Below are 54,541 nucleotides of genomic sequence, written 5' to 3' on the forward strand. Positions count from 1 at the left end.
CGATCAGCTCGATCGCCTTGTTGATCTGCTGGTCGATCTGCGGATAGACCGCGACCGTGCGGTACTTCATATGGCCTTGCTTGGCCGCGAGATCGATGGCCTCGGACGACAGCTTCGCGATGTCGTAGCCGTTGACGCGCTGGCGCTCGCTGAACACCGCCGACTGCATGTCGGAGCGCCGCGTGGGCGAGCCATACCCCGCGGCGACGGCGCGCTGCGTGATCTGTTTCGATGTGGCCCAGGCGATGAACTGCCACGCGGCCTGCGCGTTCTTGCTGCCCACGGGAATGCCCAGGCCATGCACGGCCGAGCCCGGAAAGCGCCCGGCCGGCCCGCGCGGCACCGCGCCCCAGGCCGTGGTCGCAGCCACCTTGCTGCTGGCCTTGTCGGCGAGCTGCGACAGATAGATCTGGCCCTGAATGCCCAGGTTGCTGCGCCCGCTCTTGAGCGATTGCAGCGACTGGTCGGCGGTGTACGAGACCGCGCCGTCGGGCCCGAAATCGCGCAGCAGGCGCGCGAAGTAATCGGCCGCGGCAATCGCTTCGGGCGTGTCCAGCGTGGGGTAGAGATCGTGCGGCGCCTTGCGGAACACATCGCCGCCGAACGCCTGCAGGAACGGCGGGAAAGTCCAGCCGTAGTGGTTGTCGGTGACGAAGCCGGCCGCGCGCTCCTTGCGGTGCACGGTCTGCACGGCGCGGCCGAAGTCGTCCAGCGTGTCGGGAAACGCCAGGCCCGCGCTTTTGAGCACATCGAAGCGGCTGGCCGCGGCCAGCGTGACTTCGGCGGTCCATGGCACGCCATACAACTTGCCGTCGGCACCGGTCTCGGGCGCGCGCGCGCCGGCGAGAAAGTCGTTGATGTCGAATTCTGCGGGCGTGAGATTGCGGTTGGCGATGAACTCGTCGAGCGGCGTGAGCCAGCCCGAGTTGATCCAGCGGCTCGAATAGATGAACGTGACGTTGACCACATCGTAGGCACTGCCCTTGGTCGACAGTTCGAGGTCGGTGCGCTGGTTGTAGACCGGAAAGCCCGGCGTGTCGAAGTTCACGCGCGCGCCCGTGCTCTCCTCGAACTCGGCGATCCAGGGCCGCAGCAGCTTGGAGTACGCGGTGCTGAACAGCGCGACATTGAGCGTCGTGCCCTGCAGCGGCTTGGCGCGCTGGGCGAAGGCTGGCATGCCCCAGAGCGCGCTGGCGCCCAGGGCGGCGCCGGCGCGCAGCAGGGCGCGGCGCGAGCCGGCGGGCGCTGCGGGCGCTTGGGCATCACGCGCTGAAACGTGTTGCGTGGGCGGGGATTGCAAAACAGCGCTCATCGGATGCTCCAGGGTAGGCGTACGCGACGCAATGGAGGTTCATCCTAGGCACAGGGCTGCTGCGGGGAAACGAATTTTCCGGCAGATCGATATCTGAAAAACAGCGCGCGCCCTGAAACGCCCTTGGGCCAGCTCAGGGCGAACGGGGTTTTCAGTGCGCGGCGAAAAAATCCGTTCGGGCTGGGTCCTGAGCCCGTCGAAGGGTCGAAGCCCCGGTGTTCAACAAGCCGGTCTCAATGCCCCCGCCCCAGAAACTGCTGCAGCTCCGGCGTCTGCGGCGCGCCGAACAGTGCTTCGGGCGTGCCGACTTCGTGCACCTTGCCCTGGTGCATGAACACCACGCGGTCGCTGACCTTGCGCGCGAAGTTCATTTCGTGCGTGACCATGACCAGCGTCATGCCCTGGTCGGCCAGGCTTTCGACGACCTGCAGCACTTCGCCCACGAGTTCGGGGTCCAGCGCCGAGGTGACTTCGTCGCACAGCAGGATTTCGGGGTCCATGGCCAGCGCGCGCGCGATCGCCACGCGCTGCTGCTGGCCGCCCGAAAGCTGGTCGGGCATGGCGTCGAACTTCTCGGCCAGGCCCACGCGCGCCAGCAGGCGCTCGGCGTTCTGGCGCGCGACATCCTTGGGCTGGCTGGTGACCAGCGTGGGCGCGAGCATCACATTGCGTCCCACCGTGAGATGAGGGAACAGATTGAAGTTCTGGAAGATCATGCCCACGTTCTTGCGCAGCTCGCGCATCGCGCCCGCGTTGTCGGACTGCAGCGGCTGGCCGTGCACCGTGAGCGTGCCTTCCTGGAAAGCTTCCAGGCCGTTGATGCAGCGCAGCAGCGTGCTCTTGCCCGAGCCGCTCTTGCCGATGATGGACACCACTTCGCTGCGCGCGATCTGCAGGTCCACGCCCTTGAGCACTTCGTTGCTGCCGTAGCGCTTGCGCAGGCCGCGAATGTCGACCAGCGGCGTATGCGAGGCGATGGGGGAAAAGAGGGCGTTGGCGATAGAGGTCATGGCGGAAGTCCGAAAAAAGCCGGCAATCAGGAAGCGGGGCGCAGGCGGCGCTCGAGGCGCTGGCTCCACAGCGACAGCGGAAAGCACAGCGCGAAGTACATCAGCGCCACGCAGCCGTAGATCAGGAAAGGCTCGAAGGTGGCGTTGGCGATCAACTGGCCGGCCTTGGTGACTTCGACAAAGCCGATCACGCTGGTCAGCGCCGTGCCCTTGATGATCTGCACCATGAAGCCGGCCGTGGGCGCGATGCCCAGGCGCATCGCCTGGGGCAGGATCACATGGCGCAGCTGTTCGCCGAAACTCAGCGCGAGGCTGGCCGACGCTTCCCATTGGCCCTTGGGAACCGACTCGACGCAGCCGCGCCAGATGTCGCAGAGATAGGCGCTCGCGTAGAGCGTGAGGCACACGCTCGCGGCCAGCAGCGGCGAGGTGTCCACGCCCAGCATCGCCAGGCCGAAGTAGATCAGGAACAGCTGCATCAGCAGCGGCGTGCCCTGGAAGATCTGCACGAAGCAGGCGACGACGCGCACCGCGCCGGGCAGCTTGCTCAGGCGCAGCACCAGCAGCGCCAGCGCCAGCACGCTGCCGCAGGCAAAGGCGATCAGCGACAGGCCCACGGTCCAGCGCAAGGCCATGAGCAGATGGCGGGCGATATCCCAGAAAGTGAATTCAACCATGGTGGTCCTTCAGCGGCGGCGGCCAAAAACGAAACGCGGGCCGAACCAGTTCAGCAACTGGCGCAGCAGCACGGCCAGGCCGAGATAGATCAGCGTGACGACGATGTAGGCTTCGAAGCTGCGGAACGTGCGGCTCGAGATCAGATTGGCCGCATAGGAAATTTCTTCGGTGGAAATCTGGCTGCACACGGCCGAGCCCAGCATCACCAGGATGATCTGGCCCGTGAGCGCGGGCCAGACGCGGCCCAGCGAAGGCGGCAGCACCACGCGTGTGAAGATCTGCCAGCGGTCCAGCGCCAGGGTTTGCGCGGCCTCGATCTGACCGCGCGGCGTGGCCTGTATGCCCGCGCGCACCTGCTCGCAGGCGTAGGCGCCCAGGTTCAGCGTCATCGCCAGAATGCTCGCGGTCTCGGGCGACAGCCGCAGGCCCAGCGAAGGCAGGCCGAAGAACAGAAAGAACAGCTGGATGATGAACGGCGTGTTGCGGAACACTTCCACATAGGCGCCGACGGCAAAGCGCAGCGTGGGGCCGGCGTTCAGGCGCATCCAGGCGCAGGCCACGCCCAGCGCCACGCCCAGCGGCGTGGCCACCGCGGTGAGCAGGGCCGTGAGCGCCAGGCCCTTGAGGAACATAGGCCATTGGGCCAGCACCGTGGCGAAATCCATTGTCATGGGCGCATCCGTGGAAACAGGAAAAAGTCAGGCAGCTGGAGCGCCGTCAGCCGTTCGTCCTGTCGAAGGATGAACAGATGCGGCGCGGACCAAGTCTCAGGAAGATCAGTCCGGGAGGTTGCCCATGCCGCGTCCCAGCCACTTCTGCGAATAGCCTTCGATGGTTCCATCGGTCTTGGCGGTGCGCAGGATGGCGTTGACCTGCGTCAGCAGCGCGGTCTCGCCCTTGCGCACGCCTATGTAGTTGGGCGAGTCCTTGATCAGCAGCTTGTATTCGGCCTGGACCTTGGGGTTCTTCTGCAGCGCCGCGGCGGCGACGGCCGCGCCGATGGCGACGAACTGGGTCTGCTGCGACATGAACGCGGCCATGGTCGCGTTGTCGTCTTCGAAGCGCTGGATCTTGAGCGTCTTGGGCGCCAGGCCCTGCAGCGCGTCGTCCTGGATGGTGCCGCGCGTCACGGCCAGCGTCTTGCCGCCCAGGTCGTCGAACGACTTGATCGCCACATCCTTGGGGCCGAACACGGCCTGGAAGAACGGTGCATACGACACGGTGAAGTCGATCACCTTGGCGCGCTCCTCATTCTTGCCCAGCGCCGAGACGATCAGGTCGATCTTCTTGGCCTGCAGGTAGGGAATGCGGTTGGGCGTGCTCACGGGAATGAACTCGGCCTTGACGCCCAGCTTGTCGGCGATGAGCTGGGCCACGGCGACATCGACGCCCGTGGGCTTGAAGTCGGCGCCCATGTAGCCATACGGCGGGTAGTCGGTGGGAATGCCCAGCGCAATGCTTTTCTTGGCCATCACGGCCTTGAGCGAATCGTCGGCATGCGCGCCTACGGAAAACGACAGCGCGGCAGCGGCGACCAGACCCGACACAGCGGTACAGACTTTGAACTTCATGGCGCAGGACCTTTGGTGAAAAGAAGTGAATGCGCCAAGGTCTGAGCAGGATGCGTGCCAGCTTGAAACAAGCATGCCAGCCAAACGATCGCCGCTGCACATTTTTCCAGCGTGCGAACCCGTTTCCAGAGGGGGGAACGGGCTGTTGCGCCGATTTCAGGCATTGCTCTTGCTTGGCAAGACCGTGCCATATGAAACTTTGGTTTCTTTTATTTGAATAGTTGGAACAAAAATTTCACAGCGGTGCGCACCAGCCCCGAGTTGGTGCGCGCCGCACTTGAATGGAGCAATACGATGGAAGAGCAATCAGCGATACCGCTCGACGCACGCATTCGCGAGGTCTATGCAGACCTGTCGGCGGCCGAGCGCAAGCTCGCCGATGTGGTGCTGGCGCGCCAGCAGGATCTGCGCGGCTATTCGGCGACAGAACTTGCCGCGCTGGCCGATACCTCGAAGTCGAGCGCCGCGCGTTTCTTTCGCCGGCTGGGCTACGCGGGCTTCGATGAATTTCGCCTGCAGGTGCGTTCGCGCGCCACCGGGCATTCGCCGCTCGCGCGCCTGGCCCAGGCGCCGGCCCAGCCTGGTGACGATGGCCTGCAGGCCCATGCGCGGCGCGACGCGCAGCGGCTGCTCGACTGGTCGGAAGAGCTGCGCGATGAAGACGTGCAGGCCGCGCTGGCGCAACTGGCGCGTGCACGCGGCATCGGCGTGCTGGGCTACCGCCACAGCCAGGTGACGGCGCAGTACGCGAGCCTGCTGTTCGACCAGGTGCGCCCCGATGTGCAGCTGCTGGCCACGGGCGGCGGGCGCGAAGCCGAGGCGCTCGCGGGCCTGGGCGCCAAGGACCTGCTGTTCGTCGTCGATTTCCGCCGCCGCAGCGCCCAGCTGGCGCGCGTGCTGGCCGCGGCGCGCGCGGTCGGCATTCCGCTGGTGGTGCTCAGCGACGCCGCGCCCGGCGAGTGGCTCGAGACCACGGCCCAGGCCGACGTGGTGCTGCGCTGCGCGCGCGCCGCCGCGCACCAGCCGCCCGAGCTGACGCCGCTGTTCGACACCTATGTCTGCGGCATCAGCCTGGTGAACTTTCTCGCCACCGCGCTGGCCGCGCGCCTGCGCGCCAGCGCCCAGGCGCGGCTCACGCGCATAGAACACCTGCATGCCGCGCTCGGCGACCTGCAGACCCCGAACTGATTTTTCCCCAGAGGTATTTCCATGTCACTGCCTTCCATGTCGCTGGCGCTGGTGCGCAATCCGGCCAACCCCCAGCGCAGCCGCGACGAAGCCTATGGCGCGCGCCGCAGCGAGATTCTCGGCGCCGACGCGCTGGCCCAGGCCGAGCGCGAGCTGTCCACCTGGCAGGGCTATGCGCCCACGCCGCTGCACGCGTTGCCCGCGCTGGCCCGGGAACTGGGCGTGCAGTCGCTGCACTACAAGGACGAAGGCGGGCGCTTCGGCCTGGGCAGCTTCAAGGCGCTGGGCGGCGCCTATGCGGTCGCGCGCCTGCTGTGCCGCGAGCTGGGCGCACGCCTGGGTCGCACGCTCGATACCCAGGACCTGCGCCAGCCCGACATGCGCGCGCTCTGCGCGGGCATCACCGTCACCTGCGCCACCGACGGCAACCATGGCCGCTCGGTCGCCTGGGGCGCGCAGCTGTTCGGCTGCGCCTGCGTGATCTATGTGCATGCGACCGTGAGCCAGGGCCGCGCCGAGGCGATCGCCGCCTACGGCGCCCAGGTGGTGCGCACGCCGGGCAACTACGACGACGCCGTGCGGCGCGCCGCTGCCGATGCGAGGGCGCAGGGCCGTTTCGTGATTTCCGACACTTCCTACCCCGGCTACATGGACGTTCCGCGCGACGTGATGCAGGGCTACCAGCTGATGGTGCAGGAGGCCGCGGCGCAGATGGGCCAGCGGCCCACGCACATCTTCGTGCAGGCCGGCGTGGGCGGACTCGCGGCCGCGGTCTGCGGCTACTTCTGGGAGCGCGACGGCGCTGCGCGCCCGCAGTTCATCGTGGTCGAGCCCGAACGCGCGGCCTGCCTGCTCGAGAGCGCGCGCGCCGGCGAGCTGCGCGCCGTCGAAGGCGAACTCGACACGCTGATGGCGGGCCTGGCCTGCGGCGAAGTCTCGCTGCTGGCCTGGGAAATTCTCGAAAAGGGTGCGGATGCGTTCTGCGCGATTGCCGACTCCGCGGCCGTGGACTGCATGCGGCTGCTGGCCCATCCGCTGGGCGATGACCGCGCCATCGTCGCCGGCGAATCGGCCGTGGCCGGCGTGGCCGCGGCGATCGCCGCGCTGCAAAGCCCCGCCGCGCGCGCGCAACTCGGCCTGGGCGAAGACAGCCGCATCCTGTTCTTCGGCAGCGAAGCCGCGACCGATCCCGCGCTCTATGCGCAACTCGTGGGCGAAAGCGCTGCCGTCGTGGCCGCGCGCGCGCAGGCCGTATGAGCGCCGATCTGCGCATTGATGGCGCGCGCCTGCTCGCCAGCATTGAAGCGCTGGGCCGGCACGGCGCGCTGCCCGGCGGCGGCACCAACCGGCTGGCGCTGAGCGACGCCGACCGCGCGGCGCGCGACTGGACCGTGGCGCAGATGCAGGCGCTCGACATGGCCGTGGAGATCGACGCCATCGGCAACGTGTTCGCCACCTATGCGGGCCGCGAAGATCTGCCGCCCGTCGCCACCGGCAGTCATATCGACACCGTGCGCACCGGCGGTCTCTACGACGGCAACTACGGCGTGCTCGCCGGCCTCGAAGTCGTGGCCACGCTGCGCGCCGCGGGCCGGCGCACGCGCCGCCCGCTGCAGGTCGCGTTCTTCACCAACGAGGAAGGCGCGCGCTTTCAGCCCGACATGCTGGGCAGCCTGGTGCATGTGGGCGGAATGCCGCTGCAAGACGCGCTGGCCCAGCGCGCCGTCGACAACGGCGCGCTGCTGGGCGACGAACTCGCGCGCATAGGCTACGCGGGCCGCACGCCCGTGGGCAGTCCGCGCGTCGACAGCTTTGTCGAACTGCATATCGAGCAGGGTCCGGTGCTGGACCGCGAAGGCATTGCGATCGGCGTGGTCGAAGGCGTGCAAGGCATCTGCTGGACCGAACTCACGTTCGCCGGCCGCAGCAACCATGCCGGCACCACGCCCATGGCCTTGCGCCAGGACGCGGGCGTGGCCGCGGCGCGCGTCGCGGCCATGGCGCACGAACTGAGCCAGCGCTACGCCGGGCGCCAGCTGGCGACCGTGGGCGCGCTCACGCTGCAGCCCAATCTCGTCAATGTGATCGCCCAGAGCGCGCTGATGACGGTCGATCTGCGCAACACCGACGGCGCGCTGCTGCGCCAGGCCCAGGCCGAACTGCTGGCCGGCGCGCAGCGCATCGCGGCCGAGCATGGCGTGCAGCTGAGCCACCGACCGCTGGCCGATTTCGCGCCCGTGGACTTCGATGCCGCGCTGGTCGACAGCGTGGAACGCGCGGCCCAGGCGCAAGGCCTGTCGACGCTGCGCCTGCCCAGCGGCGCGGGCCATGACGCGCAGATGCTGGCGCGCGTGTGCCCCACGGCCATGGTGTTCGTTCCCAGCCGCGACGGCCAGAGCCACAACGTGCGCGAATTCACCGCGCCCGAACAACTGGTGCAGGGCGCGAATGTGCTGCTGCAGGTACTGATAGCACGCGCAGACCGCGCGAACTGACACGCAACCGTTTTCAAGGAATTCAAGGATGTCCCGAATCGTCAATGTCGCCCTGGGCCAGCTGGGCCCGGTGCAGCGCGCCGACTCCCGCGCGGCCGTGGTCGCGCGCCTGTGCGCCATGATGCGCGAGGCGCACAGCCTGGGCGCGCATGTGATCGTCTACCCCGAACTCGCGCTGACCACGTTCTTCCCGCGCTGGTACATCGAGAACGACGCCGAGATCGACAGCTACTTCGAGCGCTCCATGCCCAGCCGGGAAACGCTGGCGCTGTTCGAGCTGTCACGCGAACTCGGCGTGGGCTTTTATCTGGGCTATGCCGAGCTGGCCGAAGAAAACGGCCAGCGCATGCGCTACAACAGCGCCATCCTGGTCGACCGCAGCGGCGGCATCGTCGGCAAGTACCGCAAGATCCATGTGCCCGGCCATTTCGAGCACGAGCCCTGGCGCAAGTTCCAGCACCTCGAGAAGCGCTATTTCACGCCCGGCAAGTCGTTCGACGTGCACCAGGCGTTCGGCGGCACCATCGGCATGTCGCTGTGCAACGACAGGCGCTGGGCCGAAAGCTATCGCGTGATGGCGCTGCAGGGCGCGGAGATGGTGTTCATCGGCTACAACACGCCGGTGCACAACGCGCCCGCGCCGCAGCACGACGACCTGTCGCTGTTCCACAACCAGCTCGCGGTGCAGGCCGGCGCCTACCAGAACGGCTGCTGGGTCGCGAGCGTCGCCAAGGGCGGGCTGGAGGAGGGCGTCGAAAGCATCGCGGGCAGCCTGCTGGTCGCGCCTTCGGGCGAAGTCGTCACGCGCTGCATCACCAAGGACGATGAAGTCGTGGTCGGGCGCTGCGACCTCGATTTCTGCGCGGTCTACAAGCGCACCACGTTCAACTTCGACCTGCACCGCCACCCCGAGTGCTATGGCCTGATCACCGCGCGCAAGGGCGAGACGCTGGCCGCAGACGGCTCGCCGCTGGGCACCAGTCCGCTGGCGGCCTGAGCCGCGCGCAATGCCTGGGTCGGCCGCAGGGCCGGGCCGGCGGCGCGCGTGCCGCGCTGGCTATGATCTGCGCGCCGCCGGGACGTCCGGCATGCGAGGCTGAACATGGTGGATTTCCGTTCGCAGGCAGTTTCCGCAATCGATACGCAGGGCTTCGACGCCACCAGCGGCTATTGGCAGCGCATTGTCGAGCCCGAGGAGCTGACGCAGCCCACGGCTCCGCCCTATCAGCGCTGCTACCCCGCACGGCTGCGCGACGGCCGCTATCTGCTGCTGCCGCTGCGCGCGCTGCCGAACGATGCCGCGCGCTGCATGGCCTCGCTGGTCGCGAACCAGGCCGCGCTGGAGGTGGTGCAGACGCTGGCCCAGTCCATGGTCGAGCAGGCGCGCGGCTATGCGTTCGACGCCGTGGTCGGACTGCCGACGCTGGGCCTGTCGTTCGCGCCCGCCGTGACCCACGGCCTGGGCCATGCGCGCTTCATTCCGCTGGGTTTTTCGCGCAAGTACTGGTACCGCGACGCGTTGTCCGAACCGGTGCGTTCCATCACGTCGCCCAGCCAGGACAAGCGGCTGTATCTCGATCCGCACCAGATCAGCCTGCTCGAAGGCCGGCGCGTGCTGGTGGTCGACGACACCGTGAGCACGGGTGCGACCATGCTTTCGGGCGTGCGGCTGCTCGCGCGCTGCGGCGCGCAGGTGGTGGCGATTGCGGTGGCGATGCGCCAGGGCACGCGCTGGCGCGAGCGGCTGCGCCATGTCGACGGCCGGCCGATTCCGGTGCTGGGCGCGCTGGACGCGCCGTTGATGGTGCGCACGCCCGGGGGCTGGGTGCCCGAGCCGTGACGCCTCAGGCCGCGGGCTGCAGGCTCGCCGTGCACTTGTGCGCCAGCGCCATCAGATAGCTTTCGGCGATCGAGAGCCCATGGTAGGAGTCGGTCTCGAACAGGCGCAGGGCGCTGCCGTCGTGCTCCAGCCGCACCTGGCCGCTGTTCTTGAGCGTCGCGTAGTACTTTCCGCTGTCCTTGTCGCGGCGTATCGTGAACGTCGCCTCCTTGAGGCTCAGCGTGCGCGCGTGGCGCGTATCGCCTTCGACCACGGTGATGGTGCAGCGGTCTTTCTCATTCTCGAATTCCCAGTCGTCGCCTATCAGCGACAGCTTGGCGATCTGGTTGAGCGCGTCGGCGAGTTCGTTGGGCGATGCGGTGCGGGTGTCTATGACCACGTCCTCGGTCGGGTAGCCGTCCACCAGGCGCTCGCGAAATTCGGAGCAGGCGGTGAGCGTGGACAACGCCAGTGCACCGCACAGAAGGAATATCTTGTTCATAAAAAAATGCCATGCCGAAGGTGTCGGCATGGCATTGCGGTCAATGCTGTTGAGGCAGGATTCTCTCGATGCTCACCTTGCGCAGCACGTCGTCGTCGTTCTCGAGCACGGTGAAGCGCCAGTCGCCGATGTCGATCTCCGTGCCCTTGGCCGGCACCGCGCCATGGTGCTCGGTCAGCAGGCCGCCGAGCGTGGCGTAGAAATCGTTCGAGTTGATGAGCTGCTGCGTGTCGAGCAGCTGCTGCACCAGGTGCACGTCGGTGGCGCCGCTGGCGATCCAGAGGTTCTCGCGGTCGGGCGATTTCTGGATGGTGAAAGTTTCGTCCTCGTCGGGGAATTCGCCCGCGATGGCTTCGAGCACGTCGATGGGCGTGACCACGCCGCACATCACATTGAACTCGTTCTTGACGATGATCATGCGCCCCTTGGAAGTGCGCAGGTCGGCGATCAGCGCAATCACGCCCGTGCTTTCCTGCACGAACAGCGGGCGCTTGATGGTCGTCGGCTGGATGGCGCCGAACTGCATCAAATCGCGCAGCATGTCCTTGGCGCGCGCCACGCCGGCCAGCGCATCGATGCTCTCCTTGCAGACCGGAAGATAGCTGTGCGGGTTGTCGCCCAGCGACTCCTTGATGGCTTCTACGTCGCCGTTGAGATCGACCCAGTCGACTTCGGACATGGGCGTCATGATCGAGCGCACCTTGCGCTCGGCCAGCGACAGCACGCCCGAGACCATGATGCGTTCTTCGGGCGCGAAGGCCGGCAGCTGGGCCGCCTGGTCGGCGCTCTGCGTTTCATGCGCCGTGCCTGCACGCGTGCCCGACATCAGCGACAGCACCTTGTTGGCCGCGCGCTCGCGCAGCGGAATGCGCAGCTCCTGCGCCTTCGCATTGCGCGACGAGATCTGGTTGAAGACCTCGATCAGGATGGAGAAGCCAATGGCCGCATACAGATAGCCCTTGGGCACATCGAAGCCCAGGCCTTCGGCGACCAGGCTGAAGCCGATCATCAGCAGGAAGCTCAGGCACAGCACGATGACCGTGGGATGCTGGTTCACGAAGCGTGTGAGCGGCTTGGACGCGACCAGCATGATGCCTATCGAGATGACCACCGCGGCCATCATGACCGGCAGTTCGTCGACCATGCCTACGGCCGTGATCACCGCGTCCAGCGAGAACACCGCGTCGAGAATCACGATCTGGGTCACGACCGCGAAGAAGCTCGAGTAGGCCCGGCCCGAATTCGAGGAATGCGTCACGCCTTCCATGCGTTCATGCAGCTCGGTCGTGGCCTTGAAGATCAGGAACAGTCCGCCTATGAGCAGGATCAGGTCCCTGCCCGAAAGCGACAGCGGGCCCAGATTGATCAGCGGGGTGGTGAGCGTGGCGATCCAGGAGATGACCGTGAGCAGTCCCAGGCGCATGAACAACGCCAGGCTCAGGCCGATGATGCGGGCCTTGTCGCGCTGATGCGGGGGAAGCTTCTCGGAAAGAATCGCGATGAAGATGAGGTTGTCTATGCCCAGGACAATCTCGAGAATGACCAGTGTCAGGAGGCCGACCCAGATGGTGGGGTCGCTGAATAACTCAATCATGACGGCCTCCACTTTGCGCTGGAATGGAGGCCGGTTTTAAGTCGTCGTTTGCCGCGGGGGCAGGTTTGTCAGGCATGGTTTTGCAGGTTGCTGAGAAGGTTCTCTGAGCAACATTCTGCAAGAAAGTTCAAGCTGTAACAAAAATTCGACCCCACGGCGCGCCGCCGCGGGCCATCACCGGGCCCTCAATTGCGCTGTTTGAGCATCTTCTCGATCTTCTGATCGGTCTTGTATTGGCTCAGCGCATAGACCGCCCAGATCGCGGCCGGAATCCAGCCGATCAGCGTGATCTGCAGCACCAGGCAGAACAGGCCGGAGAACGGCCGGCCTATGGTGAAGAACACGGAAAAGGGCAGCAGCAGGGCAAGAAGCAGTCGCATGGTCTTGGGGCTTTCGTCAGGAAAAGAAGCGGCAGGCCGCAGTCAACATATCTCGTCGCGCGCGGTATTTTCAAGGTGGCTGGTGTCGGCCCAACCGACAAGTCCCAGGCCTTGCGGCGTCCACAGCAGCCGGTTGATCGCCGCATTGCCCAGCGCGAAGGTGCGCGGCGCCTGCAGTTCCTGGCCGGTGGCCAGGCGGTAAAGCGTGTCGAGCACGCCGCCGTGGGCCGTCAGCACGATCAGCTCGCCCGCATGGCGCGCGGCCAGGCGTTCGACGGTGGCGCGTACGCGGTCGCGCAGCATGATCAGCGACTCGCCGCCATCGGGCGTGAACTCGGGCTCGCGCTGGCGCCAGCGGCGCGCGACTTCTGGCAGCTCGGCTTCGAGTTCGGCGAACGTGCGGCCTTCATAGATGCCGAAGCTGCGCTCGCGCAGACCGGGTTCGGCCGCGAGCGGCGCGCCGGTGACGCCGGCCACGGCCTGCGCGGTCTGGTAGGCGCGCTGCAGGTCGCTGCTGTAGATCTGGGCCACGGGCTCGTCGACCAGTGCCTGCGCGGCCTGTGCGGCCTGCCACAGGCCCAGTTCGTTGAGCGGAATGTCCTGGTGGCCTTGCAGGCGCGCCGTGGCGTTCCAGGCGGTTTCTCCGTGGCGGATGGCGATGATGCGGGTGGCTTGCATGCGGCGGAACAATCGAGTGGGCAATGACAAAGGCAACTGTCGATTGTGCGGCAACTGGCTCGGCAGGGCAGGCGAAGGGTCGCAGCGCCGCGCAAGCGATTGGCGCGCATGGGTGTTTGGCCGCGGCTGACAGGTCATGGGATGGATTCATCCTTTCGCGCGGCCGCGCCGCCCGCCAAGATTGTCGGCAGGACGTCCATCGTTGCCACTCTTCGCCAAGGAGATCGCCATGCTGCGCAAACTACTGCTCCCATCGCTTCTGGCCGCGGGCCTGCTCACCGCGGCAGCGGCCCAGGCCGAGACACTGCGCTGGGCGCGCGCCTCCGATCCCACGTCGCTCGATCCGCATGCGTTCAACGTCGGCACCAACTTCACGCTGCTGCACCAGATGTACGAAACGCTGGTCAACCGCGACGCCAAGGGCAGTCTTGTGCCTTCGCTGGCGCTGTCCTGGCATATGACCGCCGACCCCACGGTCTGGGAGTTCAAGCTGCGGCCCAACGTCAAGTTCCATGATGGCTCGACATTGACCGCCAAGGACGTGGTGTTCTCGCTGAACCGCGCCAAGGGCCCCACGGCACAGGTCAAGTCGCTGCTGTCGTCCATGGTCGAGGCCAGGGCCGTAGACGGCCTCACGGTGCAGGTCAGGACCAGCGGCCCCAATCTGATCTTTCCCAACAACCTCACCAACCTGTTCATCATGAGCGCGGCCTGGGCCAAGGCCAAGAATGCGCAGACCACGCAGGATGCGGCCAGCAGCACGGAGAACTTCGCCACGCGCAACGTCAACGGCACGGGCCCCTACCAGCTCGCCAGCCGCGAGCTCGATGCGCGCACCGTGATGAAGCTCCATCCCCAATACTGGGGCCGGGGCCAGGCACCGCTGCAGGTGACCGAGCTGATCTATCTGCCCATCAAGTCGCCGGCCACGCGCATCGCGGCGCTGCTTTCGGGCGAAGTCGATTTCGCCCAGGACGTTCCCGCGCAGGACGTGGCGCGGCTCAAGCTGGACCCGCGGCTGCGCATCAGCGAAGGGCCGGAGAACCGCTCCATCTTTCTGGGCCTCAACGTCGGCGGCAAGGAGCTCAAGTACTCTAGCCTCAAGGGCAGGAACCCGCTGGCCGACCCGCGCGTGCGCGAAGCCATGCACCTGGCGATAGACCGCGACGCGATCAAGCGCTCGGTGATGCGCGGCCTGTCGATTCCCTCGGGCATCATCGCGCCGCCGTTCGTGCATGGCTACACCAAGGCCATGGCCGCCTATCCCAAGGTCGATGTGCCCAAGGCCAGGAAGCTGCTCGCCGATGCCGGCTATGCCCAGGGCTTCGATCTCACGCTGCATTCGACCAATGACCGCTATGTGAACGACGAAGCCATCAGCACCGCGATCGCGGGCTTTCTCGGCCGCGTGGGCATCAAGACCACCGTGGTCGCGCGGCCCATCGCCCAGCACAGCGTGGCGATCAACAACGCCGACGCCGACTTCTATCTGTTCGGCTGGGGCGTGCCGACCTATGACTCGGCCTACATCTTCGACTTCCTGGTCTACACGCGCGGCAAGGACGGGCGCGGGCCGACCAATGCCACGGGCTTCAGCAATGCGGCAGTCGATGCCGACATCGCCGCGCTCGCTTCCGAGTCCGACAAGACCAGACGCGACGCCGCCATACAGCGCGTCTGGGACGTGGTGCAGAAAGAGCGTTTCTACATTCCGCTGCACGATCAGATGGTGCATTTCGCTTCCGTGCGTCGGCTCAATATTCCTGTGCATCCCGAAAACGAAGTGCATTTCAAGGATGTGAAATTCGAAGCCCGTTAATCGCCTGCGCCTGATGTTTTCCCCCTTGTTTGTCGCTTGCTGTGCCGTCAAGATGGTTTTCACACAGAGCGTAGGCCTGGATCTTGCATCTGTGTATTGCGCGAACGCGACAGCCGAATGGAAGGCCGTGCGCGGCGCAGCCTGTCCACTTCGTTTGTTGAGGAAACCCGATGCTGCTGAAATTGCTGTTTACATCCCTGCTGTCCGCAGGCCTGCTGACCGTGAGTGGCGCTCAGGCCGAAACGGTGCGTTGGGCGCGTGCTTCCGACCCGACCACGCTCGATCCGCATTCGTTCAATACCGGCACCAATTTCGTGCTGTCGCACCAGATGTACGAGACCCTGGTCGGGCGCGATGCCAAGGGCAAGCTGGTGCCCACGCTGGCCACCTCGTGGAAGCTCACGGCCGACCCCACGGTCTGGGAATTCAAGCTGCGCCCCGGCGTCAAGTTCCATGACGGCGCAGCGTTCACGGCCAAGGATGTGGTGTTCTCGCTGCAGCGCGCCAAGGGCCCCACAGCCCAGGTCAAGTCCCTGCTGGCCTCCATGGTCGAAGTCAAGGCCATCGATGACCTCACCGTGCACGTGAAGACCAACGGCCCCAACCTGATCTTCCCCGACAACCTCACCAACCTGTTCATCATGAACGAGGCCTGGGCCAAGTCCAAGGGCGCGGAAACCACGCAGGACCCCGCGAGCTCCACCGAGAATTTCGCCACGCGCAACGCCAACGGCACGGGCCCCTACCAGCTCGTGAGCCGCGAGCAGGACGCACGCACCGTGATGAAGATCAACCCCGCGTACTGGGGCAAGGGCCAGGCGCCGCTGCAAATCACCGAGCTCATCTATCTGCCCATCAAGTCGCCGGCCACGCGTGTCGCCGCGCTGCTGTCGGGTGAAGTCGATTTCGCCCAGGACATCCCCGCACAGGACGTGGCCCGCCTCAAGCAGGACCAGCGCCTGCGCATCAACGAAGGCCCCGAAAACCGTTCCATCTTCCTGGGCCTCAATGTCGGCGGCAAGGAACTCAAATACTCGAGCGTCAAGGGCAAGAACCCGCTGGCCGATCCGCGCGTGCGCGAAGCCATTCACGTGGCGATCGATCGCGACGCGATCAAGCGCTCGGTGATGCGCGGGCTGTCGATTCCCTCGGGCATGATCGCGCCGTCGTTCGTCAACGGCTACAGCAAGGCCATGGCCGCCTATCCCAAGGTTGATGTCGCCAAGGCCAAGAAGCTGCTGGCCGAAGCCGGCTATCCCGACGGCTTCGACCTGACGCTGCACACATCCAACGACCGCTACGTCAACGACGAAGCGATCAGCACCGCGATCGCGGGCTTCCTGGGCCGCGTGGGCATCAAGACCTCCGTCGTGGCGCGTCCCATCGCGCAGCAGAGCGTGGCCATCAATGGCGCCGACATCGACTTCTACCTCTATGGCTGGGGCGTGCCCACCTATGACTCGGCCTATATCTTCGACTTCCTGGTGCACACGCGCGGCAAGGATGGGCGCGGCCCGACCAACGCCACGGGCTTCAGCAACGCGGCCGTAGACACCGACATCGTCGCGCTGGCTTCCGAGGCCGACAAGGCCAAGCGCGACCAGATCACGCAGCGCATCTGGGACGTGGTGCAAAAGGAGCGTTTCTACATTCCTTTGCATGATCAGGTGATCCATTTCGCCTCGATCAAGCGCATCGACGTTCCCGTTCACCCGGACAACGCCGTGCTCTTCAAGGACGTGAAGCTCGGCGCGAAGTGAGGCCAACATGCTCGCCTATCTGTTGCGGCGCCTGGGCCAGTCGGCCCTGGTGCTGCTCGCTGTCTCCCTCATCGCCTTCATGGTGTTCCGCCATATCGGCGATCCGACGATCAGCCTGCTGGGCGAGGATGCGACGCTCGAGGAACGCGCGGCGCTGAACACCGAGCTGGGCTTCGACAAGCCCGTGCCGCTGCAATACCTCAACTACGTGGGCAAGGTGGTGCAGGGTGACCTGGGCATTTCCTACCGCCTCAAGCGGCCGGTCAGCGCCGTCATCACCGAGCGCCTGCCCGCGACGCTGGAGCTGGCGCTGATGGCCTCGCTGGGCGCGCTGGTGCTGGGCGTGGTGCTGGGCGTCTACACGGCCTTGAGAAGCGAAGGCTGGCTCAGCCGCGCGGTCATGACCGGGTCGCTGGTCGGCGTGTCGCTGCCCACGTTCCTCATCGGCATAGGCCTGATCTACCTGTTCGCGGTCGAGTTGCGCTGGCTGCCGTCGTTCGGCCGCGGCACCACGGTCAAGGTGGGCGGCTGGGAAACCGGCCTGCTCACGGCCTCGGGCTGGAGCGCGATCATCCTGCCGGCGATCACGCTGGGCTTCTACAACATGACGCTGATCATGCGCCTGGTGCGCGCCGAAATGCTCGAAGTGCTGCGCTCCGACTACATACGCTTCGGCCGCGCGCGCGGCCTGCGCGAGAAAGACCTGTACTTCGGCCATGCGCTGCGCAACACGCTGATTCCTGTGATCACCATTGCCGGCCTGCAGATCGGCACGCTGATCGCGTTTTCCATCGTGACCGAAACCGTGTTCCAGTGGCCGGGCGTGGGCCTGCTGTTCATCTCGTCCATCCAGGGCGTCGATGTGCCATTGATCGCCGCCTATCTGATGTTCATCGCGCTGCTGTATGTGGTGATCAACCTGCTGGTCGACTTCCTCTACCTGGCCGTGGACCCGCGCCTGCGCCGCCGATAACAAGGGAAATCCACCATGTCCGATGTGATTCAAAACCCCGCGCCGGCCCGGCGCGGCTGGCGCCAGAGCGATTCGCCCGTGAAGCGTGCGTTCGCGCGCTCGCGCACCGTCCAGGTCGCGTCCGCGGTGCTGCTGCTGATCGTGCTGGCCACGCTGTTCGCGCCCTGGCTTGCCTGGCAGAACCCGTTCGATTCGGCCAGTCTCGAATTGAACGACGCCTTCCTGCCGCCCTGGTCCGAAGGCGGCCATGGCGCGTTCTACGCGCTGGGCGCCGACGACCAGGGCCGCGACGTGGCCTCGGCCATTCTCTACGGCCTGCGCATGTCGGTGCTGGTCGGTGTCTCGGCCGTGCTGCTGTCGCTGTGCATAGGCGTGCCGCTGGGCCTGGTCGCAGGCTATGCGGGCGGCTGGTTCGACACGCTGCTGATGCGCATTGCCGATGTGCAGCTCACCTTCCCCGTGATCCTGGTCGCGATGCTGATCCTGGGCATCGTGCGCGGCGTCGTGCCCGAAGGCGTGCGCGAGCAGGTCGCTGTGCTGGTGATCATTCTCGCGATCGCGCTGTCCGATTGGGTGCAGTACGCACGCACGGTGCGCGGTGCGGTCATGGTCGAAAAGCAGAAAGACTATGTGCTGGCCGCGCAGCTGATCGGTCGCAGCCGCACGGCCATCCTGGGCCGGCATATCCTGCCCAATCTGCTCGCTCCCATCCTGGTCATTGCCGCCATCAGCTTCGCGCATGCGATCGTCGCCGAGTCCACGCTGTCGTATCTGGGCGTGGGCCTGCCGCCGACCCAGCCTTCGCTGGGCACGCTGATACGCATCGGTCAGAGCTTTCTGTTCTCGGGTGAATGGTGGATTCTGCTGTTCCCCTCGCTGGTGCTGCTGGCCTTGGCACTGTCCGTCAATCTGGTCGGCGACTGGCTGCGCGACGCTTTGAACCCCAAGCTGCAATGAGTTCATCCGACACCCCACTCCCCCCGGTGCTGCGCGTGCGCGAACTGGGCGTGACCTTCGATACCTACCGCGGTCCGGTGCAAGTGCTCAGCGACGTGAACTTCGAGATCGCCGCGGGTGAAATTCTCGGCGTGGTCGGCGAGTCGGGCGCGGGCAAGTCCATGACCGGCGCGGCCGTGATCGGGCTGATCGATCCGCCGGGCCGCATCTCCAGCGGCACGGTCGAGCTCAACGGCGAGCGCATCGACGGCCTGCGCGGCGAAGCCATGCGCCGCATCCGCGGCCGGCGCATAGGCTCCATTTTCCAGGACCCGCTGACCAGCCTCAACCCGGTCTATACCGTGGGCCGGCATCTGGTCGAGACCATTCGCACCCATTTGCCGCTGACCGAAGCCCAGGCCAGGGCGCGCGCGCTGGAGCTGCTCGAAGAGGTCGAGATTCCCGAAGCGCGCGTGCGCCTGGGCCAGTACCCGCACCAGTTCTCGGGCGGCATGCGCCAGCGCGTGGCGATTGCGCTGGCGCTGTGCGCCGAGCCGCAGCTGATCATTGCCGACGAGCCGACCACGGCGCTCGACGTCTCGGTGCAGGCGCAGATCATCGCGCTGCTGCGCCGCGTGTGCCGCGAACGCGAAGCCGCGGCCATGCTGATCACCCACGACATGGGCGTCATCGCCGAAACCGCCGACCGCGTCATGGTGATGTATCAGGGCCGGGTGCTGGAAACCGGCCCGGTGCGCGAAGTGCTGGACCGGCCGACCGAGCCCTACACGCGCGTGCTGATGGCCGCGATTCCCTCGGTGCATGAGCGCCTCACGCGCCTGCCCGTGCCCGAAATCGGCAGCGCCGCACCCGCCCCGGCCGCTAGGGTCGAGCCTGTAACGCAGGCCGGTCCGCGCAACGGCAAGACCCTGCTCGAAGTGCGCGACCTGGGCAAGGAGTTCGACCTGTCGCTGGGCTGGCTCGAGCGCGTGGTGTCGCGCCAGCCGCGGCGCACGCTGCAGGCGGTCGACGGCGTGAGTTTCAAGATCCGCCAGGGCAGCACGTTCGGCCTGGTCGGTGAATCGGGGTCGGGCAAATCGACGGTGGCGCGCATGGTCGCGGGCCTTACCGTGCCCACGCGCGGCCAGGTGCTGTTCGATGGCGAGGACCGCTTCCAGACGCAGACCGACCTGCGCCGGCGCATCCAGATGATCTTCCAGGACCCATATGCGAGCCTGAACCCGCGCTGGACCGTGGAGCGGCTGATCGCCGAGCCGCTCGAAGTGCTGGGCCTGAGCACTGACCCGAACGAGACCGCCGAGCGCGTGGCCCAGGCGCTGCGCCGCGTGCGCATGAAGCCCGACGATGCGCGCAAGTACCCGCACCAGTTCTCGGGCGGCCAGCGCCAGCGCATCGCGATCGCGCGTGCGCTCGCAAGCCAGCCAGAGTTCATCATCTGCGACGAGCCGACCTCGGCGCTCGACGTGTCGGTCCAGGCCCAGGTGCTGAATCTGATGCGCGACCTGCAGGACGAGTTCGGCCTGACCTACCTGCTGATCAGCCACAACCTCGCCGTCATTCGCCATATGTGCGACGACATCGGCGTGATGCAGCGCGGCCGGCTGGTGGAAGCGGGTGACGCCCAGGAAGTGCTGGACGCGCCGCAGCATGCGTACACGCGCGCACTGATGGCGGCCGTGCCCGATATCCACCACGCGCATTGAGTTGCGCCTGACACGGGCGCAGGCCAGGGTCTTCAGCCGATCACCGTCCCGCTGACCTCGCCCAGGCCTATGCGCACCGCGCCCGCGCGTTCGCACCAGCCGCGCAGCGTGAGCGTGTCGCCGTCTTCGAGAAAACTGCGTTGCTCGCCGTTGGGCAGTGTGACCGGGTGCTTGCCGCTGCCGCCCAGCTCCAGCAGCGAGCCGGCCTCGTGCGGCTCGGGGCCCGACAGCGTGCCCGAGCCCAGCAGGTCGCCGGGCTGCAGATTGCAGCCGTTGACCGTGTGGTGTGCGACCAGCTGCGCGGGCGTCCAGTAGGCGGCGCGCGCGGTGTTGGTGCAGGACAGCCGCACGGCGGGTTCGCCGGCGGCGCGCATGCGACTCGTCTGCAGCAGCACTTCGAGCGTGATCGTGAATGCGCCTTGCGCGCGGTTGTCCGGCGTGTCCAGATAGGGCAGCGGCTGCGGATCGCCTTCGGCGCGCACAAAGGGCGCGCGAAACGGCGCCAGTGCTTCCATGGTCACGACCCAGGGCGCCAGCGTGCTGGCGAAGTTCTTTGACAGGAACGGTCCCAGCGGCTGGTATTCCCAGCCCTGGATGTCGCGCGCGCTCCAGTCGTTGAACAGCGCCACGCCAAACAGGTGCTGCTCCGCCGCGCCCATGGCGATCGGCGCGCCCAGGTCATTGCCCTGGCCGATGAACCAACCCAGCTCCAACTCGTAGTCCAGGCGCTTGCAGGGCCCCAGCACCGGGGTCGACGCATCGGCCGCCATGGTCTGGCCCTGCGGGCGCTTGACGCCTTGGCCGCTGACGCCTATCGACGAGGCCCGGCCGTGGTAGCCGATGGGCACCCATTTGTAGTTGGGCAGCAGCGGGTTGTCGGGGCGAAACTGCCGGCCCACGTTGGTGGCGTGGTGCACGCTGGTGTAGAAATCGGTGTAGTCGCCTATGCGGCAGGGCAGGGCCATTTCGGCCTGGGCCTGGGCCACCAGCGCCTTGGACCATGCGGCCTGCTGCGCGCTGCCTTCGCGCAGCCCCTGCGAGAGCGTGTGGCGCAGCGCCTGGCGCTCGGCCGCCGCGGCGGCCATCAGCGCGTTCATGTCGCCGCCGTCGACCAGACCGGCGGCCTGCAGGTCGAGTATCTGGTCGCCGATGGCGACGCCGATGCGCAGCGCCTGGCCGCTGCCCGCCACGCGAAAGCGGCCGAACGGCAGGTTCTGGATAGGAAAGTCGCAGCCGGGCTGGTTGGCGCTGGCGACCCAGCTGCGCAGCTGTATGTCGTGGGTGGTATCGGGTGCGAGAGGCATGGTGGCAGCTTCCTGGCGGTTCACTCGTTGCTCATGTTCGCGCTGCGAGCGACCTTGCCCAGGCGCTCGTACTCGCGCTTGGTCAACGCATCGAATTCGGCCGCGGTCGAACTGCGCGGCGTGAAGCCTGCGGCCAGCAGCTTGTCCTTCACGGCAGGCTCGGCCAGCGCGTCTTCCAGGGCCTTGCTCAGGCGCTGGGCCACGGCGGCCGGCAGGCCGGCTGGGCCGTAGACGCCGAACCAGGGCTCCACAGCGTAATCCTTCAGACCGGCTTCGGCGAGGGTGGGCACGTCGGGCAGCGCGGGCGAGCGCTGCGCGCCGGCCACGGCCAGAGCGCGCAGCTTGCCGGACTGGATGTGCGGCAGCGAGGCCGGCAGGTTGTCGAACGCGACCGGCACCTGGCCGCCGATCAGGTCGGTGATCAGCGGTGCGCTGCCTTTGTAGGGCACATGCACCCAGTCGGTCTTGCTGATCTGGGCGAACAACACGCCGGCGAGGTGCATCGAGGTGCCGGCGCCGGCCGTGGCGTAAGGCAGGCCGGGATTCTTGCGCACATGGGCCAGCAGCTCGTCGACGTTCTTCACGGGCAGGGCGGCGCCCACTTCGAGCACGATGGTCGAGTTGCCCAGCTGGCCTATCGCGGTGAAATCCTTGCGCGGATCGAAAGGCATCTTCTTGTAGATGTGCGGATTCAGCGCATTGGTCGAAATCGCACCCATGCCCACGGTGTAGCCGTCCGGCGCCGACTTGGCGACCGCATCCATGCCGATGTTGCCGCCCGCGCCAGCGCGGTTTTCAATGATCACCGGCTGGCCCAGCGTCTGCGCCATGCGTGCACCCACGGTGCGCGCCACCAGATCGGTCGTTCCGCCCGCCGCATAGGGCACGATGAAACGGATGGGCTTGGACGGGAAAGCCTCCTGCGCCGCCAAGGGGCCGGCAGCCAGGCTCAGCAGTGCCGCAGCGGCGCACAGCACGCTGCGGCGCGGTGGGCGAGAAAAATGGGCGATGGTGGAACGGGGCATGGTGTCTCCTGCGGATTTATAGGTGTGTGCGGCCGCGCGATTGCGGCGTGCCGTGGCTATTCTTGCGATTCACCGCGGTCCTACAATCGGTTTTTCCATTGGGTGGACAACTATGGCGACTTTGGTGCTCGACCGCACGCTGCGCATTCTCGACCAGCTCTCCCGTTACGATACGCGCGGCCTGACGCTGTCGGACATCGCGCGCCAATCGGGCATACCGCATCCCACGGTGCACCGGCTGCTGCGCGACATGGTGGCGGCGCGCCTGGTCGCGCCCTTGCCCGGAGGGCGCAGTTACGTGCTGGGACGGCGCCCGTTCGAGCATGGCCTGGCCGCACGCGGGCGCCATGACGTGGCGCCGCTTTTCACGGCCAACCTGCAGCGGCTGGCCGACACCACCGGCTATGCCGCCTACCTGTTCGTGCTGAGCGGCCATGAGGCCGTCTGCTACGCCCATACGAACATGCAAAAGCTCGATCCGCCGCTGAGTGTGACCGTGGGTGGGCGCCGCCCGCTGGGCGTGGGCGCCGCCGGCCTGGCCCTGATGGCGGCCCAGGACGATGCACTGATCGAGGCCGCGCTGCAGGCCAATGCCGAGTCACTGGGCCGCTATGGCGGTTTGGACGAGCCGGCGCTGCGCGGCCTGCTGGAGCAGACCCGGGCGCTGGGCTATGCGCGCAGCGGCGGCTGCCTCAACACCAATACCGCCGCCGTCGGGCACGCGGTGGTCGATGCCGGCGGGCGCGCGTTTGCGGCCATCAGCTTGTCCACCACCGTGGCACGGCTCACGCAGCGCGAGGCTTCGCGCCTGGCGGCCCTGCTGCGCGCGCAGATCGCCGAAATCCAGCCGCGCGTGCATTTCCATTGGAGCGATGAGGCGCCGCTGCGCTGACGTGGCTTGGTTGCCAGCTTCTTGCCCATTGATGCCGCGCTGGCGCCGGGCCTGGCCTTCATTCCGGCAGGGTGAAGAGAATGTCGACAATGGCCGGCTTGTTGCTTCGGTATCTGACGGTGTGTTCCTGGTTCAGCCTCGTCCCGGTGATCCTCAGCGTATACCTGTCGCCGGTTTCATCGGTGAATTTGTATTTGCTTGGCCTGTCGGTCTTGACAATTACCTTGTGCGTGTATGAGAGCAGTTTGGTCCAACCTGTGGGGGTGACGCATACAGATGTATTTTCGCTGTATATGGTATCGAAATCGCCGGAAGCCGGATCGGTGATTGCCTTGAAGGTCTTCAAAGCGCAGGGATTGGAAACATCCAGTTTCCCGCCGAAGAATTTGCCTATCCTGGGGATGCCATCGACCCGGGTGGATGAGCGTGACAAGGTGAATTTATTACCTGCCGGGATGCCGGAAGCGACCGGAGGGTAGACCGGCGGATTGTTCGCGCTGCCCTGCTGGCTGTCATAGGTGAGCAGTTGTTGCTCGTCGCCCGGTATCCCGTTGGCCGTACCGGTGGCGCTGCGCAGATTGTGCACAGGCGAACCCAGATTCAGATCCAGCTGCATGGGGCCGTCGGGCTTGTTGACGTTGATGCTTTCTTCCGCATACCTGGCGATGTAGCTCTTCAGTGATTCAAAGAACTGGGTGCGGGCCTGCGCCGAGGCAAACTTATAGCCAAAGGCCAGCTTCTCCGTCTGCAGTCCCGGAGCGTTGATGGCAATGAGCTTGACGTCGAAGTCGAGATCCATTTCCGCTGTGCCCAGCGGCTGCGTGAAAACACCCTGGGCGTCGGTCTCGACGACCACGGGGTCGGGTACCTGCACCGTGTCGTCGCGGGCGCCGGCGCGGGAGCGCGCGATCAATGGCTCGATCAGCAGTTTCCGGTGCGCTGCGGGCTTTCCGTCCGGATAGCTGGCCGTGCCCTGCAGCAGATTGCTGGGCAGAGGGCGGGCCGCGGGCAAGCGCACCTGCACAGGCGCAGGTGCTGGCGCAGGCGCGGCTTGCGGTGCGCGCAAGTCGACCGCTGTCTTCTGCACCGATACATATTCCTTGGCGTCGGGATCATCAAAGATGACATCGTAGACCCCGGGTTCGACGGCGGCGCTGAAGCTGCCATCGGCGGCCGTGAGCACCTCCGTGACTTCATCGGTGATCCGGTCCTCGAGTCGCACGGCAATGCCCGCAACCGGCAGGCCGTGTTCATCCGCGACCTGGCCGGCATACTCGCTTGAGCGCACGGGTTGCACCGTGTCGTCCTTGCCGCTGCCGGCCTCGCCTGTGCCGCCTGTGTCGCCTGCGCCGCCACAGGCACCCAGAAGGCCTGTCAGTGCGAGAACCGCGATACGCTGTCCTGTGTGCTTCTTCATTGCATCTCCATGTGGATCAGAGGAATCGGCAGACAGCGAGGGCCTTGTCGGGGGCGCTGTCAGCGCGATGTTGTGCGCATGTGCCGACCCGCGAATGAGAAAGCAACGGTTCAGTGATGGGCACCATTGGCACTGCATTGGTAACCCACGCAGGGCGCTGGTTCCTTGTTCCCTGAAGATGCATATGTAGGCGCGCAGGGCCATGCCCCGGCCTGGAGCGCGTCAGCGCCGGGATCTGGTCGATTCAATGCGGCCCGCGAAGGCCTGGGTCAGGGCCTGGCAGGGGCCGCCGGCTGGACCGCAGCCGGTTGCGCAGGCCCCGACACCGCCAGCGGCGTGCGCACCTGGCGCGTGCCCTGGGGCGGGTTGGGGAAGCCGCTGAGCGCGGCGTCGAACAGCACGCCGAAGATCGCCGGATCGTTGGTCCAGACGTCTTCATGCACGGCCGACGTTTCGTAGACGATGCGTTGCGTGCGCTGTTCGCGCATCACGACGCTCACGGCGCGGTAGTGCAGCAGCGGCGGCGTGTCGAACATGAAGCCGCCAAAGCCCATGCCCCAGCCCGCGCCGCGGCCGAAGCCCAGGCCCCAGTTCCAGCGCGGACCGTAGGCGCCGTAAGGGCCGTAATAGGACGCGAAGTCGCGCGTGTAGCGCGCCTGCGCCCCGATTTGCACGGTCAGGCTGCCCTGGCTGTCGTCACGCTGCAGCCCGACCTTGGCCAGCGACTGCTGGGCCAGGGCCTCGATGCTCGCGAACTGCGGTGCGTTGGCCTGCTGCGAAGGCAGCAGCTCGAGCCGGTAGGTGGGCGGCGAGGGCAGGGCCGCGAGCGTGGAGAAGCTTTGCACATCGCTTTGCACTTCGCGCACGCTGGCGCAGCCGCCAAGCAGCGCGGCGCAGCCGAGCACGGTCAGGGAGAGTTTCCAGCGGATCGAGGCCATGTGAATTCCTTCGCGCTCGCAGTGCAAAACCAAAGGCGGGAGGGCGGCGAGCCCGGCATCCCCTGCCGCCCGGACGCTGCCCCGATCAGGACAGCTGGATTACCTGGACTCCGGGCAGCGTTGCCGCCACCGGGAATTCCTCATGGTCGAACGCCATGTCTCCATCGGGGGTCGCAATGCCTGTGGCCTTGGCATTCTTGAAGTCGTGCAGCTTCGGGTCCAGCATATGCGTCGTAACCACATTCTGCATCGCGCGGAACATGTTTTCGATGCGACCGGGGTGCTTTTTCTCCCATTCGCGCAGCATCTCGCCCACGGCCACGCGCTGCAGGCCGTCCTGGCTGCCGCACAGGTTGCAGGGAATGATGGGGAAGTTCTGCGATTTCGCCCAGCGCTCGGTGTCCTTCTCGGGCACATAGGCCAGCGGGCGTATCACCACATGCTTGCCGTCGTCGCTGACCAGCTTGGGCGGCATGCCCTTGATGCGGCCGCCGTAGAACATGTTGAGCAGCAGCGTCTGCAGGATGTCGTCGCGGTGGTGGCCCAGCGCGATCTTCGTGCAGCCCAGCTGGTCGGCCACCTTGTACAGGATGGCGCGGCGCAGGCGACTGCACAGACCGCAGGTGGTCTTGCCTTCGGGAATCACGCGCTTGACGACGCTGTAGGTGTCCTGCGTCTCGATGTGGAACGGCACGCCCAGGCCCTTGAGGTACTCGGGCAGGATATGGTCGGGAAAGCCGGGCTGCTTCTGGTCGAGGTTCACGGCCACCAGCTCGAACTTCACGGGTGCGCGCCGCTGCATCTTCAGCAGGATGTCGAGCATGGTGTAGCTGTCCTTGCCGCCGGACATGCAGACCATGATCTTGTCGCCTTCCTCGATCATGTTGAAGTCGGTGATCGCGCGGCCGACTTCGCGGCACAGGCGCTTCTCGAGCTTGTGCTGTTCGCGCTCGATCTTGATGCCCGCGGCCTTGGTGGCGGCGGCGCCGTCGGCGACGGGGGCTTCGTCGAGCCAGGGATTGTGTTCTGTCGTGGCGTTCATCGGGGGCTCACCATTGTCCGGTTTCAATGCGAATGGCGACTTCGCAGTCGTCAAAGATTTCAAGTTTTGCAATTTTCACGCGTACGCCGCGCACGCCTGGTAACAACATCAAACGCTGGGCGAGTTTGCCGATCAGGCTCTCGAGCAGGTTCACATGCTCGGCCGTGCATTCGTCGATGATGATCTGGCGCACCTTGCGGTAGTCGAGCACATGGCCGATGTCGTCGTCCTTGGGGCGCAGGGCCTGCGGTCCGAGGTTCAGTTCGGCATCAACCTGTATCGGTTGGGGCGCGGTCTTCTCATGGGCAAGAATGCCCAGGTTGGCGTCAAATCGCAAACCGGTCAGGTTCAGGGTTTGGCTGCCCACAGCAGCTGAGTTCATGATGGAAAGGAAAGAAGTTCGGCCGCGTTCGGCTTGATGGTGAAGACTTCGACGCCGACCGCTTCGCAGTCGGGGTAGACGTCGGGTTTGCTGGTCGCCACGCGCGCGGCCACCACTTGCGGGTGGGCCAGCAGCGTCTGCAGCAGGGCGTCGCACAGCGTCTCCTGCAGCGCGATATGGCCGCGCGTGACTTCGCGCTGCACGGCTTCGCGCACGAAGTCGTAGTCGACGACTTCATGCAGCGCGTCGGCGCTGGGCGTGGTCGCGCGCAGCGGCACGTACAGGTCGATGTCGAAGCGCATGCGTTGGGGCGCGGCGCGCTCGAAGTCGTGAATGCCGATCGAAACCTGCTTTTCGAGGCCTTGCAGGAACAGCCGCCGACATTGCAGCAGAAGATCATGCGCGGCAATGCGCGACGGAGATGCGGTCATGGTGAAAGTCGAAGTCATGGGTGGACGGGATCGGTGCGACTCACTCGATCATGAACATGACATCACGTTCCAACGGCACCAGATGCTGTCCATTGTCCACGCATAGCGTTATTCCTGTAATTGCCGGGTTTTCCGCGAAGAAGACGCCGGTCTGCGCCACATGCTGCGCCGCCAGCGGCGCGCGCAGCAGATTGACGCGCGCCGCGCGGTCGTAATTGTCCTGGCTTTGCGGCCCGCTCGGGTACATCAGGCCGGGCGCCAGGCCGACCACGCGCACGTGAGGCGCGAGCGCCTGGGCCTGCAGCGCGACCGCGCGCTCCAGCGCGAGCTTCGACAGCGTGTAGGAAAAGTAATCGGGGTTGAGGTTCACGACCTTCTGGTCCAGCACATGGATGGCGACCGGCCGTGCGCCGCCGGGCGCGGGCGGCTGGGCGCGGTCGTGGGCCTGCCAGCGCTGGGCCCAGTCGCTGGTCAGCAGCAGCGGCGACAGCGTGTTGGTGTGCAGTTGCCGGTCCACGCGCGCCAGATCGGTGCCGAAGTCGCTCGCGCTGTCGGGCTCGAACAGCGAGGCGTTGTTGACCAGTGCCTGGGGCAGGGCGCCGCAGGCCGCGTAGACCTGGGCCATCAGCGGCGAGACCGCGCCGCGGTCGCTCAGGTCGGCCTGAAAGGCCAGCGCCTGCACGCCCAGTGCGCGCACTTCGGCGCAGGTGGCTTCGGCGGCCTCGCGGCTGCGCAGGTAGTGGCAGGCGACATTCCAGCCCGCGCGCGCGAACGCCAGGCAGAATTCGCGGCCCAGGCGCAGGCCACCGCCCGTGATCAATACCCAGCGCTGTTGCATGCAAGTTCCTCGATATGTTGCGGGTCGTCGCACGGAGATTTCCATGCGGAAAAATGGCAACCGGCAATTACAGCCGAAAATGGCGGCTTGTTGCCGGAAAGACAGACCAATGACGGACAGTAGTGAGAGCAGTAGTGCAAGTTTATCGGGCGCACTGACCCAGCAGATCCACGCGCGCATCGAAGCCGCGGGCGGGTGGCTGGGCTTCGACGCGTTCATGGCGCTTGCGCTCTACAGCCCGGGCCTGGGCTATTACGCCAACGAACGCCCCAAGTTCGGCAGCATGCCGGCCTCGGGCAGCGATTTCGTGACCGCGCCCGAAATCTCGCCGGCTTTCGGCCGGCTGCTGGCCGCGCAGGTGGCCGAGGCGCTGGAGCGCACCGGCACGCGCGAGGTCTGGGAGTTCGGCGCGGGCACGGGCGCGCTCGCCGAACAGCTGCTGGCCACGCTGGGCGACCGCGTCGAGCGCTACACCATCGTCGACCTGTCGGGCAGCCTGCGCGCGCGCCAGAAGGAGCGCCTTGCGCCGTATGCCGCCAAGCTGCACTGGGCCGATGCCCTGCCCGAAGCGATGCAAGGCGTGATCGTGGGCAACGAAGTGCTGGACGCGATGCCGGTGCAGCTCTTGAACCGCAAGAAGGGCCAATGGTTCGAGCGCGGCGTGGTCTGGGACAGCGCCGCCGCAGGCTTCGCCTGGGAAGACCGGCCCACGGCGCTGCGTCCGCCGCTCGAAATCGACGGCCCGCAGGACTACCTGACCGAGATCCACGCCCAGGGCGAAGCCTTTGTGCGCACGCTGGGCGAGCGGCTGCAGCGCGGCGCGGCCTTCCTCATCGACTATGGCTTCGGCGAAGACGAGTACTACCATCCGCAGCGCCACATGGGCACGCTGGTGTGTCACCGTGCCCATCGCATGGACGACAATCCTCTGGTCGACCTGGGTCTCAAGGACATCACCGCCCATGTCAACTTCACCGGCACGGCCGTGGCCGCGCAGGAAGCGGGCATGGACCTGCTGGGCTATACGACCCAGGCGCATTTCCTGATCAACTGCGGTCTGCTGCAGCAGCTCGAGCAAATGCAGCAAGGCCCGCGCGCCATGGCCGCCAAACTGATGATGGAGCACGAAATGGGCGAACTGTTCAAGGTGATAGCCTTCAGCCGCGGCGTCGAGCCCTGGCCGGCGCTGGGCTTCGTGCAGGGCGACCGCACGCACCGGCTGTGAGCAGGGCCATCGCATGATCCGCTGGCTGATCATCATCTTTCTCGCGCTGTTGATCATCAACGGGCTGTCGAACCTGCTCGAACGCATAGGCCTGGGCCGGCTGCCTGGCGATTTCCGCTTTCGCTTTTTCGGCCGCGAGATCTTTCTGCCGTTTGCCAGCACGGTTCTGTTAAGCGTGATTGCTGCGCTGATCGCCAAGTTTGTCTAGGGTTGATGTTATTGGTAGTTTTTGACTATTTACTTTCTTGAATTGATAGTTATATTTGGGTTTTAACGCAATCCGTGCGCTAACTATCAACTTTAAGAACGTATCTCAATGCTTTATCCGGTAGAACTTTCCGTGACTCCTTCTACGACTTCCGCGCCCGCCCCTTCGGGCCTGGCCATCCGTATTGGCGACACCTGGATCATGCTCGACGATTTGGACGACGAGGACCAGGACCAGGACGCCGATGACTACTGGAATGACACTATCGACTATGCCGCGCATCCGGGCGCGCTCAATCCCTTTGTCGTGCAGCCCTTGGTTTATCCATCCGAATGCGAGGACGACAAGGATTTCGCCGCGCTGGTTGCTTTCGTGCAAGGGGTGAAGGGGCTGGATGCGTGATCTGCTTGAAGATGGCGTGCCTGCCCCGAAATGATGGCAATGGCCGTTGCGGCCTGTGTTCCATCTCCTTCGACAAAGGCCTGCCATGTCCGACGCCCTGCATTTCGTCTGCCCCCACTGCCACACCACCAACCGCGTAGCGCGCGAGCAGCTGGGCAATGCGCCCGATTGCGGCAGCTGCCACCAGCCGCTGGTCACGGGCGAGCCCGTGGCGCTGGACGCCGCGAGCTTTGCCAAGCATGTGGGCCGCAGCCAGGTACCGGTAGTGGTCGATTTCTGGGCGCCCTGGTGCGGCCCTTGCCGCAGCATGGCGCCGGCCTTTGCCCAGGCCGCCAAGGCGCTGGCGCCCGGCGTGCAGCTCGCCAAGCTCGACACCGAAGCCCATCCCCAGGCCGCCGCGCCCTATAACATTCGCAGCATTCCGACGATGGTGGTGTTTCGCGGCGGACAGGAGCTGGGCCGGATTTCGGGCGCCATGGGCGCGGCCGATATCCAGCGCTGGGTCCAGTCAGTGATATGACACACCCCCTGAGCCGCTAACGCCAGTTTCATGAGCTGGCGTGAATCAATCCAAGAATAGGATTTTGAGTCAGATTGGTGGTTTGGCTTCGCCCTGGGCATCGAGCTGCGCGAGCTCGGCGGCGGTGAACACGCGCGAGCGCGTGTGAAAGCTCTTGCCTTCGGGGCCTTCGAGCGAGAACGTGCCGCCGCCATGGCCGTCGATCACGTCGATGATCAGCTGCGTATGGCGCCAGCTCGCATACTGCGAGCGGCTGATGTAGAACGGGCAGCCGCCGATCTGGCCCAGGTACACATCGCCCGGCCCCGTGGTCAGCTCGCCGAGCAGATAGCAGTTGGCCGCGCTGTTGTCGCAGCAGCCGCCCGACTGATGGAACATCAATCCCGGGCCGTGCTTCTTCTTCAGCTCGGAAATCAGCGCTTGGGCAGCGGGCGTTGCAATGACGGTTTCGACCATGGCAGGTTTCCTTGGCAGGCTTAGGGCAAACGCTAAAACCGTTCGTGGTGAGCCTGCCTGCGCGGCCCGGTCGAACCATGAACGGCCTGTTCTCCAGCAGAGGGCGTTGCCCAAGCCTCAGAAGAACCCCATCTTGTTCTCGCTGTAGCTCACCAGCAGATTCTTGGTCTGCTGGTAGTGGTTGAGCATCATCTTGTGGTTCTCGCGGCCCAGGCCCGATTCCTTGTAGCCGCCGAACGCCGCATGCGCGGGGTAGTGGTGGTAGCAATTGGTCCAGACGCGCCCGGCCTTGATGGCCCGGCCCATGCGGTAGGCCACGTTGCCGTTGCGGCTCCAGACGCCTGCGCCCAGGCCGTAGAGCGTGTCGTTGGCCAGCTCCAGCGCTTCGGCTTCATCCTTGAAGGTGGTCACAGCCAGCACCGGGCCGAAGATTTCCTCCTGGAAGATGCGCATCTTGTTGTGGCCCTTGAACAGCGTGGGCTGCACGTAATAGCCGCCCGCGAGATCGCCGTCGAGCTTGGCCACGCTGCCGCCGCACAGCACTTCGGCGCCTTCCTGCTTGCCCAGATCGAGATAGGACAGGATCTTGGTCATCTGCTCCTTGCTGGCCTGCGCACCCATCATCGAGTCGGTGTCCAGCGGGTTGCCGTGCTTGATGGCGGCGACGCGGCGCAGCACTTTTTCCATGAAGCGCTCATAGATCGATTCATGGATCAGCGCGCGCGACGGGCAGGTGCAGACTTCGCCCTGGTTGAACGCGAACAGCACCAGGCCTTCGATGGCCTTGTCGAGAAACGCGTCGTCCTTGTCCATGACATCGGCGAAGAAGATATTGGGCGACTTGCCGCCCAGCTCCAGCGTCGCGGGAATCAGGCTGTTGGCTGCGGCCTGGGCGATGACGCGGCCGGTGCTGGTCGAGCCCGTGAACGCGATCTTCGCGATGCGCTTGCTCGTGGCCAGGGGCATGCCGGCTTCGCGGCCGAAGCCGTTGACGATGTTGAGCACGCCGGGCGGCAGCAGATCGGCGATCAGCCCGGCGAGCACCAGAATGCTGATGGGCGTCGATTCGGCGGGCTTGAGCACCACGCAATTGCCCGCGGCCAGCGCGGGAGCGAGCTTCCATGCGGCCATCAGGATGGGGAAGTTCCAGGGAATGATCTGCCCGACCACGCCCAGCGGCTCGTGGAAGTGGTAGGCGATGGTGTCGCCATCGATCTCGCTGATGCCGCCTTCCTGGGTGCGGATCGCGCCCGCGAAATAGCGGAAGTGGTCGGCCGACAGCGGAATGTCGGCGTTGAGCGTTTCGCGAATCGCCTTGCCGTTGTCGACGGTCTCGACATAGGCCAGCAGCTCGCGGTTGGCGTCTATGCGGTCGGCAATCTGCAGCAGTATCTGGCTGCGCGCCGCGGCCGAAGTCTTGCCCCAGGCATCGGCCGCGGCATGCGCGGCGTCCAGCGCCTTCTCGACGTCGGCCGCCGTGCCGCGCGCCGCCTTGGTGTAGACCTTGCCGTTGATCGGGGAGATCACGTCGAAATAAGCGCCCTCCGTGGGCGGTACCCATTGCCCACCGATGAAGTTGTCGTACTGGGGCTGGAAGCTGTGCAGGGCATCGGCGGAGCCGGGTGGCGCGTATTGCATGGACTTATCTCCTTGGGTGGACGAATGGCCCATGTTCGACCCAAACCGAGAAAATGCGTTCCGGGCTTACCCTGGGTTCGTGGCCAGCCAGCGCACTATCGCCTGGGTGCGCGCGGCGGCAACGGCTTCGCCGATCGCGCGGCCGGTACGGCCTTCGGCCGCGGCCTGGGCCGCGACTTGCGCCGTGACCACGGACAGCGCCTGGTCCAGCGCCGCCTGCAGGCGCGCGCGCTGCGGATAGGGCTGGTCTTCCAGGCCCAGGCGCCCGCGCGCGTCGCACTCGCAGGCCTGCAGCGCCAGCGCGAAACGCGCGGGCTGGCGAATCGCGTCGCAGCGCTCGAACAACCGCATCAGCGCGGCCGCGTTCAGCTCGCCGCTGCGGTGAATGTTGCCGTGTTCGCGCGCCACCACGTCGGCGAGTTCGCGGCAGTCGGTGGGCACGCGCAGCCTATCGCCCACCTGCCTGGCCAGTCGTGCGCTGCGCTGCTCGTGGCCTATGTGGCGCGGCAGCACGTCGGCCGGCGTCGTGCCCTTGCCCAGGTCGTGCACCAGGCAGGCGTAGCGCACGGCCAGCGGCGCCGCCAGGCGCGCGGCCTGCTGCAGCACCATCATCACGTGCACGCCGGTGTCGATCTCGGGGTGGTATTCGGCGCGCTGGGGCACGCCCCACAGGCGCGCGAGTTCGGGCAGCAGCACTTCGAGCGCGCCGCAGTCGCGCAGCACTTCGAACATGCGCTCGGGCGCGGCTTCCATCAGCCCGCGCGCAATTTCCTGCCACACGCGTTCGGCGACCAGGTCGCTGGCTTCGCCGGCGTCGACCATCTCGCGCATCAAGGCCATGGTTTCGGGCGCGACGCTGAAGTCGGCAAAGCGCGCCGCGAAACGCGCCACGCGCAGTATGCGCACCGGGTCTTCGCGGAAAGCGTCGGTCACATGGCGCAGCAGTCGGGCCGCAAGATCGCCCTGGCCGCCATAGGGGTCGCTGAGCGTGCCGTTTTCGGGCCAGCCTTCGTGAGCGGCCATGGCGTTGATCGTCAGGTCGCGGCGCGCGAGGTCTTCTTCCAGCGTGACGTCGGGCGACGACTGCACGGCAAAGCCGCGGTAGCCGCGCCCGCTCTTGCGCTCGGTGCGCGCCAGCGCGTATTCCTCATGGGTCTTGGGATGCAGGAAGACGGGGAAGTCGCGGCCCACGGGCTGGAAGCCCTGGGCCACCATTTCTTCGGGCGTGGCGCCGACCACGACCCAGTCGTGGTCATGGACCGGTCGGCCCAGCAACTGGTCGCGCACCGCGCCGCCGACCATGAGGATTTGGATGGAACTCATGCGCCAAGTGTCGCCGGATTTGGGGCGACCCCTGGCGGAAGTCAGAATGCGGCGGAGTAGATCGCGAGCGCGTCGTCCACCGTGAGCGGGCGCGGATTGTTCATCAGCAGCCGTTCCTGCAGCATCGCGTCCGCGGCCAGCGTGGCGATCATGTCTTCGGCGACGCCATGGTCGCGCAGGCGCATGGGCAGCGCGGTCTTCTCGATCAGCGCGACGATGTGGGCAATGAAGTCGGCCGCGCGCTCGGCGTGCGTACCCGTCTGCGCCAGGCCCAGCGCCGCGCCGAGTTCGGCATAGCCTTGCGGATGCGTGCTGGCGTTGAAGCGCAGCACATGGGGCAGCACCAGCGCATTGGTCAGGCCATGCGGCAGGTGGTAGCGCCCGCCCAGCGGGTAGGCCAGCGCGTGCACCGCGGCCACCGGCGCGTTGGCAAAGGCCTGGCCGGCAAGCATCGAGCCCAACAACATGGCTTCGCGCGCTGCGAGGTCACCGCCGTTGACGCAGACCTTTTCCAGGTTTGTGGACAGCAGCTTGAGCGCCAGCGTGGCCGCGTGGTCCGACAGCGGGTTCTTCAGGCGCTTGCTGGTGAACGCCTCGATCGCATGCACCATGGCATCGATGCCCGTGGCGGCGGTGATCGCCGGGGGCAGACCCACCGTCAGCTCCGCGTCGAGCACGGCCAGATCGGCATAGAGCTGGCGCGCAACAATGCCGCTTTTGGTCGTCGCTCCAGTGGTCACGATGGCGACGGGCGTGACTTCGGAGCCCGTGCCGGCGGTCGTGGGAATATGCACCAGCGCAAGCCGTCCGCCGCTGACCTTGTCGATGCCGTACATCGCGCTCAGCGGCTGATCGCCCGCGGCCAGCACCGCGACGAGCTTGGCGACGTCCATGGACGAGCCGCCGCCCACGCCCAGCACCAGCGTGGCGCCGAAATCGCGCGCACGGGCCGCGGCCTTTTCAACCACATGGTCCGGCGGGTCGGCTTCGACGTCGTCGCAGACCAGCAGCTCCCAGCCATGGGCGCGCAGCGACGCGAATGCCGGCTCCAGCAGCCCGCTGCGGACCAGGAATTTGTCGGTCACGGCCATCACGCGGCCGGGCGTGAAGCGTTGCGAAAGGATTTCTCCTATGTTTTGCGCGGCACCCGTCTGGATGATGACTTGCGCGACGGTGCTGAATGAGAACGACGACATGCGAGTGAAGGCGAGTGGTGGGAATGCACCATCCTGACGCGACTTGGCGGCCAAGTCCAGCGCCTTGGCGTCACCGAGGGAGGCCGGCCGCAGGCTTCCCCTTCACCGGCGTTCGCGGTAGGGTTCCTCGAAGTCGATGAAATCCTGCTCGGCGAGCGCGTCCTGTACCCAATCCTGCACCGAGGGCAGGGCCTGTATGCGCTTGACGTAGGCCTCGATCTGCGGCGGCACGGGCAGGGCATAGGTGGCCAGCCTTAGGCAGACGGGCGCGAAATAGGCGTCGGCAATGGTGAAGTGTCCGAACAGCAGCGTGCCGCCGTGCGTGGCGAGCAGCGCGCTCCACATTTCGACCAGCCGCTGCACATCGTCGCGCACGCCCGGTTGCTCATTCCAGATTTGCGCGCCGGCCGCGGGCAGATGGGCTTCGACATTGAGCGGGCAGTGGGCGCGCAGTTCGGGAAAGCCGCCGTGCATTTCAGCGCAGATGCTGCGTGCATGGGCGCGGTCGGGCGCGAGCAGCGGCCAAAGATGCTTGTCGGGGTATTGTTCGGCCAGGTATTCGGCGATCGCCAGGCTGTCCCAGATGGCCAGATCGCCGTCGACCAGCACCGGCACCTTGCCCGCGGGGGAGACCGCGTGCAGGCGCTGCTTGAACTCCGAATGCAGCGAAAAGCTGTCGAAGCGCACCTTTACTTCCTCGAAGGCAATGCCCGCCTGGCGCATCAGCACCCAGGGGCGCATGGACCACGATGAGTAATTCTTGTTGCCGATGTAGAGCGCAAGCATGCTGACTCCTGTCAGGTCGAAAGACGAGGGCGGCCGGGTGTGAGCCCATGCTAGCGGCTGTTGTTCTGCTTGTCATGAAGATTGCATGGGTTTGTCTGCAATTCCCTGCAAAAAACCGCACGAAGCCCGGCGTAGGCCTGCAAAGGGGTAAGGAACTGTTTCGCTGGTATCGGCTTGCAGCCCGGCAGTGCTTTAATGCCCGCCATGCACACTACCGCTCTGGTTCTCTTTTCCGGCGGACAGGACTCCACCACCTGTCTGGCCGATGCTCTGTCGCGTTATGAACGCGTCGAAACCCTGGGTTTCGACTACGGCCAGCGCCACCATGTCGAACTCGATGCGCGCCAGAACGTGCTGGCCGAGATTCGCCGCCAGTTCCCGCAATGGGCGCCACGCCTGGGCGAAGACCACATGCTGTCGCTCGATGTGCTGCAGCAAATCGGCGGCTCATCCCTGACCGACGACGTGGCGTTTGCGATGCAGGCCGACGGCCTGCCCAACACGTTCGTTCCCGGACGCAACCTGCTGTTTTTGACGCTCGCCGGCGCACTCGCCTATCGGCGCGGCCTGCAGGTGATCGTCACCGGCGTGTGCGAAACCGATTTCTCGGGCTATCCCGACTGCCGCGACGACACCATGAAGGCCTTGCAGGTCGCGCTGAACCTGGGCCTGGAGCGCCGCCTGCGCATCGCCACGCCGCTGATGTGGATAGACAAGGCCCAGACCTGGCAGATGGCCCAGGATCTGGGCGGCCAGCCGCTGGTCGACATCATCGTCAACGACACCCACACCTGCTACCAGGGCACGCGTGAAGTCTTGCACGACTGGGGCTACGGCTGCGGCACCTGCCCGGCCTGCGATCTGCGTGCCAAGGGGTGGGAAAAATATAAGGCCCCCACGCTTGCTCGCTGCGCGTAGCTGCGCTGCCCCTGTGCGGGCCACCCCCGAGGGGGCGCGTTTTGCCTTGGGGCGGCCCCGCGGCAAAACCAGGCGCCCCGTGGTCGGGTCTAGCGCCGCGGTCGTTCGGCCTGCGGCCAGACCACGCCGTTGTCGTTGAGGATGGCGTCCAGCGGCAGGTCATGCGGCTCGGGAACGAAATCATCGAGGTAGCCGCAGGTGAAGCCCAGGCCCACGGTGAACGGGCGCGGTGTGAGCGAGGCCAGCGTGCGGTCGTAGAAACCGCCGCCATAGCCCAAGCGGTAACCGCCCGGCGCATAACCGACGCAGGGCACGAACAGCAGCGTGGGCACGACCACTTCGGTGTCCTTGGGCTTGGGAATGCCGTAGGCATCCTCTTCCATGGGGCAGCCCGGGTACCAGAGGTGAAAGCTCAACGTCTTGTGGACCTTGTCGATCACCGGCAGGCCTATGCGCCGGCGCTGGCCGTCGCGCTGCAACTCGCCGTCTTCCTTCCAGCGGTGCAAGGCTGGCAAGGGATCAAACTCTCCTTTGATGGGCCAATAGGCGCCAATCACGGTATCGGGCCGATCAATGAGCCAAAATCGCATGACCTGTTGCAACAGGTCCGCGCGGTCCAGTCGATCCGTAAGGTTCAACCGCTGTTCGATCAATGCGCGCCGTAAGGCTGCTTTGTCCATCACATAATCCTCCATGCACTGGCACAAGATTCTGACACCGCTTATCGCGGCAACTCTCTGGACCACGGCCTCGCCGCTGGTGGTGGCTCAAATCCGTGGTGATGATGCGTTGCTCGCAATGCAGCAAGCCTACCGCAAAGGCGACCGCAATCAGTTGGCTCAACTGTTGCCGGCCGTGCGCGGTCATGGGCTGGAGCCCTGGGGCGCCTACTGGGAGCTGCGCGTGCGGCTCGACCAGGCCCAGCCCGACGAAGTGCAATCGTTTCTCAAACGCTGGGCCGGCACCTACCAGGAAGACCGGTTGCGCAATGACTGGCTGCTGTTGCTGGGCCAGCGCCGCGACTGGGCGCAATTCGCGCAGCTGCTGCCGGGTTACCGCATGCAGGACGACCGTTCGGTGCGCTGCTATGCGCTGACCATTGCGCAGATCGAAGGCCGTACCGGCGAGGCGCAGGCGCAGGAAACGCGCGACCTTTGGTACGCGCAGCGCGATGCCGAGGATGCCTGCACCAACGCGGCCGCGAACTTCTATGCCGCCAAGCAGATGCCGGCCAGCGATATCTGGCGCAAGGCGCGTCTTGCGGCCGATGCCAACCGCCAGCGCGCGGTGCGCGATGCGGTGCAGATGGTCGCGCCCGAGTCGGCACCGCTGGTCAACGAACTGTTCGCTTCGCCCATCAAATTCCTCACGGGCCCGCGCATGGCGCGTGGCCAGGTGCGCCAGGAACTGGGCCTGCTGGCCTTGATCCGCCTCGCGGCCAATGACCCGGCACAGGCCGCGGCCCAGCTCGAAAGCCGCTGGAATGGCGTGCTCACGGCCGAGGAGCGCAACTGGGCCTGGGCGGCCATAGGCAAGCAGGCCGCGTTCAAGCTGCAACCCGAGGCCCAGGGCTATTTCGCCAATGTGCGCAAGGACCAGGACCTCAACGACGAACTGCTGGGCTGGAAAGTACGCACCGCCTTGCGCGCCAGCCAGTGGCGCCAGGTGACGCGCGCCATCGATGCGATGAGCCCCCAGGGCCAGGCCGACAGCGCCTGGGTCTACTGGAAAGCCAGGTCGCTGGTGGCGCCGCACGGCGGCGATGCCGAGCGCGCCCAGGCGCGCCAGTTGTTCGAAAGCATTGCGGGCTCGGGCGGCTTCTACGAGCAGCTCGCGCTCGAGGAGCTGGGCCAGCGCGTGACCGTACCCGCAGCGCCCGCGCCCATCACGGCGCAGGAAAAAGCCGCGGCCCTGGCCAACCCCAGCCTGCAGCGCGGACTGCAGGCGATTCAACTGGGCCTGCGCAGCGAAGGCGTGCGCGAGTGGAACTACGCGACCAACCTGCATACGCCCGGCGGCATGGACGAACGCGCGCTGCTCGCGGCCGCCGACCTGGCCTGCCAGCGTGAAATCTGGGACCGCTGCATCAACACCAGCGAGCGTACGCGCAGCGAAGTCAACTGGAACCAGCGCTACCCCATGCCGTTCCACGACACCGTGATCGCGCGCTCGCGCATGATCGGCCTCGATCCGGCCTATGTCTACGGCCTGATACGCCAGGAAAGCCGCTTCATCATGGACGCGCGCTCGGGCGTCGGTGCGTCGGGCCTGATGCAGGTCATGCCCGCGACCGCGCGCTGGACCGCGCGCAAGATCGGCATGAACGACTTCACGCCGAACATGATCAACGACCGCGAAGTCAACATCACCATAGGCACGGCTTATCTGAAGCTCGCGCTCGACGACTTCGATGGCTCGATGGCGATGGCTGCCGCGGGCTACAACGCCGGCCCGGGCCGTCCGCGCGTGTGGCGCAACGGACCGGTGCTCGACGCCGCGATCTGGGCCGAGAACGTGCCGTTCACCGAAACGCGCGACTACGTGAAGAAAGTGCTGGCCAATACCACGGCCTATGCCGCGCTGATTTCGGGCCAGCCCCAGTCGCTCAAGGCCCGCCTGGGCACCGTGGGCCCGCGCCCCACCAACGAGCCCGAGCCCATCAAAGACTTGCCTTAAGCGTTGAACAGCAGCCCGGCCTCGCGCCGGGCTGCGCCCACGGCGATCAGCTCATCGACCAGCGCCGTGGTCCACTCCGACGGCGTGGCCTGCGCAAAATGCCGCGCGTGCAGCTGCATCAGATAAGGCGTGGCTTCGGTCCAGGCCTGGAGCGCATGGGCATCGATGCGCTGCCATTCGAGCAGCTTGAACTTGATCAGCACCTTGGCCGCATGGCGCGCGTGGCGCAGCGGTGATTGCACAAAGCCGTCAAGGCGTGCGCGCGCCGTAGCCAACGCACCGGCCACATTGCAGAACATCGGACCATGACCGGGAATCACCGTGACGGGCGCCAGCCGCTCTATCAGGTCCAGCGTCGCGCCGACTTCGGCAAACGCGTGTTCGCCGTCGAGTTCGGGAAACACCACGCCAAAGCCTTTTTCCCAGAGCGCATCGGCTGAAATCAGCAGCCGCGCTTCGGGCTCGAACAGCACCACCGAATGCGTGTCATGGCCGGGCGCGGCGTGGATCTGCCAGGGCCGCTCGCCCAGCGAGACTTCGCTGCCGGGCGTCAGCACGCCATCGATGCGAAAGCGCGGGCATTGCTGGCCCGTGGGTCCATAGCCCAGCGCCTGTGCGTCCCAGTCGCGCACCTGGGCCGCCTGGCCCGGAGCCACATGGGCTTGCAGATCCGGCCAGGCGGCCTGCAGCGCGGCGTTGCCGCCGCAGTGGTCGCTGTGCAGATGGGTGTTGAGAATGCGCGCCAGCGGCTGCGGCCCCAGCGCCGAGCGCACCAGATCGAGCGTCTGTTCGGCATGGGTGCAGTAGCCGGAGTCGACCAGCGCGGCGCCGTCGGCCCCGGTGAAAAGCACGCCGTTGGCCGACAGCCAGCCGCGCTCGAGCACGGTCATTTCGGGCCACAGCGCGCCCGCCAGCGGAACGCGGCTCACTGCGGCGTGCGCAGTTCGCGCCGCAGGATCTTGCCCACATTGGTCTTGGGCAATGCGTCGCGGAACTCTATGTATTTGGGCCGCTTGTAGCCCGTGAGGTTCTCGCTGCAGTAGCGCTGCAGCGTTTCTTCATCGAGCTGCTCGCTGCTGCGCACGACGAACAGCTTGATGGCCTCGCCCTGCTTTTCGTCGGGCACGCCTATGGCCGCGCATTCGACCACATGCGGGCACAGCGAAACCACGTTTTCGAGTTCGTTCGGGTAGACGTTGAAGCCGCTGACCAGGATCATGTCTTTCTTGCGATCGATGAGGCGCACGCAGCCCTGGCCATCCATCTGGCCCACGTCGCCGGTGCGCAGGTAGCCGTCATCGGTGAAGGCCCTGGCGGTTTCCTGCGGCTGGTTGTAATAGCCGGTCATCACGTTGGGGCCCTGGATGCACAGCTCGCCCGGCAGGCCCAGCGGCAGGTTCTGGCCGTTCTCGTCCTTGATCGCGATCGAGATGCCGGGCAGCGGCAGGCCGATGTTGCCTGTGTACTCGGGGTTGGTGACCGGGTTGTTGGTGCCTATGGCGCAGGTTTCGCTCATGCCCCAGCCTTCGATCATGGTGCTGCCCGTGACTTTCTTCCACTCGCGCGCCGTGCCTTCGGAGGCCGCCATGCCGCCGGCCTGGGTCAGGCACAGGCTGGAGAAGTCGAGCGCGCGGAACTGCGAATTCTGCAGCAGCGCGTTGAACAGCGTATTCACGCCGGGCAGCAGATGGAACGGGCGTTTCTTGAGCACGCCCACGAACTTGGCGATGTCGCGCGGGTTGGGAATCAGGCTCAGGCTCGAGCCCTGGCGTATCGCCAGCAGGCACAGCGTGAGCGCGAAGATATGGTAGAGCGGCAGCGCCGCGATGCTGTGCAGGTTGCGGCGATCGGGCAGGCTGGACAGCGCGGGCGCGAACCAGGCCTCGGCCTGCAGCGTCGCGGCGATGATGTTGCGGTGCGTCAGGATCGCGCCCTTGGACAGCCCCGTGGTGCCGCCCGTGTATTGCAGGAATGCGATGGAGTCCAGCGTGGCCGGACTGGGGCGCAGCGTGCGCTGCGCGCCCAGCGCCAGCGCCTGGGGAAAGGTCGTGACCTGGCGGCCGCCCGTGAGCGTGAGCGTGTAGGGCGGCACCATCTTCGCGAGATGGCGCGCGGCAAAGCGTATCCAGCGGCCGTAGACCGGGCCCAGCAGATCGCCCAGCGACGTGATGCAGATTTGCTGAATGGGCGTGCGCTCGAGCACGCTGGCCAGCGTATGCGCGAAGTTTTCGAGAATGACGATGGCGCTCGCGCCCGAGTCCTTGAGCTGGTGTTCGAGTTCGCGCGCGGTGTAGAGCGGGTTGACGTTGACGCAGGTATAGCCCGCGCGCAGCACCGCGGCCATGGTCACGGCGAACTGCGGCACATTGGGCAGCATGATCGCCACGCGCGCGCCGGGCTCCAGCCCCAGTCCCTGCAGCCAGGCGCCCAGGCGCTGCGACAGCAGGTCAAGGTCGCGGTAATGCATCCAGCGGTCCATGCAGACCGAAAACGGCTGGTCGGCGTTCTTCTTCAACGATTCCTCGATCAGCTGCGCCACCGATCGGTAGACGCCGGGATCGATGTCGTGGGGAACGCCAGCGGGATAGTTCTGCAGCCAGAGAGGATCCATGCGAGTACAGCCTTGAATGTCTGAAGAATGACCTGGCGCAGCAGGCCGCGATGCGGTCTGTCCATTCTGTAGCCGCGAGCCCGGCCTGTCTCCCGGGCTTGTCCTAGGGAATGTCCCGAGAAGGACAGCGGGATGCCCGCTGCTACCCAAGCGTGACATGGCGTGTTAAACCTTGGGAATGACAAGGACGCACGCATGAACGCGCGCTGGCAGCAGGCCGCCATTTTGGGCGGCTGGGCGCTGGCGTTGGCCTGGCTCTGGTGGCAATGGCCGCAGTCGCCCGCGCTGGCGCTGGGCGGGGTGCTGGCGCTGCTGCTGTTTCCCGCGTGGAGCATAGGCCTGCAATTCATCTGCCTGCTGGTCGCACCGCGCGACACCATGGGCGTGCTGCCACCCGTGTCGGCGCGCACCATGCTGCGCGCCTACTTCGCCGAAGTCGGCTATGCCTATCGCATCTTCGGCTGGCGCCAGCCGTTTCGCACGCATGCGCTGCCCGATGACGTCGGCGCGGGCACGGGCCGCACGGGCGTGGTGCTGGTGCATGGATATCTCTGCAATCGCGCTTTCTGGCAGCCATGGCAGCGCATGTTCGCCGCGCGCGGCATTCCCTGCATCGCCGTGACGCTGGAGCCTGCATGGGGATCGATCGATGAATGCGTTCCCGATCTGGACGCCGCCGTGCGCCGCATGGCCCAGGCCACGGGCCGCCCGCCGGTGCTGATAGGCCACAGCATGGGCGGGCTGGTGATACGCGCCTGGCTGCGCAGCCGCGGCGCCGTGGTTGGGGGCGGCGTGAGCGAAGCCCAGGCCGCGCAGCGCTTGCAGGCGCTGGTGGCGCGCGTGGTCACGCTGGCCACGCCGCACCGCGGCACCTGGATCGCCAACTTCAGTCGCACCGTCAACGGCCGGCAGATGCGCCTTGACAGCGCATGGCTGCGCGCCCTGGCAGCCCAGGAGCCGCAGGCCCTGGCCGCGCGCATGACCTGCTGGTACTCGAACTGCGACAATCTCGTGATGCCCGCGCTCGCCGCCACCTATCCCGGCGCCGACAACCGGCTGATCGTCGACCAGGCACATGTGGAGCTGGTGTTCGACGCGCAGCTCATGCGCGACTGCGCGGCGCTGGTCGAGCGCGCTCAAGCCTGCGCCGGGAGCACCTGACCATCGGCCGAAAACTCGGGCAGCGCGCGCAGTTGGGCATACAGCGGAGCGAAGTCGGCGGCGGTCATGTCGAACAGCTGCTGCAGGTCGTCGATGACGAAGTAGGTCTGCTGGTAGCTGTCGATCTTGTAGCGCGAGCGCATGGCGCGCTCCACCGTGAGCGGCACGCGCTGCGGCAGCGGGCTTTCGACCGAATGGACCAGCTCGCCGCCCGAACTCAGAATGCCCGCGCCATAGGCGCGCAGGCCGCCAGCTTCGCGTATCAGCCCGAACTCGATCGTGTACCAGTACAGCCGCGCGAGCATTTCGCAGGCGCCCAGGCTGTGCGCCTTGATGCCGCCCTGGCCGTAGCGCTGCACGTAGTCGGCGATCACCGGGTTGAACAGCAGCGGCACATGGCCGAACAGGTCGTGAAAGATGTCGGGCTCGACGATGTAGTCGAACTCGGCCGGCGTGCGAATCCAGTCGGTCACCGGAAAGCGCCTGTCGGCGAGCAGCTCGAAAAAGGCCAGCTCGGGAATGAGCCCGGGCACGGCGACGATCTGCCAGCCCGTGGCCGGCATCAGCCGCGCGTTGATGTCTTCAAAGCGCGGAATGCGGTCATGGGCGCCCAGCGAGGGCAGCGCGGCGATGAACTCCGCGCAGGCCCGGCCCGGCAGCAGCGCCGACTGGCGCGCGTGCAGGCGCCGGTAGGTGTCGTGGTCGGTCTCGGTATAGGCCGCGTAATCCTGCGCGCAGGTGTAGTCGCCCGCGGCGCGGCTGTAGTCGCCGCGCGGCGGCCGCTCGGATTGTCCGTAGACGACTGGAGCTTGACCCATGGTTTTTCTCGCTTCAGAGAACGCCGCGGCGCATCTGGTCCAGCTCTATGCTCTCGAACAGCGCCTTGAAGTTGCCATTGCCGAAGCCGTCGTCGCCCTTGCGCTGGATGAACTCGAAGAAGATCGGGCCCAGCTGGTTCTCGCTGAAGATCTGCAGCAGGATGGCGTCCTTCTTGCCGTCGATCAGGATCTTGCGTTCGTGCAGCTGGTCCAGCGGCTCGCCGTGGCCTGGAATGCGCTGGTCGACGAGTTCGTAATACGTGTCTATGGTGTCGAGCAGGCGCACGCCGCTGGCGCGCAGCGCGTCGACGGTGCCGTAGAGGTTGTCCGAGCCCATGGCGATGTGCTGGATGCCTTCGCCGTGGTACGAGTCGAGGTACTCCTGGATCTGGCCGGCTTTTTCCTTGCCCTCTTCGTTGATTGGAATGCGGATCTTGCCGCAGGGGCTGGTCATGGCCTTGCTCTTGACGCCCGTGACCTGGCCTTCGATGTCGAAGTACTTGATTTCGCGGAAGTTGAACAGACGCTCGTAGAAATCAGCCCATTCATTCATGCGACCGCGGTGCACGTTGTGCGTCAGGTGGTCGATGTAGGTCAGGCCATGGCCGTAGGGCGTCAGCATCTCTTCGGTGGTGACGCCGGGCAGGGGCACGAAGTCGACGTCGAAGAAACCGATGTTGCCGATGTCGCCGGGCTTGGCGCCGTTCTTGCCGTGCCAGCGGTCGACCAGATAGATGCGGCTGTCGCCCACGCCCTTGATCGCCGGAATGTTGAGTTCGCCGGGCGTATGCGTGCCTTCATGGCCCCAGGCACCCAGATCGAGCGCGCGCTCGTAGGCGGCCTTGGCGTCGTCGACACGGAAAGCGATCGCGCAGACGCTGGGGCCGTGCAGGCGCGCGAAGCGCTGGGCGAAGCTGTCGGGCTCGGCGTTGATGATGAAGTTGATTTCGCCCTGACGGTACAGCGTCACGTTCTTGCGGCGGTGCTTGGCCACGGCCTTGAACCCCATGCTTTCGAAGACCAGGCCCATCGCCACCGGATCGGGCGCCGCATACTCGATGAACTCGAAGCCGTCCGTGCCCATGGGGTTGTCCCAGGCGGCGGTGGACGAAGCGGCGGACGGGGTGGTGCTCAAGGGAAGCGGCGCATTCATGGTGGTGTCTCCTGCCTGGGTGGCGGTCGGTGGTTATGGGTCCACTGTAGAACTTGGCGGCCGTGAATTCCTGCGTTATTGCACCGCTGCGCGCGCTGGATTTGCATGAAAAGTGCATCAAAGACACATTTCATGCAGTTTTCGAGGGTGATTCGGGGAAACCCGGGGTGTTTTGGCCGCTGTCCGTAGAATGCCGGCCATGAGCGCAACGCAAGCAATCGACAAGCTGGACCGGGCCATTCTCCGGCGCCTGCAGGAAAACGGCCGGGAAACCTATGACGTGATCGGCGAACAGGTCGGGCTCTCGCCCAGCGCCGTGCTGCGCCGCGTCAAGCGGCTCGAAGAGGCGGGCGTCATCGACCGCTACGTCGCGCTGGTCCGCCCCGAGACCGTGGGCCTGGGCCTGACCGCCTATCTCAATGTGCGGCTCGAGAAGTACACCGAAACCAGCAAGCGCAATCCCATGGACGTGTTCCGCGCCAGCGTCCAGACCTGGCCCGAAGTCGTCGAATGCGCGTCCCTGACCGGCGAGATGGACTATCTGCTGCGCGTCGTGGTCAGCGACATGGCGCATTACAGCCGCTTCATCATGGACACGCTGCTCAAGCATCCCAGCGTGCAGGACTGCAAGACCAGCTTTGTGCTGGACCGGGTCAAGGCGACGACGGCAGTGCCAGTCTAGTGCGGGGCAAGCGAGCCAAAGTCTCGCCAGGCGTCAGAAAGAAACAGCGGGCCTTTCCCCGTTCGTCCTGAGCGGAGTAAGCGAGACGGGGTCTCGCAAGGCGTTCAAAAGAAACAGCGGGCGTTAAAAATCCGTTCGTCCTGAGCCTGTCGAAGGATGAACGGCCTGCGCTCAAGGCATGAGGACGGGCCGTTCATGGTTCGACAAGCTCACCACGAACGGGTCACTCTTCTGCCGCCGTTTGCCAAAATCGACCACCTTCTAAGTCATTGATTTATTTAAAAAAAAGCTGTTTCTTGAGAGCCCGTCGAAGGATGAACGGCCACCCCTAGAGCCATGCCCAGAGAAAGCGTTGCAAGCTCGCATCGTTCCCATGCTGCACTGCAGCATTCTTCTTGAAGAATCTAGGGTAATCCCCTATATTCGAAGCATGAACGTTTCTATTGACTGGTTGAGGTCTTCCTGGCGCGCCGGCAAGCATTTGTTGCGTCCGGTGACCAGCCCGTCAATCCGCTTCATCGCTTCGTGCCGTCCTGCCATGGTTCCTATTCGTACCTTGAGTGCACGCCACCGTAACAGCGTGGGTCGCCATCTGCTCAAGCTCGCGCCTGCCGACCGTTATCTGCGTTTTGGCTATGCAGCCAATGACGAGCAGGTGCTGCGCTATGTGCAGCAGCTCGATTTCGACCGCGATCAGGTGTTCGGCATCTACAACCGGCGCCTCGAGCTGATCGCCATGGCGCATCTCGCCTATGCGCCCCATCCCGAGTACCAGCGCTGCGCCGAGTTCGGCGTGTCGGTGCTCAAGCAGGCACGTGGCAAGGGCCTGGGCAAGCGCCTGTTCGACCATGCGATCGTGCATGCGCGCACGCGCGGCGTGAGCATGATGTTCATCCACGCGCTGTCCGAAAACACCGCCATGCTCAAGATCGCACGCAAGGCCGGTGCCGTGGTCACGCGCGACGGCTCGGAATCCGAAGCCTATCTGCAGCTGCCGCCCGCGGGCATAGACACGCACATGGAGCAGATGGTCAACGAGCAGTTCGCCGAAGTCGACTACCAGCTCAAGAAGCAGGCCAGGCAGTTCTGGAGCTTTCTGGCAGGCATGCAGGAGATTCGCCAGGGCATGCGCGAAGGCCGGCACAAGACCGGCGCTTGAGAGCGCGCGGCAGTGGCAATGGCGGGCCCTCTACACAAAGATGGCCGGGGCGCAACGGGGATTTCTCGCAAACGCCACACATCAAACGCGGGCAATCCGCTATCCTTGCAGCTTGTTCCACTACCGCACGTCCTGCATTCCAAGACAGTGTCAGACCCGCATTCTGCTCGTTCTTCCGAAAAGGAAGACAAGCGCAGTTTTCTGCAAAAAGTCGCTGAATTCATCCACCCGGCCCCCGAGTCGGCCGATGAATTGATCGAAACCCTGGCGGAAGCCGAAGACAAACAAGTCATTGGCGCCGATTCCCGCGTAATGCTGGAACGTGTGATCCGGATGGCCGACATGACGGCCGGCGACGTGATGGTCGCCTCGACCCGGATGGACCTCGTCAACATTGACGACCCTTTCGACGTCATCCTGCACCAGGTCATCACCACCGCCCATTCGCGCTTTCCCATTTACCAGGGCGAGCGGGAAAACATCATTGGCATTCTGCTGGCCAAGGATCTTCTCAAGCTCCAACGCGCTCCCGAACTCAACCTGCGGGCCTTGCTGCGTCCCGCGGTGTTCATTCCCGAAAGCAAGGGACTGCACGACCTGCTGCGCGAATTTCGCGGCAACCGCAGCCACCTGGCAATCGTCATCGATGAGTTCGGCCGCGTTGCCGGTCTGGTCACGATCGAAGACGTGCTCGAGGAAATCGTCGGCGAGATCGAAGACGAGTTCGACATTCCCGAAGACGAAGGCGACATCTTCGCGCTGGCCGACAACAGTTATCGCGTCTCGGGCGACACCTCGGTCGAACGCGTGGCCGAAGCTTTCGACGTGGTGCTGCAGGCCACCGACCCCGAAGACGACTTCGAGACCATAGGCGGGCTGATCGCGCACGAGATGGGCCATGTGCCCAAGCGCGGCGAATACCTGCAGATGCAGGGCCTGGGCTTCACCGTGCTGCACACCAAGGGCGGCGCGGTGCGCTGGTTCCGCGTGGTGCGCGAGCATGCGCCCGACAGCCTGGTCAGCAACTGAACGCACGCATGGCTTTGCTTTCGCCCCGCCGTGGGGTCTTCTGGTGGGGCGCGGCCGTTGTCGCCGCGGCGGGCGTGGCCCAGGCGCTGTCTATCGCCTGGCCCGTCGGCGGGCAGCCGCTGTGGTGGCTGCAAATCCTCTCGCTGGCGCTGCTCGCATTCGGCCTGCGCACCGGCCTGCCGGCGCGCCGCGCCGCGGGCCTGGGCTTCATCTTCGCCACCAGCTGGCTGGCCGCCACTTTCTGGTGGCTGTTCATTTCCATGCACACCTACGGCGGCCTGCCCGCGCCGCTGGCGGTGCTGGCCGTGCTGGGCCTGGCTGCATTTCTGGGCAGTTACTACGCGCTCGCGGCCTGGGCTTTCACGCGTTTCAAACCTTGCGGTGCGCTCGCCTCGGCGCTGCTGTTCGCCGCCTGCTGGACGCTCGCCGAACTGACACGCGGCAGTCTCTTCACGGGCTTCCCCTGGGGCGCGGGCGGCTACGCCCATGTGGACGGCCCGCTGTCCGTGCTGCCGCGCTGGGTGGGTGTCTATGGCACCGGCGCCGTCGCGGCCGCGCTCGCCTATGGGCTCGCGGGTCTGCGCGCCGTGCATCTGCGCCAGGCGCGCACCTGGGCGCTGGCGCTCGGTGGCGCGGCGCTGCTCGCCGGTCTGTTCTGGCAGCGCGACTGCGCGCTGCGTGGCTGCCTGGCCGAAGCGCCGGCCGCACAGCCGCCCGCGCTCAGCGTGGCCCTGCTGCAGGGCAATATTCCACAGGACGAAAAATTCGAAGCCGGCAGCGGCGTGCCGCTGGCGCTGGAGTGGTACTCAAGCGCGCTGCGCAGCACCGATGCCCAACTGGTGGTCGCGCCCGAAACCGCGATTCCGCTGCTGCCCCAGCAACTGCCGCTCGACTACATGTCGATACTGCAGCAGCATTTCAGCCAGGGCCCGCAGGCCGCGCTGATCGGCATTCCGCTGGGCAACCCGCTGGACGGCTATGCCAACGCCGTGATCGGTTTGCTGCCCGGCCAGGCGCCGGTGTACCGCTATGACAAGCACCATCTGGTGCCGTTCGGCGAGTTCATTCCCCCGCTGTTTCGCTGGTTCACCGAGATGATGAACATTCCGCTGGGCGACTTCAACCGGGGCGGCCTGGCCCAGCCTTCGATGGACTGGGCCGGTCAGCGCCTCGCGCCCAATATCTGCTACGAAGATCTTTTCGGCGAGGAACTCGGACTGCGTTTCCGCGATCCGACCACGGCGCCGACGATTTTCGTCAATGTGAGCAACATCGGCTGGTTCGGCGACAGCGTGGCCATCGACCAGCATCTGGCGATCAGCCGCATGCGTTCGCTCGAGTTCGAGCGGCCGATGCTGCGCGCCACGAATACCGGGGCCACGGTGATCATCGATCACCATGGCGATGTGACCCAGACGCTGGCGCCGCATGTGCGCGGCGTGCTGTCCGGCAGCGTTCAGGGGCGCGACGGAATCACGCCGTTCGCCGCCTGGGTGCGCTGGGTCGGGCAGCTGCCGCTATGGCTGTTGGCCGGGCTGGCAGTCGCCTATGCAGCCTGGAGGCAGCGGACTTATGCCCAGGGCAAGTAGACTGTCGTCTTTTGAAGTATCTGTGTTATTTTGCATTTGCAGGGTCTTTGCGGTTATACGGCAACGCCGTGGGCCGGATAATGCGCGCCTGTGGCGCATGCGAAATGCTGCGAATCACGCGACAACGAAGCGGTGAGTGCACCGCTGTGGAGCAAGTTTGACAATGGCCGATTCCTTTTCCTACCAGCAACTGATCGCCTCCGGCGAGGGCAAGCTGTTCACTCCTGATTCCGGGCGCCTGCCTTTGCCTCCCATGCTGATGTTCGATCGCATCACGCACATCGCCAGCGAAGGCGGCGAGCATGGTCTGGGCAAGATCGTGGCCGAGCTCGATGTGAACCCCGATCTGTGGTTTTTCAAATGCCATTTCCAGGGCGATCCGGTGATGCCGGGCTGCCTGGGCCTCGATGCCATGTGGCAGCTGATTGGCTTTTACCTGACCTGGCTGCAGTTGCCCGGTCGCGGCCGTGCGCTCGGCGCCGGCGAAGTCAAGTTCACCGGCGAAGTGGGCCCCGACGTCAAGTTGGTCACCTACGAAATCGACATCAAGCGCCTGATCAAGCGCAAACTCAACATGGCCATCGGCGACGCACGCCTGCTGGCTGACGGCAAGCTCATCTATACGGCAACCGACCTGCGCGTGGGTTTGTTCATGCGTGAGGGCAAAACCGAAGGATCCGCAGAATGAAGCGTCGGGTTGTGATTACGGGCACGGGCATTGTCTCGTGCATCGGAAACGACAATGCAACGGTCGAGGCCTCGCTGCGCGAGAGCCGCTCGGGCATTCGGGCCATGCCCGAGTTCACCGAGCTGGGCATGCGCAGCCAGGTGGCCGGCATTCCGCAAATTGATGTCGAGGCATTGATCGACCGCAAGCAGCTGCGTTTCATGGGCGATGCGGCGGCCTATGCGCAAATCGCGCTGACCCAGGCCATCGCCGAGGCCGGACTCACACCCGAGCAGGTTTCCCATCCGCGTACCGGCCTGATCATGGGCTCGGGCGGCGGTTCGCCCGCCAACCAGATCGAAGCCGCCGACACACTGCGTGAAAAAGGCATTCGCCGCGTCGGCCCTTATCAGGTCACGCGCTGCATGAGCTCCACGGTCTCGGCCTGCCTGTCGACCAATTTCGCCATCAAGGGCATCAACTACTCGATCACGTCGGCCTGCTCGACTTCGGCGCACTGCATTGGCTCCGCAGCCCAGCAGATCGCCTGGGGCATGCAGGACGTGATGTTCGCCGGCGGCGGCGAAGAGCTGTCCTGGGGCATGTCGCTGCTGTTCGACGGCATGGGCGCGATGTCCAGCAAGTACAACGCCACGCCCGAAAAGGCCGCGCGTGCCTATGACGCCAACCGCGACGGTTTCGTGATCGCCGGCGGCGGCGGTGCCGTGGTGCTCGAAAGCCTCGAGCATGCGCTGGCGCGCGGTGCCAACATCCTCGGCGAAGTCGTGGGCTTCGGTGCCACGTCCGACGGCGAAGACATGGTCGCGCCTTCGGGCGAGGGCGCCATTGCCTGCATGCGCCAGGCCATCGAAGGCCTCGACGGCCCCATCGACTACATCAACACCCACGGCACTTCGACGCCGGTCGGTGATGTGCCCGAACTGCGCGCCATCCGCGAAGTGTTCGGCGACAGCATCCCGCCGTTCTCGTCGACCAAGTCCCTGACCGGCCACTCGCTGGGTGCGACCGGCGTGCAGGAAGCCATCTACTGCCTGCTGATGCTCAACAAGGGCTTCATCGCCGGCTCGGCCAATGTCGAGACGCCCGACCCCGCGGTCGAAGGCATGCCGCTGGTGACCGTGACGCGCGACGCCGAGCTGCGCCAGGTGCTGTCCAACAGCTTCGGCTTTGGCGGCACCAATGCAAGCCTGGTGCTCAAGCGCTGGGAAGGCGCATAAGTCGTTGTTCGCCACTGCCCCGGGGCCGCAAGGCCACGGGGTGCATCCTCGGCGTCCTTGATTTTTTCCTGCAGTTTTTGCACGCCAGCGGTGTTGCTCGGCCTGCACGGCCTGCACGGCCTACAGTGACTGATACCTTCGCTTACCGCAACCGCCTCGCAAACGCCGCGCCGCACTTGGGCGACTCTGCCGTGATTGCCCATACATCCAGTTCGAGCGGCAAGTGAATCGGCAGGCACTTGGGCGAGCTGCCCGCAAGCTCCATCACGACAGTGCGTTTCTTTTGTAACCGAATGTTATGGGTTCGTCCTGCGCTAGGATACAGCGCTCAGTGGATGGCGTGCAGCATTGCACGGCTTCCGTCGCCGGTACAGTCATGGCTGAAGGCAACCACATAGTCAGGCTGAAAGCACTGGTGGCGCAGACCCGCTCGACGCATGTCGCGGTCCGCGCCTATGAATTTCCAGAAGCTTTGATTTAATTGATTCGTCGAAAAACAAATTCATGAATAGTCCGCAATCATTAAGTCTTCGGCAAGAGTTATCTTTCGAAAATCTGTCGGATGTATCTTTGGATGTCTCCATCGTCACTTACAACTCGTTCAAGTGGCTGGGAAAGTTCTTTGATAGCCTCGCGTCGCAGCGCATTCCATTGAAGCAGATCCGACTCATTGTTCGTGACAATGGCTCGACGGATGGCAGCATTGCCTGGCTGCAGAATTTCCAGAAGGAGCAGCAGCACAACTATCTGGAAATTTCCGTTGAAGCCGCAGCGAACGTCGGCTTTGGAAAAGGGCACAACGCCAATCTGGCGAAAGCGCAGAGCCCGTTTTTCCTGGTGACGAATGTCGATCTGGAATTCGAGCCGGATACGCTGGTGGAACTGCTGATACAAGCAGTTGCTGACGGGCCGGATGTCGCTGAATGGGAGTGCCGCCAGAAGCCCTACGAACACCCCAAGCACTACAACCCGGTCAATGGCGATGTGCTGTGGTGTTCCAGTGCCTGTGCGCTGTTCCGTACCGAAGCAATGCGCAAAGTGGGCGGTTACGAACCGCTGTTGTTCATGTATGGCGAGGATGTGGAGCTTTCCTACCGTCTACGTGACAACGGTTACCGTCTGCGTTACGTGCCCAAGGCCACGGTATGGCATTACACGTATGAAGAGGCCGCGCAGGTCAAACCCATGCAGTTCCTGGGCAGCACTTACGCGAACGTGCTGCTGCGCTGCCGCTACGGCAGCCGTCATCAGGTCATTGGCGGCGCGGTGATGTACCTGGGCTTGCTGGCCGTGCCGCAGTCCTTTCCCGGCCAACGCCGAGGCTTGCTGAAGAACGGGCTCAAACTGCTGCGCTCGGCCCCGGTCTTCATGCGCACGCGCCGCAAGAGCCACCAGCCGTTTCCGTTCCGCTTGTGGGATTACGAAATGCCACGCGAAGGCTCGTTCCACGCCTACCCGGAAAAGACCGGCGACGAGCCCAAGCCGCTGGTCAGCGTGCTGACCCGTACCACGCCCGGCAAGACCGGACGTCTGGCCGAGGCCGTAGCCTCGATCGCGGCGCAAACCTACTCCAATATCCAGCTGGTCGTGGTCGAAGACGGCGGCAACACGGCACAGGCCTTCATGGACGAAGTCCGGGGCTATGGTGTGCTGTCGGAAGTGACCTATCTGCCGTTGGAAAAGATGGGCCGCTGCGCCGCGGGCAATGCCGCGCTGGCAGCCGCGCGCGGGGAGTTGCTGTGCTTTCTGGATGATGACGATCTGTTCTACGCCGACCATCTTGAAGTGCTGGTGGACGAATGGCAAAAGAGCCCCTACCTGGGCGCCGTCTATTCGCTGGCCTATCAGGTGCGCACGGAAGTGATCAGCCCCGAGCCATGGATCTATCGCGAGATCGAACACAGCCTGCTCTACCGCCAGCAGTTCAACCGCTACGTGATGTGGCACCACAACTATCTGCCCATCCAGACCGTGCTGTTCAAGCGCTCGCTGTTCGAGGAGTACGGCGGCTTCGATCCCGATCTGGAAAACCTCGAAGATTGGAATCTCTGGGTGCGTTATTCTTTGCACCACGATTTCAAAATGGTGCACAAGGTTACTTCGCTCTACCGTGTTCCGGCCAAGGCGGAAATGGCGGTTGGTCGGCAGAAAATGCTGGATGACTATTATGCCAAGGCACAGGAAAAGCATGCCCAGTTGCGTGCCGATATGAGTCCGGTGGAAGTTCTGACCGCGGCGCAGCAATTGTCGCGCGATATTTATGTGACCTTGATTCCCGCGCAGCAGGTGCGCAAATTCATATTGCAGGTTCCCAGTCTGCGCTGGCTGTATCATCCATTGAGAAAATTCGCATATTACATGCGACGCATGCGCGGAAG

At 65.5% G+C, this 54,541-nt stretch carries 52 protein-coding genes; 25 read left to right on the forward strand and 27 right to left on the reverse strand.

Annotated elements, in window-relative coordinates; translation table 11 throughout:
* From KHY18_RS14110 to KHY18_RS14130, 5 genes are all read right to left on the reverse strand, one after another.
* Positions 1–1,312, reverse strand: a 1,312-nt coding sequence (locus tag KHY18_RS14110; protein ID WP_213300856.1) for an ABC transporter substrate-binding protein, incomplete at its 3' end; no start/stop codon positions are given.
* A 233-nt stretch (positions 1,313–1,545) separates the two neighbouring features.
* Positions 1,546–2,322, reverse strand: a complete 777-nt coding sequence (locus tag KHY18_RS14115; RefSeq protein ID WP_283771330.1) for an amino acid ABC transporter ATP-binding protein — start codon at positions 2,320–2,322, stop codon at positions 1,546–1,548.
* A gap of 26 nt (positions 2,323–2,348) precedes the next feature.
* The gene (locus KHY18_RS14120; RefSeq protein WP_213300859.1) at positions 2,349–2,999 is read right to left on the reverse strand and encodes an amino acid ABC transporter permease; all 651 of its coding nucleotides are present in this window, start codon (positions 2,997–2,999) and stop codon (positions 2,349–2,351) included.
* A gap of 9 nt (positions 3,000–3,008) precedes the next feature.
* Positions 3,009–3,671, reverse strand: coding sequence for an amino acid ABC transporter permease (locus KHY18_RS14125; RefSeq protein WP_213300862.1), 663 nt, complete (start codon positions 3,669–3,671; stop codon positions 3,009–3,011).
* Between the two features lie 105 nt (positions 3,672–3,776).
* The gene (locus KHY18_RS14130) at positions 3,777–4,571 is read right to left on the reverse strand and encodes a transporter substrate-binding domain-containing protein (RefSeq protein WP_213300865.1); all 795 of its coding nucleotides are present in this window, start codon (positions 4,569–4,571) and stop codon (positions 3,777–3,779) included.
* Positions 4,572–4,865: 294 nt separating this feature from the next.
* On the opposite strand from KHY18_RS14130, the gene KHY18_RS14135 reads away from it, so the two are divergent.
* From KHY18_RS14135 to KHY18_RS14155, 5 genes are all read left to right on the forward strand, one after another.
* Entirely contained in the window at positions 4,866–5,759 is an 894-nt protein-coding gene (locus KHY18_RS14135) for a MurR/RpiR family transcriptional regulator (protein WP_213300868.1), read from the forward strand.
* 21 nt (positions 5,760–5,780) lie between these two features.
* Positions 5,781–7,016 (forward strand): diaminopropionate ammonia-lyase, encoded by a 1,236-nt coding sequence (locus tag KHY18_RS14140; protein ID WP_349630295.1) that lies wholly within the window; start codon positions 5,781–5,783, stop codon positions 7,014–7,016.
* Positions 7,013–8,254 carry a Zn-dependent hydrolase gene (locus KHY18_RS14145; RefSeq protein ID WP_213300871.1) on the forward strand — a complete coding sequence of 414 codons (1,242 nt, stop codon included), beginning with the start codon at positions 7,013–7,015 and terminating at the stop codon, positions 8,252–8,254. Before KHY18_RS14140 ends, KHY18_RS14145 begins: the two co-directional genes overlap by 4 nt.
* A 28-nt stretch (positions 8,255–8,282) precedes the next feature.
* Entirely contained in the window at positions 8,283–9,251 is a 969-nt protein-coding gene (locus KHY18_RS14150; protein WP_213300873.1) for an N-carbamoyl-D-amino-acid hydrolase, read from the forward strand.
* Between the two features lie 105 nt (positions 9,252–9,356).
* The gene (locus tag KHY18_RS14155; protein ID WP_213300876.1) at positions 9,357–10,094 is read left to right on the forward strand and encodes a phosphoribosyltransferase; all 738 of its coding nucleotides are present in this window, start codon (positions 9,357–9,359) and stop codon (positions 10,092–10,094) included.
* A 4-nt stretch (positions 10,095–10,098) separates the two neighbouring features.
* On the opposite strand, the gene KHY18_RS14160 is transcribed toward KHY18_RS14155, so the two are convergent.
* From KHY18_RS14160 to KHY18_RS14175, 4 genes are all read right to left on the reverse strand, one after another.
* Positions 10,099–10,575: a hypothetical protein gene (locus KHY18_RS14160; RefSeq protein ID WP_213300880.1), complete on the reverse strand. Its 477-nt coding sequence runs from the start codon at positions 10,573–10,575 to the stop codon at positions 10,099–10,101.
* A gap of 40 nt (positions 10,576–10,615) precedes the next feature.
* Positions 10,616–12,166, reverse strand: a complete 1,551-nt coding sequence (locus KHY18_RS14165) for a TerC family protein (protein ID WP_213300994.1) — start codon at positions 12,164–12,166, stop codon at positions 10,616–10,618.
* A 188-nt stretch (positions 12,167–12,354) separates the two neighbouring features.
* Positions 12,355–12,549 carry a YqaE/Pmp3 family membrane protein gene (locus KHY18_RS14170; protein WP_213300883.1) on the reverse strand — a complete coding sequence of 65 codons (195 nt, stop codon included), beginning with the start codon at positions 12,547–12,549 and terminating at the stop codon, positions 12,355–12,357.
* A 42-nt stretch (positions 12,550–12,591) separates the two neighbouring features.
* Entirely contained in the window at positions 12,592–13,227 is a 636-nt protein-coding gene (locus KHY18_RS14175) for a histidine phosphatase family protein (RefSeq protein WP_213300886.1), read from the reverse strand.
* Between the two features lie 229 nt (positions 13,228–13,456).
* Between KHY18_RS14175 and KHY18_RS14180 the strand changes: the two genes are divergently transcribed.
* From KHY18_RS14180 to KHY18_RS14200, 5 genes are all read left to right on the forward strand, one after another.
* Positions 13,457–15,046 (forward strand): ABC transporter substrate-binding protein, encoded by a 1,590-nt coding sequence (locus KHY18_RS14180; protein ID WP_213300890.1) that lies wholly within the window; start codon positions 13,457–13,459, stop codon positions 15,044–15,046.
* Between the two features lie 170 nt (positions 15,047–15,216).
* Complete coding sequence (locus KHY18_RS14185) at positions 15,217–16,806, forward strand: ABC transporter substrate-binding protein (protein ID WP_213300892.1); 1,590 nt, start codon at positions 15,217–15,219, stop codon at positions 16,804–16,806.
* A gap of 7 nt (positions 16,807–16,813) precedes the next feature.
* Positions 16,814–17,779 (forward strand): ABC transporter permease, encoded by a 966-nt coding sequence (locus tag KHY18_RS14190; protein WP_213300895.1) that lies wholly within the window; start codon positions 16,814–16,816, stop codon positions 17,777–17,779.
* A 15-nt stretch (positions 17,780–17,794) separates the two neighbouring features.
* Entirely contained in the window at positions 17,795–18,736 is a 942-nt protein-coding gene (locus KHY18_RS14195) for an ABC transporter permease (RefSeq protein WP_213300898.1), read from the forward strand.
* Positions 18,733–20,439 carry a dipeptide ABC transporter ATP-binding protein gene (locus KHY18_RS14200; RefSeq protein ID WP_213300901.1) on the forward strand — a complete coding sequence of 569 codons (1,707 nt, stop codon included), beginning with the start codon at positions 18,733–18,735 and terminating at the stop codon, positions 20,437–20,439. The genes KHY18_RS14195 and KHY18_RS14200 overlap by 4 nt, the downstream gene beginning before the upstream one ends.
* Positions 20,440–20,471: 32 nt before the next feature.
* Here the strand turns inward: KHY18_RS14200 and fahA are convergent, their stop codons facing one another.
* A complete protein-coding gene (gene fahA / locus KHY18_RS14205) occupies positions 20,472–21,743 on the reverse strand; it encodes a fumarylacetoacetase (RefSeq protein WP_213300904.1) in 1,272 nt (423 codons plus the stop codon).
* Between the two features lie 20 nt (positions 21,744–21,763).
* Positions 21,764–22,768 (reverse strand): Bug family tripartite tricarboxylate transporter substrate binding protein, encoded by a 1,005-nt coding sequence (locus KHY18_RS14210; protein WP_213300907.1) that lies wholly within the window; start codon positions 22,766–22,768, stop codon positions 21,764–21,766.
* 112 nt (positions 22,769–22,880) lie between these two features.
* On the opposite strand from KHY18_RS14210, the gene KHY18_RS14215 reads away from it, so the two are divergent.
* Positions 22,881–23,660: an IclR family transcriptional regulator gene (locus KHY18_RS14215; protein ID WP_213300910.1), complete on the forward strand. Its 780-nt coding sequence runs from the start codon at positions 22,881–22,883 to the stop codon at positions 23,658–23,660.
* A 58-nt stretch (positions 23,661–23,718) separates the two neighbouring features.
* On the opposite strand, the gene KHY18_RS14220 is transcribed toward KHY18_RS14215, so the two are convergent.
* From KHY18_RS14220 to KHY18_RS14245, 6 genes are all read right to left on the reverse strand, one after another.
* Positions 23,719–25,077, reverse strand: coding sequence for a carboxypeptidase-like regulatory domain-containing protein (locus tag KHY18_RS14220; RefSeq protein WP_213300913.1), 1,359 nt, complete (start codon positions 25,075–25,077; stop codon positions 23,719–23,721).
* 269 nt (positions 25,078–25,346) lie between these two features.
* Positions 25,347–26,015 carry a DUF4136 domain-containing protein gene (locus KHY18_RS14225; protein WP_213300916.1) on the reverse strand — a complete coding sequence of 223 codons (669 nt, stop codon included), beginning with the start codon at positions 26,013–26,015 and terminating at the stop codon, positions 25,347–25,349.
* Positions 26,016–26,100: 85 nt separating this feature from the next.
* Entirely contained in the window at positions 26,101–27,057 is a 957-nt protein-coding gene (gene ttcA / locus KHY18_RS14230; RefSeq protein ID WP_213300919.1) for a tRNA 2-thiocytidine(32) synthetase TtcA, read from the reverse strand.
* 7 nt (positions 27,058–27,064) lie between these two features.
* A complete protein-coding gene (locus KHY18_RS14235) occupies positions 27,065–27,439 on the reverse strand; it encodes a dihydroneopterin aldolase (protein ID WP_213300922.1) in 375 nt (124 codons plus the stop codon).
* Positions 27,436–27,870 carry a dihydroneopterin aldolase gene (locus KHY18_RS14240; RefSeq protein ID WP_213300925.1) on the reverse strand — a complete coding sequence of 145 codons (435 nt, stop codon included), beginning with the start codon at positions 27,868–27,870 and terminating at the stop codon, positions 27,436–27,438. The genes KHY18_RS14235 and KHY18_RS14240 overlap by 4 nt, the downstream gene beginning before the upstream one ends.
* Before the next feature lie 40 nt (positions 27,871–27,910).
* Positions 27,911–28,708 (reverse strand): SDR family NAD(P)-dependent oxidoreductase, encoded by a 798-nt coding sequence (locus tag KHY18_RS14245; RefSeq protein WP_213300928.1) that lies wholly within the window; start codon positions 28,706–28,708, stop codon positions 27,911–27,913.
* 109 nt (positions 28,709–28,817) lie between these two features.
* Here KHY18_RS14245 and KHY18_RS14250 point away from each other — a divergent pair, with 109 nt between their 5' ends.
* The 4 genes from KHY18_RS14250 to trxC all read left to right on the forward strand — a co-directional run bounded on the left by KHY18_RS14250 (position 28,818) and on the right by trxC (position 31,063).
* Positions 28,818–29,933, forward strand: coding sequence for a class I SAM-dependent methyltransferase (locus KHY18_RS14250; protein ID WP_213300931.1), 1,116 nt, complete (start codon positions 28,818–28,820; stop codon positions 29,931–29,933).
* Between the two features lie 13 nt (positions 29,934–29,946).
* Positions 29,947–30,141: a DUF2905 domain-containing protein gene (locus KHY18_RS14255; RefSeq protein ID WP_213300934.1), complete on the forward strand. Its 195-nt coding sequence runs from the start codon at positions 29,947–29,949 to the stop codon at positions 30,139–30,141.
* Positions 30,142–30,273: 132 nt separating this feature from the next.
* A complete protein-coding gene (locus KHY18_RS14260; RefSeq protein WP_213300936.1) occupies positions 30,274–30,543 on the forward strand; it encodes a hypothetical protein in 270 nt (89 codons plus the stop codon).
* Between the two features lie 85 nt (positions 30,544–30,628).
* The gene (gene trxC / locus KHY18_RS14265; protein WP_213300938.1) at positions 30,629–31,063 is read left to right on the forward strand and encodes a thioredoxin TrxC; all 435 of its coding nucleotides are present in this window, start codon (positions 30,629–30,631) and stop codon (positions 31,061–31,063) included.
* Positions 31,064–31,132: 69 nt separating this feature from the next.
* Here the strand turns inward: trxC and KHY18_RS14270 are convergent, their stop codons facing one another.
* The 5 genes from KHY18_RS14270 to KHY18_RS14290 form a co-directional block, all read right to left on the reverse strand.
* On the reverse strand, positions 31,133–31,519 hold the full coding sequence (locus KHY18_RS14270; protein WP_213300941.1) for a DUF779 domain-containing protein: 387 nt from the start codon (positions 31,517–31,519) through the stop codon (positions 31,133–31,135).
* 117 nt (positions 31,520–31,636) lie between these two features.
* A complete protein-coding gene (exaC, locus tag KHY18_RS14275) occupies positions 31,637–33,157 on the reverse strand; it encodes an acetaldehyde dehydrogenase ExaC (protein ID WP_213300944.1) in 1,521 nt (506 codons plus the stop codon).
* A 66-nt stretch (positions 33,158–33,223) separates the two neighbouring features.
* Positions 33,224–34,471 carry a multifunctional CCA addition/repair protein gene (locus KHY18_RS14280; protein ID WP_213300997.1) on the reverse strand — a complete coding sequence of 416 codons (1,248 nt, stop codon included), beginning with the start codon at positions 34,469–34,471 and terminating at the stop codon, positions 33,224–33,226.
* A gap of 50 nt (positions 34,472–34,521) precedes the next feature.
* Entirely contained in the window at positions 34,522–35,676 is a 1,155-nt protein-coding gene (locus KHY18_RS14285) for an iron-containing alcohol dehydrogenase (protein WP_213300947.1), read from the reverse strand.
* Positions 35,677–35,778: 102 nt separating this feature from the next.
* The gene (locus tag KHY18_RS14290; protein ID WP_213300949.1) at positions 35,779–36,462 is read right to left on the reverse strand and encodes a glutathione S-transferase family protein; all 684 of its coding nucleotides are present in this window, start codon (positions 36,460–36,462) and stop codon (positions 35,779–35,781) included.
* Between the two features lie 204 nt (positions 36,463–36,666).
* Here KHY18_RS14290 and queC point away from each other — a divergent pair, with 204 nt between their 5' ends.
* Positions 36,667–37,380 (forward strand): 7-cyano-7-deazaguanine synthase QueC, encoded by a 714-nt coding sequence (gene queC / locus KHY18_RS14295; protein WP_502768925.1) that lies wholly within the window; start codon positions 36,667–36,669, stop codon positions 37,378–37,380.
* A gap of 89 nt (positions 37,381–37,469) precedes the next feature.
* Here queC and KHY18_RS14300 read toward each other — a convergent pair whose 3' ends face one another.
* On the reverse strand, positions 37,470–38,060 hold the full coding sequence (locus tag KHY18_RS14300) for a 5-formyltetrahydrofolate cyclo-ligase (protein ID WP_213300955.1): 591 nt from the start codon (positions 38,058–38,060) through the stop codon (positions 37,470–37,472).
* A 13-nt stretch (positions 38,061–38,073) separates the two neighbouring features.
* Here KHY18_RS14300 and KHY18_RS14305 point away from each other — a divergent pair, with 13 nt between their 5' ends.
* A complete protein-coding gene (locus KHY18_RS14305; RefSeq protein ID WP_213300958.1) occupies positions 38,074–40,056 on the forward strand; it encodes a lytic transglycosylase domain-containing protein in 1,983 nt (660 codons plus the stop codon).
* Here the strand turns inward: KHY18_RS14305 and KHY18_RS14310 are convergent.
* The gene (locus KHY18_RS14310; RefSeq protein ID WP_213300999.1) at positions 40,053–40,946 is read right to left on the reverse strand and encodes an MBL fold metallo-hydrolase; all 894 of its coding nucleotides are present in this window, start codon (positions 40,944–40,946) and stop codon (positions 40,053–40,055) included. The two genes, KHY18_RS14305 and KHY18_RS14310, sit on opposite strands and share 4 nt — an antisense overlap.
* A gap of 35 nt (positions 40,947–40,981) precedes the next feature.
* Positions 40,982–42,667: an AMP-binding protein gene (locus KHY18_RS14315; protein ID WP_213300961.1), complete on the reverse strand. Its 1,686-nt coding sequence runs from the start codon at positions 42,665–42,667 to the stop codon at positions 40,982–40,984.
* Between the two features lie 195 nt (positions 42,668–42,862).
* On the opposite strand from KHY18_RS14315, the gene KHY18_RS14320 reads away from it, so the two are divergent.
* Entirely contained in the window at positions 42,863–43,828 is a 966-nt protein-coding gene (locus KHY18_RS14320) for an esterase/lipase family protein (protein ID WP_213300964.1), read from the forward strand.
* On the opposite strand, the gene phhA is transcribed toward KHY18_RS14320, so the two are convergent.
* Entirely contained in the window at positions 43,804–44,646 is an 843-nt protein-coding gene (gene phhA, locus KHY18_RS14325) for a phenylalanine 4-monooxygenase (protein WP_213300967.1), read from the reverse strand. The two genes, KHY18_RS14320 and phhA, sit on opposite strands and share 25 nt — an antisense overlap.
* Positions 44,647–44,659: 13 nt before the next feature.
* A complete protein-coding gene (hppD, locus tag KHY18_RS14330) occupies positions 44,660–45,799 on the reverse strand; it encodes a 4-hydroxyphenylpyruvate dioxygenase (RefSeq protein WP_213300970.1) in 1,140 nt (379 codons plus the stop codon).
* A 199-nt stretch (positions 45,800–45,998) separates the two neighbouring features.
* Between hppD and KHY18_RS14335 the strand changes: the two genes are divergently transcribed.
* From KHY18_RS14335 to KHY18_RS14365, 7 genes are all read left to right on the forward strand, one after another.
* Entirely contained in the window at positions 45,999–46,481 is a 483-nt protein-coding gene (locus KHY18_RS14335) for an Lrp/AsnC family transcriptional regulator (RefSeq protein WP_159913098.1), read from the forward strand.
* A 430-nt stretch (positions 46,482–46,911) separates the two neighbouring features.
* Positions 46,912–47,640 (forward strand): GNAT family N-acetyltransferase, encoded by a 729-nt coding sequence (locus tag KHY18_RS14340; RefSeq protein ID WP_213300973.1) that lies wholly within the window; start codon positions 46,912–46,914, stop codon positions 47,638–47,640.
* Positions 47,641–47,787: 147 nt separating this feature from the next.
* On the forward strand, positions 47,788–48,669 hold the full coding sequence (locus tag KHY18_RS14345) for a CorC family transporter (RefSeq protein ID WP_213300976.1): 882 nt from the start codon (positions 47,788–47,790) through the stop codon (positions 48,667–48,669).
* A gap of 8 nt (positions 48,670–48,677) precedes the next feature.
* On the forward strand, positions 48,678–50,258 hold the full coding sequence (gene lnt / locus KHY18_RS14350; protein ID WP_213300979.1) for an apolipoprotein N-acyltransferase: 1,581 nt from the start codon (positions 48,678–48,680) through the stop codon (positions 50,256–50,258).
* Positions 50,259–50,421: 163 nt separating this feature from the next.
* Positions 50,422–50,946 carry a bifunctional 3-hydroxydecanoyl-ACP dehydratase/trans-2-decenoyl-ACP isomerase gene (gene fabA, locus KHY18_RS14355; protein WP_159913106.1) on the forward strand — a complete coding sequence of 175 codons (525 nt, stop codon included), beginning with the start codon at positions 50,422–50,424 and terminating at the stop codon, positions 50,944–50,946.
* Positions 50,943–52,163, forward strand: coding sequence for a beta-ketoacyl-ACP synthase I (fabB, locus tag KHY18_RS14360; protein ID WP_213300982.1), 1,221 nt, complete (start codon positions 50,943–50,945; stop codon positions 52,161–52,163). The genes fabA and fabB overlap by 4 nt, the downstream gene beginning before the upstream one ends.
* Positions 52,164–52,733: 570 nt before the next feature.
* Positions 52,734–54,541, forward strand: a 1,808-nt coding sequence (locus KHY18_RS14365) for a glycosyltransferase family 2 protein (RefSeq protein WP_213300985.1), incomplete at its 3' end; no start/stop codon positions are given.

This window comes from Acidovorax sp. CCYZU-2555 (assembly GCF_018413525.1).
In the GTDB taxonomy this organism is placed as follows: domain Bacteria; phylum Pseudomonadota; class Gammaproteobacteria; order Burkholderiales; family Burkholderiaceae_C; genus Comamonas.

What these genes read in the sequence shown, in the direction of transcription:
- KHY18_RS14115 (WP_283771330.1), bottom strand. Translation starts at nt 2,322, where the DNA reads ATGACCTCTATCGCCAACGCCCTCTTTTCCCCCATCGCCTCGCATACG.
- KHY18_RS14120 (WP_213300859.1), bottom strand. Translation starts at nt 2,999, where the DNA reads ATGGTTGAATTCACTTTCTGGGATATCGCCCGCCATCTGCTCATGGCC.
- KHY18_RS14125 (WP_213300862.1), bottom strand. Translation starts at nt 3,671, where the DNA reads ATGACAATGGATTTCGCCACGGTGCTGGCCCAATGGCCTATGTTCCTC.
- KHY18_RS14130 (WP_213300865.1), bottom strand. Translation starts at nt 4,571, where the DNA reads ATGAAGTTCAAAGTCTGTACCGCTGTGTCGGGTCTGGTCGCCGCTGCC.
- KHY18_RS14135 (WP_213300868.1), top strand. Translation starts at nt 4,866, where the DNA reads ATGGAAGAGCAATCAGCGATACCGCTCGACGCACGCATTCGCGAGGTC.
- KHY18_RS14140 (WP_349630295.1), top strand. Translation starts at nt 5,781, where the DNA reads ATGTCACTGCCTTCCATGTCGCTGGCGCTGGTGCGCAATCCGGCCAAC.
- KHY18_RS14145 (WP_213300871.1), top strand. Translation starts at nt 7,013, where the DNA reads ATGAGCGCCGATCTGCGCATTGATGGCGCGCGCCTGCTCGCCAGCATT.
- KHY18_RS14150 (WP_213300873.1), top strand. Translation starts at nt 8,283, where the DNA reads ATGTCCCGAATCGTCAATGTCGCCCTGGGCCAGCTGGGCCCGGTGCAG.
- KHY18_RS14155 (WP_213300876.1), top strand. Translation starts at nt 9,357, where the DNA reads ATGGTGGATTTCCGTTCGCAGGCAGTTTCCGCAATCGATACGCAGGGC.
- KHY18_RS14160 (WP_213300880.1), bottom strand. Translation starts at nt 10,575, where the DNA reads ATGAACAAGATATTCCTTCTGTGCGGTGCACTGGCGTTGTCCACGCTC.
- KHY18_RS14170 (WP_213300883.1), bottom strand. Translation starts at nt 12,549, where the DNA reads ATGCGACTGCTTCTTGCCCTGCTGCTGCCCTTTTCCGTGTTCTTCACC.
- KHY18_RS14175 (WP_213300886.1), bottom strand. Translation starts at nt 13,227, where the DNA reads ATGCAAGCCACCCGCATCATCGCCATCCGCCACGGAGAAACCGCCTGG.
- KHY18_RS14180 (WP_213300890.1), top strand. Translation starts at nt 13,457, where the DNA reads ATGCTGCGCAAACTACTGCTCCCATCGCTTCTGGCCGCGGGCCTGCTC.
- KHY18_RS14185 (WP_213300892.1), top strand. Translation starts at nt 15,217, where the DNA reads ATGCTGCTGAAATTGCTGTTTACATCCCTGCTGTCCGCAGGCCTGCTG.
- KHY18_RS14190 (WP_213300895.1), top strand. Translation starts at nt 16,814, where the DNA reads ATGCTCGCCTATCTGTTGCGGCGCCTGGGCCAGTCGGCCCTGGTGCTG.
- KHY18_RS14195 (WP_213300898.1), top strand. Translation starts at nt 17,795, where the DNA reads ATGTCCGATGTGATTCAAAACCCCGCGCCGGCCCGGCGCGGCTGGCGC.
- KHY18_RS14200 (WP_213300901.1), top strand. Translation starts at nt 18,733, where the DNA reads ATGAGTTCATCCGACACCCCACTCCCCCCGGTGCTGCGCGTGCGCGAA.
- fahA (WP_213300904.1), bottom strand. Translation starts at nt 21,743, where the DNA reads ATGCCTCTCGCACCCGATACCACCCACGACATACAGCTGCGCAGCTGG.
- KHY18_RS14210 (WP_213300907.1), bottom strand. Translation starts at nt 22,768, where the DNA reads ATGCCCCGTTCCACCATCGCCCATTTTTCTCGCCCACCGCGCCGCAGC.
- KHY18_RS14215 (WP_213300910.1), top strand. Translation starts at nt 22,881, where the DNA reads ATGGCGACTTTGGTGCTCGACCGCACGCTGCGCATTCTCGACCAGCTC.
- KHY18_RS14220 (WP_213300913.1), bottom strand. Translation starts at nt 25,077, where the DNA reads ATGAAGAAGCACACAGGACAGCGTATCGCGGTTCTCGCACTGACAGGC.
- KHY18_RS14225 (WP_213300916.1), bottom strand. Translation starts at nt 26,015, where the DNA reads ATGGCCTCGATCCGCTGGAAACTCTCCCTGACCGTGCTCGGCTGCGCC.
- ttcA (WP_213300919.1), bottom strand. Translation starts at nt 27,057, where the DNA reads ATGAACGCCACGACAGAACACAATCCCTGGCTCGACGAAGCCCCCGTC.
- KHY18_RS14235 (WP_213300922.1), bottom strand. Translation starts at nt 27,439, where the DNA reads ATGAACTCAGCTGCTGTGGGCAGCCAAACCCTGAACCTGACCGGTTTG.
- KHY18_RS14240 (WP_213300925.1), bottom strand. Translation starts at nt 27,870, where the DNA reads ATGACCGCATCTCCGTCGCGCATTGCCGCGCATGATCTTCTGCTGCAA.
- KHY18_RS14245 (WP_213300928.1), bottom strand. Translation starts at nt 28,708, where the DNA reads ATGCAACAGCGCTGGGTATTGATCACGGGCGGTGGCCTGCGCCTGGGC.
- KHY18_RS14250 (WP_213300931.1), top strand. Translation starts at nt 28,818, where the DNA reads ATGACGGACAGTAGTGAGAGCAGTAGTGCAAGTTTATCGGGCGCACTG.
- KHY18_RS14255 (WP_213300934.1), top strand. Translation starts at nt 29,947, where the DNA reads ATGATCCGCTGGCTGATCATCATCTTTCTCGCGCTGTTGATCATCAAC.
- trxC (WP_213300938.1), top strand. Translation starts at nt 30,629, where the DNA reads ATGTCCGACGCCCTGCATTTCGTCTGCCCCCACTGCCACACCACCAAC.
- KHY18_RS14270 (WP_213300941.1), bottom strand. Translation starts at nt 31,519, where the DNA reads ATGGTCGAAACCGTCATTGCAACGCCCGCTGCCCAAGCGCTGATTTCC.
- exaC (WP_213300944.1), bottom strand. Translation starts at nt 33,157, where the DNA reads ATGCAATACGCGCCACCCGGCTCCGCCGATGCCCTGCACAGCTTCCAG.
- KHY18_RS14285 (WP_213300947.1), bottom strand. Translation starts at nt 35,676, where the DNA reads ATGTCGTCGTTCTCATTCAGCACCGTCGCGCAAGTCATCATCCAGACG.
- KHY18_RS14290 (WP_213300949.1), bottom strand. Translation starts at nt 36,462, where the DNA reads ATGCTTGCGCTCTACATCGGCAACAAGAATTACTCATCGTGGTCCATG.
- queC (WP_502768925.1), top strand. Translation starts at nt 36,667, where the DNA reads ATGCACACTACCGCTCTGGTTCTCTTTTCCGGCGGACAGGACTCCACC.
- KHY18_RS14300 (WP_213300955.1), bottom strand. Translation starts at nt 38,060, where the DNA reads ATGGACAAAGCAGCCTTACGGCGCGCATTGATCGAACAGCGGTTGAAC.
- KHY18_RS14305 (WP_213300958.1), top strand. Translation starts at nt 38,074, where the DNA reads ATGCACTGGCACAAGATTCTGACACCGCTTATCGCGGCAACTCTCTGG.
- KHY18_RS14310 (WP_213300999.1), bottom strand. Translation starts at nt 40,946, where the DNA reads ATGACCGTGCTCGAGCGCGGCTGGCTGTCGGCCAACGGCGTGCTTTTC.
- KHY18_RS14315 (WP_213300961.1), bottom strand. Translation starts at nt 42,667, where the DNA reads ATGGATCCTCTCTGGCTGCAGAACTATCCCGCTGGCGTTCCCCACGAC.
- KHY18_RS14320 (WP_213300964.1), top strand. Translation starts at nt 42,863, where the DNA reads ATGAACGCGCGCTGGCAGCAGGCCGCCATTTTGGGCGGCTGGGCGCTG.
- phhA (WP_213300967.1), bottom strand. Translation starts at nt 44,646, where the DNA reads ATGGGTCAAGCTCCAGTCGTCTACGGACAATCCGAGCGGCCGCCGCGC.
- hppD (WP_213300970.1), bottom strand. Translation starts at nt 45,799, where the DNA reads ATGAATGCGCCGCTTCCCTTGAGCACCACCCCGTCCGCCGCTTCGTCC.
- KHY18_RS14335 (WP_159913098.1), top strand. Translation starts at nt 45,999, where the DNA reads ATGAGCGCAACGCAAGCAATCGACAAGCTGGACCGGGCCATTCTCCGG.
- KHY18_RS14340 (WP_213300973.1), top strand. Translation starts at nt 46,912, where the DNA reads ATGAACGTTTCTATTGACTGGTTGAGGTCTTCCTGGCGCGCCGGCAAG.
- lnt (WP_213300979.1), top strand. Translation starts at nt 48,678, where the DNA reads ATGGCTTTGCTTTCGCCCCGCCGTGGGGTCTTCTGGTGGGGCGCGGCC.
- fabA (WP_159913106.1), top strand. Translation starts at nt 50,422, where the DNA reads ATGGCCGATTCCTTTTCCTACCAGCAACTGATCGCCTCCGGCGAGGGC.
- fabB (WP_213300982.1), top strand. Translation starts at nt 50,943, where the DNA reads ATGAAGCGTCGGGTTGTGATTACGGGCACGGGCATTGTCTCGTGCATC.